This window comes from Flavobacterium sp. AK-301, assembly GCF_058310215.1.
Genome location: NZ_JBZEES010000016.1, coordinates 1 through 48,589, shown reverse-complemented (window position 1 = coordinate 48,589; position 48,589 = coordinate 1). Strand labels below are relative to the sequence as shown.

27 protein-coding genes are annotated in these 48,589 nt (G+C 33.9%); 19 read left to right on the top strand and 8 right to left on the bottom strand.

Annotation, left to right across the window (positions count from 1 at the left end; all coding sequences use genetic code 11):
• Nucleotides 1-2,705 (bottom strand): FG-GAP repeat domain-containing protein (locus tag AC4FQX_RS14490; protein WP_491168436.1); only part of this gene is annotated, 2,705 nt, incomplete at its 3' end.
• A 587-nt stretch (nucleotides 2,706-3,292) separates the two neighbouring features.
• On the opposite strand from AC4FQX_RS14490, the gene AC4FQX_RS14485 reads away from it, so the two are divergent.
• From AC4FQX_RS14485 to AC4FQX_RS14460, 6 genes are all read left to right on the top strand, one after another.
• Nucleotides 3,293-3,625 carry a DMT family transporter gene (locus AC4FQX_RS14485; RefSeq protein WP_491168435.1) on the top strand — a complete coding sequence of 111 codons (333 nt, stop codon included), beginning with the start codon at nucleotides 3,293-3,295 and terminating at the stop codon, nucleotides 3,623-3,625.
• Between the two features lie 99 nt (nucleotides 3,626-3,724).
• A complete protein-coding gene (gene trmD / locus AC4FQX_RS14480) occupies nucleotides 3,725-4,402 on the top strand; it encodes a tRNA (guanosine(37)-N1)-methyltransferase TrmD (protein ID WP_491168434.1) in 678 nt (225 codons plus the stop codon).
• 363 nt (nucleotides 4,403-4,765) lie between these two features.
• A complete protein-coding gene (rplS, locus tag AC4FQX_RS14475) occupies nucleotides 4,766-5,119 on the top strand; it encodes a 50S ribosomal protein L19 (protein ID WP_491168433.1) in 354 nt (117 codons plus the stop codon).
• A 365-nt stretch (nucleotides 5,120-5,484) separates the two neighbouring features.
• Nucleotides 5,485-9,402, top strand: a complete 3,918-nt coding sequence (locus tag AC4FQX_RS14470) for a M60 family metallopeptidase (protein WP_491168432.1) — start codon at nucleotides 5,485-5,487, stop codon at nucleotides 9,400-9,402.
• Nucleotides 9,403-9,411: 9 nt separating this feature from the next.
• The gene (locus AC4FQX_RS14465; protein ID WP_491168431.1) at nucleotides 9,412-10,191 is read left to right on the top strand and encodes an outer membrane beta-barrel protein; all 780 of its coding nucleotides are present in this window, start codon (nucleotides 9,412-9,414) and stop codon (nucleotides 10,189-10,191) included.
• A 130-nt stretch (nucleotides 10,192-10,321) separates the two neighbouring features.
• Complete coding sequence (locus AC4FQX_RS14460) at nucleotides 10,322-11,545, top strand: isocitrate dehydrogenase (NADP(+)) (RefSeq protein ID WP_491168430.1); 1,224 nt, start codon at nucleotides 10,322-10,324, stop codon at nucleotides 11,543-11,545.
• Nucleotides 11,546-11,620: 75 nt separating this feature from the next.
• Here the strand turns inward: AC4FQX_RS14460 and AC4FQX_RS14455 are convergent, their stop codons facing one another.
• Nucleotides 11,621-12,334: a LytR/AlgR family response regulator transcription factor gene (locus AC4FQX_RS14455; protein ID WP_491168429.1), complete on the bottom strand. Its 714-nt coding sequence runs from the start codon at nucleotides 12,332-12,334 to the stop codon at nucleotides 11,621-11,623.
• A gap of 89 nt (nucleotides 12,335-12,423) precedes the next feature.
• Here AC4FQX_RS14455 and AC4FQX_RS14450 point away from each other — a divergent pair, with 89 nt between their 5' ends.
• The 4 genes from AC4FQX_RS14450 (at nucleotide 12,424) to AC4FQX_RS14435 (ending at nucleotide 16,759) form a co-directional block, all read left to right on the top strand.
• On the top strand, nucleotides 12,424-12,726 hold the full coding sequence (locus AC4FQX_RS14450) for a DUF6268 family outer membrane beta-barrel protein (RefSeq protein ID WP_491168437.1): 303 nt from the start codon (nucleotides 12,424-12,426) through the stop codon (nucleotides 12,724-12,726).
• A gap of 178 nt (nucleotides 12,727-12,904) precedes the next feature.
• Nucleotides 12,905-15,292, top strand: coding sequence for a TonB-dependent receptor (locus AC4FQX_RS14445; RefSeq protein WP_491168428.1), 2,388 nt, complete (start codon nucleotides 12,905-12,907; stop codon nucleotides 15,290-15,292).
• Nucleotides 15,293-15,330: 38 nt separating this feature from the next.
• A complete protein-coding gene (locus tag AC4FQX_RS14440; protein ID WP_491168427.1) occupies nucleotides 15,331-16,149 on the top strand; it encodes a DUF4249 family protein in 819 nt (272 codons plus the stop codon).
• Between the two features lie 250 nt (nucleotides 16,150-16,399).
• A complete protein-coding gene (locus tag AC4FQX_RS14435) occupies nucleotides 16,400-16,759 on the top strand; it encodes a DUF983 domain-containing protein (RefSeq protein ID WP_491168426.1) in 360 nt (119 codons plus the stop codon).
• Here AC4FQX_RS14435 and AC4FQX_RS14430 read toward each other — a convergent pair.
• Complete coding sequence (locus AC4FQX_RS14430) at nucleotides 16,744-17,628, bottom strand: helix-turn-helix domain-containing protein (RefSeq protein ID WP_491168425.1); 885 nt, start codon at nucleotides 17,626-17,628, stop codon at nucleotides 16,744-16,746. The two genes, AC4FQX_RS14435 and AC4FQX_RS14430, sit on opposite strands and share 16 nt — an antisense overlap.
• Nucleotides 17,629-17,907: 279 nt before the next feature.
• On the opposite strand from AC4FQX_RS14430, the gene uvrB reads away from it, so the two are divergent.
• The 3 genes from uvrB (at nucleotide 17,908) to AC4FQX_RS14415 (ending at nucleotide 21,240) form a co-directional block, all read left to right on the top strand.
• Nucleotides 17,908-19,899, top strand: coding sequence for an excinuclease ABC subunit UvrB (uvrB, locus tag AC4FQX_RS14425; RefSeq protein WP_491168424.1), 1,992 nt, complete (start codon nucleotides 17,908-17,910; stop codon nucleotides 19,897-19,899).
• 297 nt (nucleotides 19,900-20,196) lie between these two features.
• Nucleotides 20,197-20,625, top strand: a complete 429-nt coding sequence (locus tag AC4FQX_RS14420; RefSeq protein ID WP_491168423.1) for a DUF1456 family protein — start codon at nucleotides 20,197-20,199, stop codon at nucleotides 20,623-20,625.
• 30 nt (nucleotides 20,626-20,655) lie between these two features.
• A complete protein-coding gene (locus AC4FQX_RS14415; protein WP_491168422.1) occupies nucleotides 20,656-21,240 on the top strand; it encodes a hypothetical protein in 585 nt (194 codons plus the stop codon).
• A gap of 272 nt (nucleotides 21,241-21,512) precedes the next feature.
• Here the strand turns inward: AC4FQX_RS14415 and AC4FQX_RS14410 are convergent, their stop codons facing one another.
• The 5 genes from AC4FQX_RS14410 to tssD form a co-directional block, all read right to left on the bottom strand.
• Nucleotides 21,513-31,217, bottom strand: coding sequence for a T9SS type B sorting domain-containing protein (locus AC4FQX_RS14410; protein WP_491168421.1), 9,705 nt, complete (start codon nucleotides 31,215-31,217; stop codon nucleotides 21,513-21,515).
• A gap of 902 nt (nucleotides 31,218-32,119) precedes the next feature.
• A complete protein-coding gene (gene sucC / locus AC4FQX_RS14405) occupies nucleotides 32,120-33,313 on the bottom strand; it encodes an ADP-forming succinate--CoA ligase subunit beta (protein WP_491168420.1) in 1,194 nt (397 codons plus the stop codon).
• 444 nt (nucleotides 33,314-33,757) lie between these two features.
• Nucleotides 33,758-34,207, bottom strand: a complete 450-nt coding sequence (locus AC4FQX_RS14400; protein WP_491168419.1) for a hypothetical protein — start codon at nucleotides 34,205-34,207, stop codon at nucleotides 33,758-33,760.
• Nucleotides 34,208-34,227: 20 nt separating this feature from the next.
• Nucleotides 34,228-34,695 carry a hypothetical protein gene (locus tag AC4FQX_RS14395; protein WP_491168418.1) on the bottom strand — a complete coding sequence of 156 codons (468 nt, stop codon included), beginning with the start codon at nucleotides 34,693-34,695 and terminating at the stop codon, nucleotides 34,228-34,230.
• Nucleotides 34,673-36,367, bottom strand: a complete 1,695-nt coding sequence (tssD, locus tag AC4FQX_RS14390; protein ID WP_491168417.1) for a type VI secretion system tube protein TssD — start codon at nucleotides 36,365-36,367, stop codon at nucleotides 34,673-34,675. The genes AC4FQX_RS14395 and tssD overlap by 23 nt, the downstream gene beginning before the upstream one ends.
• A 278-nt stretch (nucleotides 36,368-36,645) precedes the next feature.
• On the opposite strand from tssD, the gene gltB reads away from it, so the two are divergent.
• The 6 genes from gltB to AC4FQX_RS14360 all read left to right on the top strand — a co-directional run bounded on the left by gltB (nucleotide 36,646) and on the right by AC4FQX_RS14360 (nucleotide 48,513).
• The gene (gltB, locus tag AC4FQX_RS14385) at nucleotides 36,646-41,160 is read left to right on the top strand and encodes a glutamate synthase large subunit (protein ID WP_491168416.1); all 4,515 of its coding nucleotides are present in this window, start codon (nucleotides 36,646-36,648) and stop codon (nucleotides 41,158-41,160) included.
• 11 nt (nucleotides 41,161-41,171) lie between these two features.
• Nucleotides 41,172-42,623 (top strand): glutamate synthase subunit beta, encoded by a 1,452-nt coding sequence (locus AC4FQX_RS14380; RefSeq protein ID WP_491168415.1) that lies wholly within the window; start codon nucleotides 41,172-41,174, stop codon nucleotides 42,621-42,623.
• 386 nt (nucleotides 42,624-43,009) lie between these two features.
• A complete protein-coding gene (gene lysA, locus AC4FQX_RS14375; protein ID WP_491168414.1) occupies nucleotides 43,010-44,233 on the top strand; it encodes a diaminopimelate decarboxylase in 1,224 nt (407 codons plus the stop codon).
• A gap of 241 nt (nucleotides 44,234-44,474) precedes the next feature.
• Nucleotides 44,475-45,890: an alkaline phosphatase gene (locus tag AC4FQX_RS14370; RefSeq protein WP_491168413.1), complete on the top strand. Its 1,416-nt coding sequence runs from the start codon at nucleotides 44,475-44,477 to the stop codon at nucleotides 45,888-45,890.
• A gap of 230 nt (nucleotides 45,891-46,120) precedes the next feature.
• Entirely contained in the window at nucleotides 46,121-47,734 is a 1,614-nt protein-coding gene (locus AC4FQX_RS14365; protein ID WP_491168412.1) for a Na+/H+ antiporter, read from the top strand.
• A gap of 140 nt (nucleotides 47,735-47,874) precedes the next feature.
• A complete protein-coding gene (locus tag AC4FQX_RS14360) occupies nucleotides 47,875-48,513 on the top strand; it encodes a carbonic anhydrase (RefSeq protein ID WP_491168411.1) in 639 nt (212 codons plus the stop codon).
• Nucleotides 48,514-48,589 lie beyond the last annotated feature (76 nt).

Sequence of the window (48,589 nt, the reverse complement as noted above, 5' to 3'; positions counted from 1 at the left end):
TGTAATACGGAACGAAACCCAAAAAAGCCCAGTCCCTGAGTATTGGAAACGGCTCCGTGATAGTTAAAATCTTGTTGCTTGGTAATGGCTCTGTACGTATTTTCTATTTTGGAAACCACTTTTAAACCGGGGGCTCTCTCAATATCCATATTGGGATAGGTTTCTGTATATCCGGACTGATATACTTGTTGGTAGGAATCATAGGAATTATTGCTTATCGGCTGATACTGTATACTTTCGGTGATCTGATCACCACTGACCACTTTTCGTAAGGCAACGTCTTCTCTATTGTCCTTTTCGTTTATAAAATGGATTATTTTGTTTTTACTGATTAAAGCATATTCTAAATGATGATTTCTTTTCTCATTGGTCAGAAATATCGGAACAGCATGTTTATGGAAACCGGTACGCTTAGTAGTTCCTCTTTTTACCATAAAATTAATATCCTCCGGATTGGAAACTACATTTTCACAGATTCTGATTGTGGTCAGTATCGGATCTCCATCATTTCTGCCAACATTTTCATTACCGGAAGCGGTATAGGTTTTCTGAACTAAAATATCGGTTTTTCCATCGCCATTATAATCACCGGGAATATAGTGTACTTCTTTTAAACAATAATGAATACCATAAGATGCATTTGAAAAATCATCCCATACCAGTTGATTCCCTACATAGCCTTCTTCATAGTTTAAATATAAACCGGTATTTTTTTTAATATAAGAAACTCCTGTAGAAAAATAAAAATTCCAGCTATCCTTCCCTTTCTTTTCCGGAATAACAAAATCAATCTTACCGTCACCGTTATAATCGCCTAATAAGATGGGTTTGCTACTATCAATGGACGAGTCGTAAAAAGAAGCTATGACTTGTAATCTATTCGCTTCGCTTAAAGAATATACGGATACACTTCCGGGATTAAATACTAAAAGGTCGGCTTTACCGTCACCATTTACATCGGCAACCATTATTTTACTGGCAGGTGTAACGGAGGTAATTCCTACATGGGTTACAAAATTAGTGGTTAATCTTCGGTCTAAGTTGACAAAAAAAGCTCTGCCGTATTCTGATCCGGTGCCTGCTTGGCTGTTATTATTCTGATCACAATAATTCTGCCGGTAGGTTACATTGTTCTCTATGGCTAGTATATCGGTTAATCCGTCTCCGTTAAAATCCCCGCTGATATAGTGTTTGGAAACACTTACTTCGTGCTTAACAGGGGGTCTGTTAGGTTGTCTGCAACTTAAAGGATGTTCTGTATAGTATACAAACTTAGGAAAGGTATATTCTTTTTTATACTGAAAATAAATGGAGCTGGTGGAACCGGCGGAATAGGTACTGAAATCTACTTTATCGTTTTCTTCTTTTACTACGGTCCAACCCTGATAGGGCATTAGTTTACCGGTATGGTTCAGCCAGGAAACCGGAAAAATTTCTTTAAAGGTTCCTACAGTATGGATCCACCCGATATTCATTGTACTACCTTTATCAATATCGGTAAAGACCCAATACATTGATTTAGCATTGGCTCCTGTAGTAGGATATAAAAGAAAATCCATCTTTCCGTTACCGCCAAAATCACCGGATACCATCCCTGCATTGGTATAATCGATATTGGTAACACTCATAGAGGAAATGACATCATTTTTAAAACCGGAATCTTCGGTGTCTTCATAGATAAAAGTGAGAGGATCATAACTTGTACTGTTATCACCACTCTTTTCCTGAACGCTTATTATTCTTTCGTATCCAAATCCTGTCGGGGTAACATCGTGGCTAAGGCTATAATTCCTGTAACCTATTCCGCTACTTATTACTTTTATTTCGCTTAGAATGGTGCTTCTTAAAAAAGAGAGTCCGCCGATAAAAGATTGTTCGGGACGTTTTCTCTTTTTATAAATAAACCGGATTTCATTAATGGGCGTATTTGTGCCTGACATACCATATTGAATAGCGGAAAGACTTAATACATTCTCTAAAACAGTATAGGTGTAATTAATTCGAATTCCCTGCGGATCGGATTGGTAAGCAATGGCATACTCTAATGGTGAACTAACATTGGTTGATCCGTATTGCGCGGAGGAACCATCGGGATAATACACCCTAAAATAAGCGGGTCCAAAATTTGCTCCATGTGGAGAAACACCATGGGAAGTAATCTTTATATTGGAAAATTCCTCGGTCTGATATTCGGCTCCGTCTTTACCATAGATACCGCTTTTTAAAAGCAGGCGCTGTCCGTCCAGTGCAAAACGGTCACTAGCGGTAAAATTAACTGCGGAAATATTATTATCATGATGGGTAGTGGAAGGAATTCGGGTAATAGCTGATGCTCCGCTTATATTCCAGCCGTAACCTGCCAGTCCGTTACCACTCTGGCTGTTATAGGATAAACTGACGGACGGCACTACGCCATTGATTCCGGGAGCAACGGCAATGGGAATATCATAAATAGCTGCTCCGCTCAGAGAAACGGATAACTGCCCTTCGGTTACGCCAAATTCGGAGGAACCTGAATTCTGAGGGCTTATTTTCGGACTGCTTCTCTTTGTGGCTTCTTGTGGAACAGCTTCGGAAGAAGACTGAACGAAATCGGTTTGTAAAATAGGAGTTACGCCTTCGACAGGAATACCTTCATGATTTTTATCCTGTGCCTGACTTATAAACGAAATCAGAAAAAGGAATAGATAATAATGTTGTTTCATATGTTTTTGGTTGTTGGTAATTGGTTGTTAGTTGTTGGTTGTTGGTTGTTAGTGAGCACTGAGACTGTGAACTGTGAACTGTGAACTGTATACTGAAACTGAGAACTGGGTTATTTGTTTAAAGTTCTAATAAGTCAAAAGTCCAATGTCGAAAGGCTGAAAATAAAAAACAGCTAACCAATAATAGTAGTATTCTTTTCATACGGTAATCGACTTTAAGTGAAATTTTTCTTAAAAAACAAACTTAATTCTTTTGAAGCAAACTCCTACAGTATTATAAACGTTTTTTTACAAAAAACACAAATTAATTAATAATATTTTACTAAAATACACCATAAAGCAAACAAGTATGCTTAAAAAATACGTTTTCTTTAAATAATTATCTATTAGAAATTATTGTTTTTTAGGTTTAAAATTTAAAGTTCTGATAAGTCGAAAGTCAAATGTTGAAAGACTGAAAGTCGGCAGAGCGACTAATACCCCCTGGCGCGAGCACCAGCAGAGTACGATACGGAATTTTTTATAAAAACAATATTAATTTTAAACTGATGTTTAATATCTTTACTTCTTAACTGATAAATTATGTTATGAAAAATTTTATTTTTCTGTTTTTAGCCATTATTTTTGAAACTATTGCCACTTCTGCACTAAAGGCTTCGGAGCAGTTTACTAAAATCGGACCGAGTATAATTGTAGTTATCGGTTATGTTCTGGCTTTTTATTTTTTGAGTATTACCTTAAAAACAATACCTGTCGGGGTTGCCTATGCACTCTGGTCGGGTATCGGAATAGTTTTAATTTCAATAGCAGGTGCTATTCTCTATAAACAAATTCCGGATCTGCCTGCTGTAATTGGAATACTATTTATTATTGTTGGAGTTATTATTATTAATATCTTTTCTAAAACCTCAACACATTAGAGCGTTATAAACTATTTGGTTTAAAGATTCTAATAATCGAAAAATCTAATTATCCAATAATCAAGAATAGTATTACCTTTGCCCCTTAAATGATTTTATATGCGCATTGATATTATTACTGTTTTACCTGAATTACTTCAAGGTCCTTTTGATGCTTCTATCCTGAAAAGAGCAATTGATAAAGGTCTTGCTGAAGTTCATTTTCATAATCTGAGAGATTACACTACTGACAAGCATAAAAAAGTAGATGATTATCAGTTTGGCGGTGGTGCAGGAATGGTAATGATGATACAACCAATTGATGATTGTATTACTCATTTAAAAAGTCAGCGTGACTATGATGAGATTATTTATATGTCCCCGGACGGAGAAACTTTCAATCAGGGAATGGCAAATAAAATGTCAATGCTAAAAAATATCATTATTCTATGTGGACACTATAAAGGGGTCGATCAGCGTGTAAGAGACCATTTTATTACAAAAGAAATCTCTATCGGTGATTATGTACTTTCCGGAGGGGAATTAGGTGCGGCTGTACTATCTGACGCTATTATCCGACTAATACCGGGTGTTTTGGGCAATGAGACGTCTGCTTTAACAGATTCTTTTCAGGATAACCTGCTCGCTCCTCCTATTTATACCCGGCCTGCTGTATATAAAAACTGGCAGGTACCGGAAGTTCTGACCAGTGGCCATTTTGCAAAAATCGAACAATGGAGGGAGGACAAAGCCTATGAACATACTAAGAACAGACGACCGGATTTACTGGATGGTTGATGGTTGATGGTTGATGGTTGATGGTTGATGGTTGGTTGTTGGTTGTTGGTTGTTGGTTGTTGGTTGAAAATTAAACAATCCAAGTTGAGAAAACAAAAAATTAAAATATAAAAAATTCTTCAGTCATCACGAATACAGATACACTAAAACGTACCTCTTGGTAAATCTAATATTATAAATATCTTGCTTCTTTGTTCTTTACTCTCTGTAATATATCGTACATCTAATATCATAAATCGTAAATATTTTAGTATTCAGCGCTTTGTAGCTAAGAAATAATAATTATATTTGCAACCAAATTTAGACCAACCTCTGGCGATAATCGTGAATGTTGCTCTGGAAAACCATTTTAAATAAAAAATCATGGCAGATTTAATGAAATTCGTTAACGACGAATTTGTTGCAAAAAAAGATTTCCCGGACTTCAATTCCGGAGACACAATTACTGTGTATTATGAAATTAAAGAGGGTGAAAAAACTCGTACTCAGTTCTTCAAAGGTGTAGTAATACAAAGAAGAGGTTCTGGAAGTACTGAAACTTTCACAATCAGAAAAATGTCAGGTTCTGTAGGTGTTGAACGTATTTTCCCTGTGAATTTACCAGCTTTACAAAAAATTGAAGTTCATAAAGTCGGTAGAGTTCGTAGAGCTCGTATTTTCTACTTCAGAGAACTTACCGGTAAAAAAGCAAGAATTAAAGATAAAAGAAGATTCTAATTATCTTTCTTTTTACAATAAAAAGGGTTATCCACAGGATAACCCTTTTTTTATGCTTTTTTTTTAAAATATTTCAAAAAAAAACAAAAAACCGTACTCTTCTTTATCCAAAGTTATACAAATAATCATACCTACAATACTATCTGACAACTATAACAACCTCAGATTCACAATAAAAGATCTATTAAAGAGTTATAGAAACACACAAATACTTAAAATAAACATAAATGATTTTTAAAAACCAATTCTATAATCCTCCAATGTAATGCTTTCATAACAATAAAACATTTATACTACATTCTATGAATCAAAATAGGATAATACAAAAAAAATACTCTCAATATTAAAATTACAAATTATCTTTTATGAAAAAAACATTTTTTTTTATATTGCTTCTTTTAGCTTTATTTCTAAACAATAAAACTACTGCACAACAAGTTCCTATAACAACTCCATATCCTACTACGTTTGAAATAAAACAAATAAACAGTGCTGATAAGGAAAAAAGTCGCTTAATACAGAATCTGAAAAAATTTGATCATACGCTAACTGGTTTTTACTTACATAAAAACAAAAAACTAAATATAAAACTGGAAACTTTAACTCCTTCAAATGATGGAGCTAATGTCGTTCTGGTCATCGGTACAATAGGAGAAGTAAGCCCTTTTGATCCGAATACAGTACAAAATGTCACTTATATTAATCTTCATGAGGGTACAAATCTAATTGATGGAGCCATGCATCAGGGAGGAATGATTACATTTCGTTATGTAAGACAAAAAAAAGGTGACCCAAAAGGGAAAATAAAAGTGAGTTTTCTTGATAATAGCGAGCAGGTACGGGCACCACATTATAAATATGGTATAACCAGTGATAAAGAATTTACTGAAATGATACAACAATATAATGCTTTAGAAGTGCTATTCTCATCAGATTTAATGAGTGTTGTTGCAACAAAAACAGCAGCAATACAACATTCACTAACAACAAATAAAAAAGAATGGATGGATTCCTTTCATAAACTACTGGAGATAGAAGATGATATTAGCGGAATGGACGATAATGACCCTAACCCTATTCATCATAGACTTAAAGCTGGTGAGGTTCGTTATTTAATGGTACAGACCTATAAAGATTCTAATCCTTATGCAACTGATTATATCACCGCTTATCCTGATCCGATAAAAATTTTAATTCCATTAAAAACACCAACCAACGGATCCGTTAACGGACCATGGATGGTAGCACATGAAGTAGGGCACCAACATCAACAAGGAGCATATCAAATCCCTCAGTCAACAGAATCTTCCGTTAATATCTATTCTTATAAAGTACAACGCTATTTTGGAGGTTCCAGTACTTATGTCCGTACACCAGATCGAAACATTGAAAAAATAAAAGGATATTTCTCTTTACCGGATCGAGAACGTTTCTATGAAATGCCGGATCAACGATTACAACAAGCTGCCGGAGGTGTTAATTATAATGAAGTTCGTTTCTTATTATGGGAGCAGTTTTTTTATATTTTTGGGGATCAGTTCTATAAAAATCTTCATCGTGTGACTCGTGAAGAACAAAAAGAATCTACTAGCGATGATGAAACAAAATTCTATTTAATATGGAAAGCTTCTCAGGTCAGCGGATATGACCTACGTCACTTTTTTGATGCTTGGGGTGTTAAGATTAAAGATGAATATTATCAAAAAGATTTAGATGAAAAATTTGAAAAAGCAAAACTTCCTTTACCAAAACGTGTAGACGAACTTCACTTAGTAAGTGGTGAAAAATTCTTTGCAGGAAACTATAAAGGATGGCTTCCTCTTCAATTAAAAGGAATTACTGAATCAAATCCAAGTAATGACAAAAATATACAACCTGAAAACCCTCTGATCTCTAAAAATAAATATTGTAATTATACTTCAAAAAAAGGCGTATTCACAGATCCTCGTGATGCTAAACAATATCCGTATAAAAGCTATGGAGACAAAGACTGGTTTATGACCAATCTAGACTGGGATGGCTATAACGGAACTGATGAAACCAGCAGAGGTACTATTGGAATGTATGGAACAAATGACCCAACAGGAAAAGTATACGGACGTATGTATCCTACAAATACCGAAATGAATAATCGATGCCCTACCGGGTGGGAACTGGCTAATAACAATCATTTTAGAGCGCTATCGCAACATTTACAAACAGAATTAGCTCTTAAATCAGAAGAAGAAGTAGTTCAATGTTTAAAATGTGGAGGGGACAGAGATGAAATTGCTGATGGACTATGGGCTAAAGGTCCCAGCAAAATCAATACGATTAAAGCCGCTCAGGTAGGATTTAATATACTTCCTGCAGGAGTAATTACAAAAGACGGTGTGTATGACTCTGGTGATAAAGAAGGAGAGAAAGCCAGTTTTTTAAACGATGGATTCTTTCATAGTGTATTTACTACCGCTTCGAAAATACGGGAGTATAGGAATAAAAATACTATCCATCATGCTGCTATACGCTGTGTCCGCAATAAAGCTAAAAAGATAGATCAGATAATCACTTTTAATACTTTAAAAGAAATAGAATTACCAAGTGAAAATAGTAAACTAAACGCGACGGCTTCTTCTGGACTACCTATAACTTATACCAGTTCTAATACAGAAGTAGCTACTATTATAAATGGGGAAATTCATCCTTTAAAAGAAGGAAAAACAATTATAACAGCCTCTCAGAATGGGAATCAAAATTATAATCCGGCTCCTGTTGCAAAACAGGAACTAATCGTCGTTTCTAAAACAAAAAAGAAAGATCAGACTATTACTTTTAATGCTTTAAAAGAAATAGAATTACCAAGTGAAAATAGTAAACTAAACGCGACGGCTTCTTCTGGACTACCTATAACTTATACCAGTTCTAATACAGAAGTAGCTACTATTATAAATGGGGAAATTCATCCTTTAAAAGAAGGAAAAACAATTATAACAGCCTCTCAGAATGGGAATCAAAATTATAATCCGGCTCCTGTTGTAGAACGTGAACTAATTATCGTTTCTAAAACAAAAAAGAAGGATCAGACTATTACTTTTAATGCTTTAAAAGAAATAGAATTACCAAGTGAGAATAGTAAACTAAACGCGACGGCTTCTTCTGGATTGCCTATAACTTATACCAGTTCTAATACAGAAGTAGCTACTATTATAGATGGGGAAATTCATCCTTTAAAAGAGGGAACAACAATTATAACGGCCTCTCAGGATGGGGATCAAAATTATAATCCGGCTCCTGTTGTAGAACGTGAACTAATTATCGTTTCTAAAACAAAAAAGAAGGATCAGACTATTACTTTTAATGCTTTAAAAGAAATAGAATTACCAAGTGAAAATAGTAAACTAAACGCAACGGCTTCTTCTGGACTACCTATAACTTATACCAGTTCTAATACAGAAGTAGCTACTATTATAGATGGGGAAATTCATCCTTTAAAAGAGGGGACAACAATTATAACGGCCTCTCAGGATGGGGATCAAAATTATAATCCGGCAACATCTATTAATCAGAACCTTATTATAAAAGAAAAAGCAAATATTTATGATGTTTTCATAAATAATGAAATATGGGATCTGAGTAAAACCTATTTAATACCTGAAAAATATACTGGAAAAACAATAGAAATATATGTGGATTTACCTACAGATATTATAATAGAAAACCAAAAGAACCCATTTAGTATAGAGGTCACAAAAGCATCTGTACAAAATGTAGAATTTACAGTTAGTGGCATAAAATATAATGTAACAATAGAAAAACGTTTTAATTTTGACGAGATTGTAAAATTAAAATGGGGAGATACTTATATTGTAAACAATAATTCAGCTGTTAATGGGGGTTACACTTTCACAGAATATAAATGGTATAAAAACGGAATAGAAGAAGGCAGCAAACAATATCTTCAGATCAAAGATATGAAAACAGCTGAATACATTGTAGAAATGACGATACAGGATGGTATTTTAAGAACCTGGGGGAAATCACTGAGTCTGAAAAAAACAAATCTGATAGCCTACCCTAATCCTGTTGCTTCTGGACAAACTTTATATCTGGATGCTACAAATATGCCTGAAGAGTTTATCAGTGATGCTGTAATTACCCTTTATAACAGTATTGGAGTCAACTTAAAAACGCAAAAGATAACGAGTACGATTACTCCTTTAATTCTTCCTATGGTTAAGGGAATCTATATAGTTAAAGTCGTTTCAAAAATACACGAACAAGAATTTAAAATTATAGTCAAATAAAGTCAAAACATGAGAATTAAAACAATAAAACAAATTCAAATCATTTTTGCAGCACTTCTTACATCAGGAATAGTAACGGCACAACAATCACATGAAAAAATTTCTGAATTTGGCAGTAGCTTTGGAATCGGATACACCTATTATATATCATCTCATATTGGATTACAGACCGGAATAGAATACAGTATGTATAATAACAAAATGAAAAAATCTAATTTGGAAGGAAGCTATATAACAACTGATAATGAAAATGAGTCTCTGGAATATAGGTACAAAATCAAAAATTATCAGGAAAAACAAAAAATAGGATATATTCAGATTCCTGTTATGGTACAATACCTGAAACCTTTAAAGGAAAATATTTCACTCTATGCATCAACAGGAATAAAAATAGGTTTTGCACAAAAAAAATCATTTGAAAGCATATCAGAATCACTGACAACAGAAGGATATTACCCTGACACTAATGCTGTTATAGACAATATCCCTGAACAAGGGTTTGGAAACTATCCTTCTATAAAATCAAAGGGAGATCTGGATTTACAAACTACATGGTTCTTCGCTCTTGAAACAGGGCTACGATGGAAAATTTCCAGAAATATATTTTTACATACCGGTGTTTATTTTGATTACGGATTAAACAATAGTAATAAAGGTGGAGCAGATAACTTTATAAGTTATAATAAACTAAATCCGGAAAAGCCATTGAGTAACAGTGTAATTCTTAAAAATCAGTCTTTAAAACTCATTTCTTTTGGAATAAAGGTTAAACTGGGGTTTGAATTATAGATGACAGCGATAATAGTCAATTCATTCCTTAGAAGAAAATCTACTGGGCTAGTCCTCTTTTTTCCACATTGATTTTCCTATCTTTGCAGTTATTACATATTTAAACTAATTACAAAATTATTTCAATATTATGGCAAAAATTAAAGTAGCTAATCCGGTTGTAGAACTGGATGGTGATGAAATGACACGAATTATTTGGAAATTTATTAAAGATAAATTAATTCTTCCTTACTTAGAATTAGATATCAAATATTATGATTTAGGTATTGAATACAGAGATCAGACCAATGATCAGGTTACTATCGACGCTTCTGAAGCAATCAAAAAATACAACGTAGGAATCAAATGTGCTACAATTACTCCTGATGAAGCTCGTGTTACTGAGTTTAATCTTAAGCAAATGTGGAAATCACCAAACGGCACTATTCGTAATATTGTAGGCGGAACAGTTTTCCGTGAACCTATTATTATGAAAAACGTTCCTCGTTATGTTCAGGGATGGACTAAACCGATCGTTATTGGTCGTCATGCATTTGGAGATCAATACAAAGCTACTGATACAGTTATTAAAGGAAAAGGTACATTAACCATGAGCTTTACAAATGAAGCCGGAGAAACTAAAACATGGGAAGTGTATGATTTTAAAGGTGATGGCGTAGCAATGAGCATGTACAACACAGATGAATCTATCTATGGTTTTGCACGTTCTTCTTTCCAGATGGCTCTAACTAAAAAATGGCCGCTGTATCTTTCTACAAAAAATACAATTCTTAAAGCTTATGACGGACGTTTCAAAGATATCTTTGAAGAAGTGTATCAAAATGAGTTTAAAACAGAATATGAAAAAGCAGGTATCACTTACGAACACAGACTTATTGATGACATGGTAGCTTCTGCTATGAAATGGAGCGGCGGATTTGTATGGGCTTGTAAAAACTATGATGGGGACGTTCAGTCTGATACTGTTGCTCAGGGCTTCGGTTCTTTAGGTCTTATGACTTCTGTGTTAGTTACTCCTGATGGAAAAACGGTTGAAGCTGAAGCAGCTCACGGAACAGTTACTCGTCACTATAGAGAATATCAAAAAGGAAAAGAAACTTCTACAAACCCGATTGCTTCTATTTTTGCATGGACAAGAGGTTTAATGCACAGAGGTAAACTGGATAATAATCAGGAGTTAGTTAAATTCTGTGAAACATTAGAGCAGGTTTGTATTGATACTGTAGAAAGTGGAAAAATGACTAAAGATTTAGCTGTTTTAATTTATGGAGATAAATTAACAAAAGACAACTATTTAAATACTCAGGATTTCCTAAATGCTATTCAGGAAAACTTAGATAAAAAATTATCTTAGTAACATCCTTATATATAAAAAAAGCCGTTCAGTACTGAACGGCTTTTTTTATAATTCCTATTTTTCTACAAAAGATTATCCTTTTTTAAAAGAAAATTCATCTAGTAGAATCTGGTATTTCCTGCCAATAGGAATACTTTCACCCGTTGTAAGAACAACACTTTCTTTCAGAATACTTTCTATAAAATTCACATTGACAATAAAAGAACGATGTACCTGCAAAAAGTCTTTTCCATTCAGTTCATCCTTAAAATTCATAAGAGTACCATATACAACAATCGGAAAGGCTCCTTTGTTTTTATGTATCTTGAGATAATTACCTATACTCTGAATATAGACTATGCTTTCCTGTAGTACTTCTTCTACTCCGCCATTCTGCCGAAAAGAAATTGTTGTTTTTTTCAGAGGCAGATTCTTCTCCTTAGCATCACAAAACAGTTTTGCTTTTTCAGCTACTTTCATAAATAAAGGCAATGAGATCGGCTTTAATAAATAATCCATAACATCATTCTTGTAAAAATCCAGCGCAAAATCAGAATAAGCAGTAGTAACAATCGTAACCGGTTTCTGAGAAAGCACTTCCACCAATTCAACACCATTGATCAGCAGCATATTAATATCCAGAAACAAAATATCAAAAGTATGCTCCTGCAATAATTGTAAAGCTTCCTCCCCGTTATAGGCACTTGCTGTATATTCTAAATGATTACAATATGAAATATGTGACTGAATAACCTGATGTGCCGGTTTCTCATCATCAACAATCAGACATTTGTAGATAATTCCCATAATATTAACTCTAAATTAAAAAATTCATTTTTATTTTTAACAAATATAAGTTTATATTTTAACTGTAAGCACCTTTCTGTTACCTTCAGATTATTACTTCTGAACTGATAATAGCTGATATATCTTTTTACAAACTCAATTATACGGGTGAACGTTATCAGGTAAAAGTTGCCTTAATAGAAGCTTTTGAAATAACTGCAGGTATGCAAATAAACAAAAGTCTCAAACTGAATCTGACTGTAGAAATAAACGGAAGCCTTGCTTTAACAGAACAAAAAGGAAAAAATATGATGTTCAACCCACATTTTACAACTTCCGGATATTGTTCAATAAGTATTAAATACGCTCCTATAGAAAATATTAAATTTATGCTAACAAATAATTATTTTTAAATATCTTGCAAGACTTTTTATCCTTTATTTATAATCCTTAACCTGAAACCTGAATCAACGTAAATAAAATGTAAACAACTTGTAAATAAAATGATTTTAAAAATATTTTTTTTACAATAGTTGTAACAATTAAACTATTTTCTATACTTATATTATAAACCCATTACCTATACTAAATATGAATTTAAAAACCTTTTTTATCTTTTTATCCACACTTTTAATTTTTTTACTAAATAGTGTAGAAGGATCCTCTCAAGAAAAATTTACACTAAGTGGAACAATTTCTGATATTACAAATAACGAAACTTTAATTGGAGTAAATATTCTGATAAAAGAACTGAACATCGGAATAATGACTAACGAATATGGTTATTATTCCATCTCTCTGCCAAAGGGTACCTATACTGTTGAACTGAGTTACATTGGTTTCCAAACCTTTGAAGAAAAAATAACTGTTACACAGAATATTAAAAAAAATATTGCTCTGGAAACAGCCGCCAATCAACTGGATGAAATCATCATCAATACAGAAAGAACCGCTATTAATTTGCGAAAACCCGAAATGAGTACACACAAATTATCCATTGCTGCTATTAAAAAAGCACCTGCTGTACTGGGCGAAGTAGATATTATAAGATCCATTCTTCAGTTGCCTGGTGTTACCAATGCCGGTGAAGGGGCTTCGGGATTTAATGTACGTGGAGGGGCTGCAGACCAGAATCTGATCCTTCTAGATGAAGCCACAATCTATAATTCCTCTCATCTTTTTGGTTTTTTCTCTGTTTTTAATCCTGATGCTATTAAAGAGTTGAAACTATATAAAGGAGGTATTCCTGCTCGTTATGGTGGTAGAATCTCTTCTGTCCTAGATGTTTACCAGAAAGAAGGAAATAGTAAAGAGTTTCATATGAACGGAGGTATCGGAGTTATTTCAAGCCGCATTCTGGCTGAAGGTCCGATCGTTAAAGATAAAGGTTCATTCCTTATCAGCGGACGCAGTTCATATGCTCATTTATTCTTAAAACTGGCTAACAATAAAAATTCTGCTTATTTCTATGACTTGAATACAAAACTGAGTTATAAAATAAATAATAATAATAATATTTATTTATCCGGTTATTTTGGTCGTGATATATTCGATCTCAATAAAGAGTTTATCAATACTTATGGAAATACCGTCGTAAACTTGCGCTGGAATCATTTATTCTCAGATAAATTATTCTCTAATCTGTGCGTTATTTACAGTGATTACTACTATGGATTAAGACTTGATTTTATTGGTTTTAAATGGGATTCCGGTATCAAAAACTACAATCTGAAATATGATTTCAAACATTATGTTTCTAATAGTTTCAAACTGAATTATGGTATCAATCTTATTGATTATAAATTTAACCCGGGTGAAATTAAACCGACTGACAATAAATCAGGAATCAACTACAGAAAACTAGATCAGAAATACGCTTTTGAAGGAGCGGCTTATATAGAAGCAGAACACGAACTTTCGAGTAAAATATCACTTCTTTACGGAATACGTTACAGCACTTTTTCCCGTTTAGGAAATCAGACCATAAATATCTATGAAAATAATCAGGCTGTGCATTTTAATAAGGAGTTAAAAATCTATGAAAAAGCAACACCAATTGGTACTAAAGAGTATGGAAGTGGAAAAACAATTGCTTTTTTTGACAACTTCGAACCTCGTTTTGCCATTTCTTATCAAATGAATGATAAACAGTCCATTAAAGGAAGTTATAACCGCATGAGTCAGTATCTGCATCTTATTACGAATACTTCTTCTCCTACTCCACTGGATATATGGACACCAAGCGACAATTTTATGAAACCACAGCTATTAGACCAATATGCCATTGGTTATTTCAGAAACTTTGCTGATGAGAAATATTCTCTGGAGGTGGAAACCTATTATAAAGCAAGTAAAAACAAAGTAGATTATATCGATGGTGCTGACCTTATTGCTAATAATGCAATTGAACAGGTTATTCTGAACGGTAAAGCCAGAGCTTATGGTATAGAATTTCTTTTACGCAAAAACACCGGTCGTTTCAATGGTTTTATTTCCTATACTATTTCCCGTTCTGAGCAAAAAACACCGGGAAGAAATGCTATCGAAACAGGAATTAATAATGGAAAATGGTATAAAGCAGGTTATGACAAATTACACAATCTAACTGTAACAGGAAGCTATCAGTATAATGAGAAATGGTCTTTTGCAGGTAATTTCTCTTTACAATCCGGACAGCCTGCTACCTACCCTAACGGACAATATGAGTATCTTGGTGTAACTGTTCCAAGTTACGGAGCTCGTAACAAAAACCGTTTACCAATATACCATCATCTTGATATTTCTGTAACTTATGTCCCTAACCCGGAAAAGAATAAAGACTGGCAAGGAGAATGGGTTTTTGGAATCTATAATTTATACAGTCGAAAAAATGCTGCTTCAATTTCTTTCCGTCAGGATCCGGAAACTGGAATTAATGAAGCACAACGTCTTTCTATTTTTAAGATTGTTCCTTCTGTTACTTATAACTTTAAATTCTAATCTTTTCCTATAGAAAAATAAACAATAAAAATATACTTATGAAAAATATAAAACTTCTTCTACTAATATGTATTACCGGAATTTTTATCGGTTGTGAAGACGTTGTCCATCTTAATCTGGATACTGCTCCACCACGTCTTGTAATAGAGGCTTCAATAATCTGGAATAAAGGGACTACTGGTAATGAGCAAATCGTTAAATTATCTACTACAACCGGTTATTATAACACTGTATTTCCTACTGTGTCTAATGCTATTGTAACAATAGAAACTTCTGATGGTGTTATTTTTAACTTTTTAGAAAAAGATAATACGGGTCAGTATATCTGTACAGATTTTGTTCCTGTATTAAATAAAACTTATCATCTTACTGTTATACTGAATAATGAAATATATACTGCTACAGAAATTATGCAGTCCGTTGTATCTTATGATTATGTTGAACAGATCAATGATGGCGGACTTCAGAAAGATGAAAAAGAAGTACTTGCTTATTTTACTGATCCCAAAGATGCAGAAAATTACTATCTGATACATAGCAAATCTGAAGTAGATGCCATTAATTCTTATGAAATTATAAAAGATGAGTTTTTTAATGGAAATCAGGTAAATAACCGCTATTCTGATGATAAACTTGCTACAGGTCATACTGTCAACTTTAAACTATGTGGTATTTCAAAAAGATATTACAATTATCTGAATGTTTTACTAGATGCTAGGGGAAACAATTCTTTTCGGCCACCATCACCATCCGGAGCTGTCAGAGGAAATATTACCAATACTACTCATCCGGACAACTATTCTTTAGGCTTTTTCAACCTTTCCGAAGCAGATAACATTAGTCATACTGTTCAGTAACAAGAGTCAGATGATTCGATTATAAAATAACCATGAGCTTCACTCATGGTTATTTTTATTTATATTCACTGTATACAGAACGTAAATTATTCGTAAAATAAAACAGGGTATTAATAGTTCCACTAACTTTTAGACCAGAACATTTGATCTTTAGACTTATTTTAAAAAATGTCCGAATACTACCAAAATCAGCGTTATTAACCACTTCTGAAATCCATAATAATTTCCGAAATTTGAATAAAAAAATAATATGTCCTTATTAAAGTTTTTAACGAAAGTAACTAACGGAACCTGTCCCAATTGTGGAAAAACGAAAATATTTACAAGCAACGGAAATCCGTTCTTATTTAAAATGCCTAAAATGAACCATGAATGTAGTGACTGCGGTTATTCCTTTTACAGAGAAACCGGATTCTATACTGGTGCAATGTACATCAGCTATGCCGTAACTGTTGCAGAAATGGTTGCTGTAATTGTTCTGGGACTTATCTTTAAACTAGGTCCGATTCAGATGTTTTGTGGTATTGTTCTTGTAGCTTTTTTGTTTTCTACCTTTAATTATAAAATTTCACGGCTTATATGGCTCAATATCTTTTACAAAGAAGAATAACGTTTTAAAAACTGACCCGGAGTTTCTCCGGATCGTTTTTTAAATAGCTTCGAAAAATAAGAATAATCCTCATATCCCAGCTCATCTGCAATCTCATTAAAGCTTTTTTTGGTATAAATTAACATTCGTTGTGCTTCCAACACAACACGTTCCAGTATAATATCAGTTGTTGTTTTATTGACCAAGCTGCGTGTAATCCTATTCAAATGCTTTGGTGTAATATTAAGATCAGCAGCATACCGAGCTGGAGATTTAATAATTGTAAATTGTTTTTCCACCAAATCCTCAAATTCTAGAAACTTACGGTTATAATGACTAAAATTTGCTATAGGGAAACGATCTTCTGTTAGCACAAATCGATTCAACTCGATATACAATTGTGACATTATATTCAGAATTAACTGTTGTGCTTTCCAGTCTTTATCTTTATATTCCTGCAAAATTCGCTGAAATAAATTAGTAATATGCTGTAAAAAATTACCTTCTAAACACATACAGTTCAAATGATACATAGAAGTATAAATAGGATATTCCCTGATCCTCTCCCGGATAAAAAACATATCAAAAAATTCCTGAGTATGAAAAAAAATATAGCCATCAATATCTTCCGACAGTTTCCAACTGTGCGTCTGACCTGGCACCAGCAGAAATACACTTCCGGGATGTACATCATATACCTGAAAATCAATTTCATGCACTCCGGTTCCCTTAGTAAACAATATTGTGGCATAAAAATTATGCTTATGAGGTTTCTCTACCTGAGTATGATTGATCATAATATGATCCGGAATCGTATTAGCATAAAAATCACTTCCTAAACTATTTTCATTTAGTTCATTAATCTTTAAAACAGCAATATTATCATTCATATATCCAGTTTCTTTAATTCAAAAGTACAATTTTTATAGTGGATAGTTTTTTAGTGGATAGTTATTGTGAAATGTAAAATGACAATACGTATTCCCCTCCTCCGTAGGGGTGCCCGTAGGGCGGAGTGGTTTTTTTAGTTGATAGTTCGTAGTTGATAATTGATAGTTTTTGAAAACTGAATTACTGAAAACTGAAAACTGTATACCGAATACCAAATACTGAAAACTGTGAACTAAAGGATGAATTTTCATTATCTTTGCAGAACCATAAAAAACGATATGAAATTTCAAGTTGTATCCGATTACAGCCCGACAGGTGACCAACCTCAGGCTATTGAAAAATTAGCAAAAGGTATTAAAGAAGGGGAACTCTTTCAGACCTTACTTGGTGTTACCGGTTCAGGAAAAACCTTTACTGTAGCCAATGTTATTCAGGAAGTAGAAAAACCTACATTAGTTTTAGCTCATAACAAAACATTAGCAGCGCAGTTATATTCAGAATTTAAACAGTTTTTCCCTAATAATGCTGTAGAGTATTTTGTTTCTTATTATGACTATTATCAACCTGAAGCCTTTATTCCTGTAACCGGAACTTATATAGAGAAAGATCTGTCTATCAATGAGGAACTGGAGAAAATGCGTTTAAGTACTACATCTTCTCTTCTTTCCGGACGTCGTGATATTATTGTCGTCGCTTCTGTATCTTGTTTATACGGTATTGGTAACCCTGTTGAATTTCAGAAAAATGTTATTGCTATAGACAGAGGTGAAACAATTTCCAGAACGAAACTGTTACATCGTCTGGTACAAAGTCTGTATTCCAGAACGGAAGCGGAATTCACTCCGGGAACTTTCCGTATAAAAGGAGATACTGTTGAAGTTTTCCCAAGTTATGCTGATGATGCTTTCCGTATCCATTTTTTTGGAGATGAAATAGAAGAAATCGAATCGTTTGATACCAGAACTTCTGCTGTTATTGAAAAATATGAGAAACTGACTGTTTATCCGGCTAATATGTTTGTAACTTCTCCTGATGTATTGCAAAACGCAATCTGGGAAATTCAGCAGGATCTGGTAAAACAAGTTGATTATTTTAAAGAAACAGGAAAACCTCTGGAAGCAAAACGTCTTGAAGAACGTACTAATTTTGATCTTGAAATGATTAAAGAATTAGGATACTGTTCGGGAATTGAGAACTATTCCCGCTACCTTGACGGACGGGCTCCTGGAACGCGTCCTTTCTGTTTACTGGATTATTTTCCTGATGATTATTTAATGGTCGTAGATGAAAGCCATGTAACGATTTCTCAGGTTCATGCCATGTATGGTGGTGACCGTTCCCGTAAGGAGAATCTGGTAGAGTACGGATTCCGTTTACCTGCTGCAATGGATAACCGTCCGCTGAAATTTGAGGAATTTGAAAAAATGCAGAATCAGGTTATCTATGTCAGCGCAACACCTGCGGATTATGAATTACAGAAATCAGAAGGAATCTATGTAGAACAGATTATTCGCCCCACCGGACTCTTAGACCCGATTATCGAAGTAAGACCAAGTCTGAATCAAATAGATGATCTGATTGAAGAAATTCAGGTTCGTTGTGAAGCGGATGAAAGGGTTCTGGTCACTACACTAACGAAAAGAATGGCGGAAGAACTAACTAAATACTTTACCAAAGTAGGTATTCGCTCTCGTTATATTCACTCGGATGTGGATACACTGGAACGTGTGGAAATCATGCAGGATCTCCGTAAAGGATTATTTGATGTACTAATAGGTGTTAACCTTTTAAGAGAGGGACTTGACTTACCGGAAGTTTCTTTAGTCGCTATTCTGGATGCTGATAAGGAAGGTTTTTTAAGAAGTCACCGCTCTCTGACTCAAACTATCGGTAGAGCAGCAAGAAACCTAAACGGAAAAGCAATTATGTATGCTGATAAAATCACCAACAGTATGCAGAAAACAATTGATGAAACAAACTATCGCCGAAATAAACAAACGGAATACAATACAAAGCACCATTTAGTTCCGAAAGCTTTAAATAAAAGCCTGGATAACGCATTGACTAAAAACTCTGTTTCGGCATTATACTATGAAAAACAGGAATTAAAAGCTGCTGAACCGGAAAGTCTGTATCTGAGTAAACCTGAAATTGAAAAGAAAATCAGAACTTTACGTAAAAATATGGAAAAAGCGGCAAAAGAATTGGATTTTATGCAGGCGGCAAAATTACGTGATGAAATAAAAGTATTACAGGAGAAGCTCATTTAATTTGGAAATTTGCTGATTTGGAAATTTGAAAATTGCGGACAAATCTGATTATTAGATTATTGGATTTTTTGAATTCTTTGCTGCGCAAAGTCTCCTGACTTTGAGAATGTGAATATCGGTCTCTGACCGAATTGATTATATAAATAATATCACAAAGGTCAGAGACCTTTCAACACTCCTACAAAATTAAAAACTTTGTAGAGCAGAGTAATCGAACACCCGAGCCTGAAAGAGCAAACAGACGAAATAATCTAAAAATCGAATAATTAAGTATCTTTGTTCTTTAAATAAAAATATATGACCAATAATGACATCTTCAAAAAATTGCGTGTTGCTTTACAATTACGTGATGACCAGATTGTAGAAATATTACAATTAGTGGATTTTAGAATTTCTAAAACTGAATTAGGTGCTTTCTTCAGAAATGAGGATCATCCTAATTATATGGAGTGTGGAGATCAGGTGTTACGAAATTTCTTAAACGGATTAGTGATTCATTTACGTGGTACTAAAGAGGAACCAAAAAATCCAATGGAAGTTATTAAGGGACATAAAGCTTCTAAACCTCAAACTACTACTAGAGAGGAACAACCTAATAACAAAACTGAAAAACCAAAAGCTAAAAGTTTTAAACCTACTTATAAAGCGAATCCTAAAAAGACTACTCCAAAAATAGAAATTGTAGAAAAAGTAAAGTTCAATAACGGTAAGAATAAAAAATCCTAAAAAGTATTCAGTACCTTAAATTTTGTTGTTATGAGAATCTTTTTACTTTCTTCTTTTTTAATCTGTTCTACTCTGTCTTTTTGCCAAACTAATGATAATATCGGATATACTGAAGTTGTTACAGACACATTGTCTTCCTCTATTAAAAATTCTGCTATTGCCACTACCAAAAAAGAGACTGCTTATTTTATCGATTCTGTTTTTGTACATTCAAATATCCTAAAAACACTAGATTCTCAAATTGTAAAATCTATTAATGTTGTAAAAAAGGACACTATTATTAATGAAAAAACGTATTCCGGAAAGATCTATATCACAACTAAAAACCCAATACAACATAACTTTCTGACTCTTGAACAGATAAAAACATTTTTTACAGATCGTACAGCTCCAACAACTATCTACATACTGGATGATAAACTTATAACGGATGCTGCTGAAACTTATAAAATCGATCAAAATTATATTCTAAAGGTTGAAGGGAAAAACACTAATTATTTTGAAAGTTTAAAAGACAATAATCTGAATATAGATATTATAACGATTCTTACTAAAACAAAAGAAAACATAGAAAGAGAAAAAACAAAAATAATATTAAAAGGAATGAAAAAATAAAAAAGCTGTCTAATAAAGATTCCTTTTTCTTTTATAGAATATTATTATTATTTTAGATGATGGTACTTATTCCTTCAAGGTTTTAAAAACCTTACAGAAAACAACTTCTTTTAAATTGAATATATGGTCTTAAAGCATAAAAAACCAGAGGTTATCTAAAAAGTTAGATAACCTCTGGTTTTTTTGACTTATACTCTTTGTTATATGCTTAAAATATTTCCTTTTAAAAACAACAGGTTAGATCTTCATTTGATCTAACCTGTTAGTTTTATTTATCTGTATAAAGTGAAATGTCCAATAAAATCCCTGTTGTCTTCCTTTTCATTTAATTTAATCATATACCAATAATCTCCCGAAGGCAAAGGTCTTCCATTATATTCTCCATTCCAGGAATCTCCTAATCTTAATGTTTTCATTTCTCTACCATATCGATCAAAAATATGGGTTCTGATAAATGGATAATTTTCAGTATTCTGAGGTGCCCAGGTATCATTACTTCCATCATCATTAGGTGTAAAATAATTCGGAATCTCTATATCAATAAATTCTATATAAATTTCTCTTTCAATCTTACAACCATTTTTATCAACAACGACAACAGTATATAATCCTGTTTCTTTCACTATATAAGTGTTTTTATAGGATCCACTACCTCCGTTAAAATAATAACTATATTCTCCATATCCTCCAGTTGCTTTAGCTACAATTTCATTCAATCCTCCCAGCGAAAGTCTTAAATCTAATGGCTCTACTTCTACAATCTCAAAAGATTCAGTCTCTTTAATACAACCACTACTATGCATAACTTTAACCCTATATCTTCCCGGACTTAAATTTGTATATGTATTTGATAATTGTGGTTTTTCTCCATTCAGAGCATACATTACCTCATCTTTTGCTTCTGGAGACACTTCTATGGTCACCTGATTTCCGGTCTGATTCTGATCACAATTATAAGTAACTGTAACAACCGGATCAATATTAATTGCTACCGGCATATCTACCTCATGAGAGGTAATACATCCATTAGCATCTTTTACATAAATAATATAAATTACACCACTTTTTAAATTTTCAAACAGAGTGCGATTTAAAACAAAATCCTTCTCTTTATCTGAATTAATACTAGTCGAATAAGGTGCTGTTCCTTTTAAAATCTCAACTTCTATAAGACCATTATTCTCTCCGTAACAAAGTTCTACTATTTTATTTTTTACTATTATTTCAGCAGATGGAATCTCTGTTACATCTATCGGAACAGAAACAATACATCCTATGCTGTCTTTTACATATACTGTATAAGAGCCTGCTCTTAAATTTTCAAATTTAGAGGTTGACAGAAAAACATCCGGATCAGTTGAAATAGCATATTCTAATACTCCTGTTCCACCACTTGCAGTTATATCAATACTTCCTACTGCCTGACCGCCACATAATATCTTTGTTGCTACAGCACTAGCCTTAACTGGCTGATTATCTGTTTCAAAACTTACAATCTCAGTACATCCGTTACTATGCTTCATACTAATTGTATGTGATCCTGTCTCAATACCTGTAAATGTATTGGCAGACTGATAGGTTCCTCCATCTAATGCATAAGTTACGTCCGTACTCTTTATTTCCGTATTAATCTCTACTGTTACTGTATTAGTAGGTGCATTATTATCACATATCGGCTGTATGATTAACTTTGGTTGAAAATCGACCGGTTTTTCTAAAAAATGATACGTAAAATCAAAACAACCATTGGCGTCTTTTACATAGATAGTGTAATCTTTACCTCCTTCTAAATTTTTAAACTCAAACTGATTCTCGACAAAAGGTCCTTTCATATCATTTAAACTGGTATAATAAGGAGCTGTTCCTCCTATTGGAGTTATTGTTATACTACCTTTTCCATCTCCCAGACATAATTCCTGTGTTACGGTTCCTTTTATGATTAGTTCTTCAGGCTCTGTGATTATAATGGATAAATCCTGAAAACATCTGGTTTCTTTATCCTGAACAATAATTTTGTATGTTCCTGCACTTAAATCGTTGAAAGTATTTTTTGAACTAAATTTATCCAGATATGGTGATATTGCGTATTGATATTTACCGGAACCTCCTGTAACCGAGACACTAATAAACCCGTCTTCTTTACCATAACAACTAACAGGTTTTTGTGTTTTCTCAACAACGAGAGGACTCGGTTCCTTTACAACAATTTTTTCTGAAGTCTCTGTACAATCTCCACTGGTTACTATTATAAAATAAGTTCCTGCCCCAATATTTTTAAAAGTTCCTGAGTTTTGAGATGGCTGAACCAATCTCCCTTTTTCGTCGACTAATTCATATTGATAATCTCCTAAACCACCTTTAGCAAAAGCGGTTATTTCTGCGTTAGCATCTCCTATATCACAACCTGCGAAATCACCTGACAAATCCAGACTAATCGCTAATGGTGTAATTTCGACAATATCTACAGTATTCGTTACTACTGCTTTACAACCACTGGTGTCTTTTACATAATATTTATAACTGCCTGCCTGCACGTCCAGTTTAGCTAACGGAGCATAATTTTTTCCGTCTGTACTGTATTCAAAAGGGGCTATTCCCCCTGTTACTGTAATTTCTAAAGTGGCAGGGGTCATACAGGTCAGTGTTTTCACAAGAGACAATGTAGCAACAATCCTATCCGGTTCTTTAATTTCAATTGTGTTAGTCGTTTCTGTACAATTCCAGTTATCTGCTATTGTTACATAATATTTTCCTACTCCTAAATTAGAGAAAACATTAGAGGTTTGCGGACCAAATGTGGTTCCGTCCTCATAATGTAAAGTATAAGAATAAACACCTTGTCCTCCTTTTGCAGCTACTGTAATAACAGCATCTCTATTTCCAAAACAGGCTAAATTCGTTGGAGTAGCAACAATATTTCCGGCAATCGGATCCGGTGCTTTTAATATAATACTCTCTTTTACTTCGCAACCGTTATTATCTCTTACTGTTATTTCATATTCTGCCGGAGATAAACCAGAAAACACAGATTTTTTTGAAAAAGATTCTATTTCTTTTCCTGTCGTTTTATTGACTAACTGATAGAGATAATTATCCCATCCTCCTGTAGCAATAGCTTCAATTTCTCCTTTATCCAGAGCACAGGTTACATTTCCGGTTTCTTTTAATTTTAATGTAAGTACTGATTTAGGTTCTAAAATATCAAAATCAATATTTTTAGAACATTCCGGGAAATTCTTCTCTTTTGCAACAAGAGTATAAGAACCGGCTTTTAATAGTACAATCGGTTTTGTTTCTCCATCAGTATAAGAACCTGATGCAACTGAGGTTGTTGTATTCAGTACAAATATCTCCCATGTAAATGATCCTGAAGGATTGGCACTGCTTATTGAAAAAGTAACCTTTCCTGTTTCGGAACCGAAACATACTACATCATTTAATTTTTTAAAATCAACAACTAATGTATTGGGATCTAGCACCGTATGAGAAGCGCTAACACTACATCCGGTAATTTTACTTCTAATTAAAAAGAAATGTACCCCTATCTCTAAATCCTGAAACAATGGGGTGTTTTTCCATGTAGCTCCATTATCATCACTATATTCAAAATCAGCAGGATCAGCAGGAGTAGTATCACTTTCTGATGTCATTACTATAATTTCAACAACCTCTCCATTATTTACACAGCTTATTTTATCTTTCACTTGTGGTGTTGCACTTACTAAAGCATAAAAAGGTGCTATTTCCACTAATTTAGTCACAAAACAATCATTTGTATCATATACAGTAAGTGTATAAGTACCTCCTTTTATATCTGTAATATTCCAACGTATCGGATTTGTAGGTTTTACTACTTTGTCTTTAGACTCTATAATTGTACCTGATGCGTCTTTTAATTCAAAAATATACTCTCCGTTTCCTCCTGTTACATTTGCAGGATCAACTGTAATCACTGCATTATTCATTATATCTCCTGTTGTACAGCCAAATTCCAAAAAGGTTACCGCTCTGTTTACATCAATAATAACCGGTTGTTTTACACTAATGGTATCTTCTTTTTCACATCCTCTTTCTGATACCACTTTAATACTGTAATTTCCCGCCACTAAGTCTCTGAATACAGGAGACTCCTGAAAAGATCCATTATTAATACTATACTGATAAGGTGGATTTATACTGGTCTTATCTAAAACAACGGTAATTGTACCATCATTCCCTTCAAAACAGGTAACAGGGGTTGTTTCTAAACTAAAAGCAACCGGAGCTGGTTCTTCTAATGTTACAGACAATTCTTTTTCACAATTTGTTACATTATCTTTTATACGAACAATATAAGTTCCATATCCTAAACCGGTAAATACTGATTTCGTTCCGGGACCTTCTAATGAAATTTTAGAACTGTCCAGTAGTTCATAAGTATAGTTCTCTACAGCAGAACCTCCTGAACCTATCGCTTTTATTTCTCCGTCGTTTAATTTACAGGTAGGCTGCAGGACAATATCTATATCTAAAACTAATGGTTTATTAATTGTAATCGTTTGGGTAAACACACATCCATTATTGTCTTTTATTGTAATTTTATGTACTCCTGAATTCAGATTATCATATATAAAATTATCTGATTGGGATATAAATACACTTCCGTCTAAACTATATGTAAACGGTGCCACTTCATTAGGTACAACAACTCTGTTTACAGCAATACTAAATTTACCCTCTTCTGCACAAATATCTACAACAGAAACTTTAATTTCAGGTAAAGGGTCTGTAAGTAAAGTGATTTTAGCTTCTTTAATACAATTATTTCCGTCTTTTACATAGACGATATATTTCCCTGCTTTTACAAAGAAAACAGCATTTTTAACCCAGTCCGAACTGTTTGCCTGTGGTGGCACTACTCCCGGTACATCAGATTGAATAAAATATTTATAATTTCCGGCTCCATAAGCACCAGTTACTGTAATCTGACCTTTTTCGTTACAATTTTCATTTTTCGTTACAACTGCTGATATTCTTAATTCTTCTGTTGCTTCCAAAATTTCAAAATCATCAGAAACCTGAGTACAACCAAGAGTCTGACCTTCTTTTTCAGTAAATAAAATAAAATATTTTCCCGGTGTTAAAGGTCCTAAATCTTTTATTGTAACTGCTCCACCATTTACCGGACTATTTCCTTTTATTCCGGTAGATACATTACTAAAAGAAGTATAAACTTCATATTCTACAGAGGTCGTTGCCGATGAATAGTTATCAAAAGTAAAACTAATTTTTCCATCATCTGCTCCTTTACAAGTTACATTTTGGGGATCAACAGTAGAGGTTAAGGTAGATTTTGTCGGAATTTCAGACTCTGATGTAACATAACGATAACAATGTGTACCTTCGTCATATACAACAAAACCATATTTGAAACCCGGTATAAGATCTTTAAATACTGTAGACAAACCTTTAGGAGCATCTCCCGGCTGATAATCCGGTGATCCCGGATAATAAACAGGAACAGTTCCTCTGTAAATGGCGAAAAAATAAGGTCCTTCTCCCATTAAATTACCACTAACGGTTACGACTGCTGAACCAAGAAATCCACACTCTGAACCTTTTATATCTACACTAACAGATAACTCACTTGGAGGAGATGCAATCAAAATATCCTTATCTGATACAGTATTACAACCATTAGCGTCTATAATTTCAATATTATAAAAACCAAATCCTAAACCCTCAAAAGTATAACTTGTATCTGTGGTAGGTCCGAAAGCATGTACAATAGTACCATAACTGTCTTTTAAATAAAAAGTATAAGGTGCGGTACCTCCTTGAACTCCTTCTAAAAATATTTTTCCTCTGGCCGACGGTTTTTCTGTTTCACTCCCGTCTTCACAAAATATATTTTGTTTTCTGGTAGAAAAAGTAATAGGATCTTTTTCCTCTATTTTTACTGTTTTAAAAACACTACAGCCATTTGCATCTATAAGGGTTACTCTATAATTCCCAGCAGGTAATGCTGTTGTCTGATTCTGATAACTTGTATTTGTATCTATATTAAAAACATCTATTTTATAAGGTACTATTCCTTGAATAACCTTTACATTGATACTTCCTGTAGAAGCTCCGGTACAATTAATTATTGGTCCGGATGTTACTTTTAAATCAGGAAGCTTTAACTGCTCAACTACAATATCCTGTAACAGAACTGATGAACAACCATTAGCATCTATAACTTTAAAAGAATAACCTCCCGCACTCGCAGTTGTAAAGTCAACAGATGTTCCTATTAGTTCTTTTGGAGGATTCATAGCCGTACCATTCTTAAAAATCTGATATTGATACGGTAAAATCCCTCCCTGAACTGTGAATTTTATACGTGCATCGGGAGTACTACTACAATCTAATCCTTTATCTAATACTGCATTAACTAATAATTGTTTTCCTATTTGCTTACTTACGGTGGTTGTACACCCTAATTGATCCCGAATCAAAAACTGATGGGTTCCTGGTAACAAACCTTTTATGTGAATTGTAGTAGACGGGCTGGTTGATGACCAGGTTAATCCATTATTTAAACTATACGAATAAGGAGCTGTTCCGCCTCTTATTATCAAAATAATCTCCGTTTTATCTGTTGTAGTATAACAAAATTGAGAAGTAGAACTTATAGTTGCAACAAGTGGTTCCGGTTCTATCAGATCAAAAGAAATAGTGGAAGAACAACCGATCATATCGGTTACGGTAGCTGTATATTTCCCTTTTATCGTCAAATTAATAAATTCCGGATTCATTTGGCTCTGTATTGTCCCGTCCGGAAACTTTAAACTATACTTATTTCTACCTGATCCTCCTTCTGCTTTTAATTTTACTGTAACAGTATTACAATTTATAAGAGTCTGGCTTTCCAGATAAAGTTCTAATTTCTCCGGTTCTTCAATACTTACAGCAACAGGAAGAACGCAAGGGGAAGGAGAATCTGATGAAGCCTCCACTAAAATAACATAATCTCCGGGAAGCAGATTGTTTATCGTAAACTGACTGCTTCCTTTTATGTTTACCCAGGAAACTCCATTATTTATACTATATCTATATCTTGGAAAGTCTTTTACTCCTATAGTAACACTACCATCATTAGCATTAAAACAAGAAATATCTTTTTTTGCCAACAAAGTCGCTGTAAACACTTTATTTTTTACAATAACTGGTGTAATCACTTTAAAATCACAAATTGTCGATGTATCCCCCTCTTTTTTTCCAGCTACAATATTCGAACTATCCTGTGAAAAAGTATATTCTGAATCTTTATAAGCGGATATTAATTTATAATTCCCGGAAGGTATATCTTTAAATACATTTGATTCCTGTGGTCCTATACTATTACCATCCTGGTCGACTAAAGTATATGTATATTCATAATCCGGAATAGTAGTCGATACTGTTACATCTGAGGATTTACTACAAAAATATTGAATATTCGTTCTTATAACAGGAGGAGGAGAAACAATATCCACCGTCTTTGAAAAAGGATAAACACAACCGTTACTATCCTGAATAGCAAGAGAAGCTTGTACTGCACCGGAAGAAATATAGCCTTCTGGACTATCTTTAAAACGATTTCCGTTAATACTATATTTATAAGGTGGCGTTCCTCCAACAGGGTCAATAATCTTCAGTTTAATTCTGTTTTCACCTGTAGGATCACAAGCAGCACCTTCAAGAACAATTGCAGAAGCCTTAAGTGGAAATTCCGGTTGTTTTATAATAATTGTTTGCGGTTTCATATCGCACTCCTTCAGTACTTCTCCTGTCCAATGAACTAATTTATAGTGCACAAACAAGGTATAAGTTCCTCCTGGTAAATCTGTAAAAACAGTAGATTCCTGATATTTCTTTCCTGTAAGACTATAACTTAGCCGATACCCGTTCTGTTTAACATTTTCTATTCTGATAGCTCCATTTCGACCTCCATAACAACGAATATCATCTTGCTTAACAGTATAAGTGGGGATTACTTCCGGTTCAACATTTACCTCCTCTGTAATAGTACACCCATTTACATCTTTTATAACAATACTATACTTTCCGGAACTAGTAACAGGAATTTGATTGTTCTTTATTTCTACCCCTCCATTTATAAAATAAGAATAAGGCTGAGAGCCTCCTGTAACATTTATGGTAAGCATTCCTTCCTGACAAACTAAAGGAGATACATTAACTACTGCTTTTAAAGGACTCGAAGTAGTTAATAGTACTGTTTCTGTATAAAAACAATTTTCATCTGTAGTAACTTTAACTTCATAAGTACCTCCATTCAAATTCTTAAAGGTATAATCATTACTACCTGCTCCTCCAATTAGTCCGGAAGTACTAATAAGTGTACTCCCCCGATAAAGATCATATTTATATTGTGGATTTACATTATCAACCTGTATACGGATATTTCCTTTACTACCACAAGAAGGATTCTCAGAAACAACTTTAACATCTATGTCTCGTTCTACAATTACAATATCCGGTATCTCAAAAACACAACCTTCTTTTCCGGTTATAATCTGTTTTACAAAAACAGTATAATTTCCTGGTGTTGCAATAGGAAAAACAGGATTTGAAGTATATGGTCCATCTATAGCATTAAGACTAAATTCATAACCTGAAGTTGGAAGTCCCCCAATCTTGATCTCTCCTGCTATACCGCAGACTATATCTTTTTTATTTACAACCTGATTTAATGCATTCTTATATACATTAAAATAAAAACGTCTGAAACATCCTCCGGAATAAGAAATATGCAGACGATACTGACCTTCTTCTTCTATTGTAAAATTAGAATCTGAACCAACTACATTCCATTTACAATCAGTATTTTTATTAGCACAACTTTGTTCCTCCTGAACAGAGCAACTAGCTTCATCTAATTTTTCCCAAATAATCGATTCTGTACCGGAAAAAGAAATTTCAATCTTTCTTCCTGTATTAACATCACATAAAATCATTTCTGCAATCTCTTCACCGTCATTTGGACATTTTACTATACGGTCTGCAAATTCTTTTAAAGGGTTTTCAAGCTCATTATTAAAATTATTAACTGTGAATTTTTCTGTCATTCCGGAACAATCTTTAGTTCCCTTACAAACAACTGTATATATTCCTGAAACAGTAGCCTTATAAACCCTTTCCGTACTTACTATCTTCCCCGCGCTATTAGTCCAAGTATAAGCTGAATACCCTTTTCCTGCTTCTAAAAGAACATTATTTGTACATAGTACTACACGCCTTTCAAAAGAACAATTTTTCAGATCAACAGTGAAACGCGTCGGAGAAGGCTTACCAACAATCCCATTCTCTATAAAAGGACTACTTTCAACTGAAACTATTTCCCCATTCTTGGTTCCTTTATAAACAGCCTTTGCTTGATTTTCTATTATATTCGAACAGGCATCCCGAAAATGATTACAATTCGCAACAGTAACTTTAAATTTTATTTTATATAATGCTCCTCCTGCTTTTACTAATTCATCATCAACAGTGAAAACTAAACGTTTCTCTTTCGAATCGTAACTATAAACAACTCCGGGAGGTAAAATAAAATCTTTCGATACAAAATCAATATTTGTAGGTAAATTATCTGTTATAGATAACTCAACTGCATTATCATTTCCGATATTCTGAAAAGATAAAACATAGTAAAAACTATCATTAGGTCCTATTTTTTCGAACCCAATAGGTTTCTGTAAATTATTTTCTATGGTCTTTACTACTATTATTTTTGGATCGACATCTTTATTATTGACCTCTCCTGAAAACACGTGGTTATTATACTGAGTAAACTGTGACAGTAAAGAAATACTACCCCATTCTGTATTTATAATAGTATTATTTGCAGCAATTATGTTTACTGATTCTTTTTGATCAAATGCAGATTTAAATTTTTCATCCAAATGAGCCGAAGCTAAAAAAGGAGTTGAAAAAGCTAAAAACACAAAAAGCATGTAATCTAATTTTTTCCTGAGACAGTTTATTTTCATCTGTAAGTTATGTTTATTTTTTATTCATTAAAATTCTCATATCTTTTAAATAAAAAATACAGAGAGCCCGTGTTTTCTTTATTATAGGCTGATTCTTTATATATTATAAAAACGCAAAAAACACGCAAAAAATATTTCATTATTATCAGCCCAAACACAAAAATTAAAATGAAATTATGTCCGTTTATTTTTATTAAAAAAAACACTTTTATCAAAAAAAACGTAAAAAAAAATAAGATTAAACCTGTTAATGTTAATTTTATAATGAAACAAAAATTGGAAAGGATTAAAACAAGAGATTAACAATTAACATTAAAACAATTATTTATTGATAAAAAAAATAATAAAAAACAACATATATTATATATTTTTTTTACAAAAGAAATAATACAATAAAAATCAACAGAATTTTAACTAAACTAATTACAAAAAAAAAACAAACTGTTTTTATGTAGTAAAAAAAAAAAACGCCCAAAACCTCCTTATTTTACTAAATAATAAAGGAAATAATGAAATAATAAAACGGAATAAAATTTATAAAAATGAAAAAAATAAATTTACATAAACATATAAAAAAATAAATTTCAAATGGATAAGAGAAGAAAAACAACTAATTATTTATCGATAATAATTAAAAAATATACCAATAAAAAAATTCTTACAGCAAATTACAAGAGTAAAAAAGAAAAAAAACACTACCCGACAGTGCTAAACGACCTCAACAAATTATAAAGAAATACAACCTAACGTTAGCCCAAAATGGGTAAAAAAAAATCAGTAACAGACAAATGGTCTGCTACTGATTTTAACTTTATTTCTATTAATCTGAATTATTCTTTTTCAGAATTAAACAAAAATCTTGAGATTTATTTTAAAGCTTTCTGTACTTGGTCAGCTGCTTCTTGGAATTGAACTGCTGATAGAATCGGCATACCTGAATTATCAATTAATTCTTTTGCTAATTCAGCATTTGTTCCTTGTAAACGTACGATGATAGGCACTTTAATTGCATCACCCATGTTTTTGTAAGCATCAACAACACCTTGTGCAACACGGTCACAACGAACGATACCTCCAAAAATATTAATTAGAATAGCTTTTACGTTAGGATCTTTTAAGATAATACGGAAAGCGGTTTCTACACGTTTTGCATCAGCAGTACCTCCTACGTCAAGGAAGTTAGCCGGTTCAAAACCTGCATATTTAATTAAATCCATAGTTGCCATTGCTAAACCGGCACCGTTAACCATACATCCTACAGTTCCGTCAAGATCTACATAGTTAAGACCTGCTTCTTTTGCTTCTACTTCAATTGGATTCTCCTCACGGATATCACGCATTGCTTCGTATGTTTTTTGTCTGTATAAAGCATTATCATCTAAAGCCACTTTAGCGTCTACTGCTAAAATTTTATTGTCTGATGTTTTTAGTACAGGATTAATTTCAAACATTGAAGCATCACTCTGAATATATGCAGCGTATAATGAAGCGATAAACTGAACCATTTCTTTGAATGCATTTCCTGAAAGACCTAAATTAAAAGCGATCTTTCTTGCCTGAAAAGGTTGTAAACCAACAGCCGGATCAATTTCTTCTGTAAAGATTAAATGAGGCGTTTTTTCAGCAACTTCTTCAATATCCATTCCACCTTCGGTAGAATACATAATCATATTACGTCCTTTTGCTCTGTTTAGTAAAACAGAAACATAAAATTCTGAAGTTTCACTTTCTCCCGGATAGTAAACATCTTCACCAATAAATACAGTATGTACTTTTTTACCTGCGGCTGATGTTTGCGGAGTTACTAAATTCATTCCGATAATTTGTCCGGAAATCTCTTCTACTTGTTGTAAGTTTTTGGCAAGTTTAACTCCACCACCTTTACCGCGTCCACCTGCATGAACCTGAGCTTTAACAACATACCATTGCGTTCCAGTTTGTTCTGTTAATTTTTTAGCAGCTTCTACTGCTTCAGCCGGAGTATCTGCGATAAGACCACGTTGTACTCTTACACCATGACTCGCTAATATTTCTTTCCCTTGATATTCGTGTAAATTCATAATTATATGATGAGTTTATCTTTATTAAAAAAGTGGTACAAAAATAACAAACTTCCCTGATAAAGCCTAATCTTTTTTGAACTTATAATACTACCCGGATTAAAAAGGAAACTTTTAGTTGATAGTTGACAATTGACAATTGATAGTTTTTGTGAATGTAATCTGTGAAATGTTTTTTGTAAAATGTGAGATGACGATACGGTTTTCCCTCCTCCGGAGGGGTTCGCAAAGCGGAGTGGACTTTAGTTGATAATTTGTAATAAGAGTTTTTTTGCATACATTTCTACTATTACATTTTCAGGAAGAGATTCGCTATCCCATTGGTCAAAATCAATCCTATTTCTTTGACTAAAGCTATATTTTTTTCACGACCAAAAATCAAAAGACAAAATAAAACGATGCTAATACGCTTCAATATATCCATAAAAAGTACTTTTAAATGAGTTAATGTTTCTGTATTATAATCCGTCTTGTATTATTAGAAAATCGAAAGTATTCCGGTTGAACAACAAACTGATTATTAACTTTTATTGATTCTAGATACTCACCTTTAGCATTTTTTCCTGTTTTAATTTCTGATATTTCAAAAACGATAGAATCGCCTAAAATTATTCTATAATCATTATCTGTTCTGAATCTGTTACTTCTTGGAGAAAAAACATAAATTTCGTCCATTTCTCTATATTCTCCTTCATAACTAAAACCATCAACTTCCTCTTCTCGGAGTAATTTTTTAAAATTACTTCCTTTTCTATAAACTTCTATTTTTCCTTTTTCAGGAAGTGGTTTACCTTCCCAATCGTAAATAGCCATAAAAGGATAACTAGGGTTATTACAAAATGTAAAGAATGGGCTAATAAAAAACACTAAACTAATACGCTTTAATATATCCATAAAAAGTGCTTTTTAATGAGTTAATGTCTCTGAATTACAATCTGTCTTGTATTATTGGAAAACTGGAAATATTCCGGACGATTAATGTACTGATTATTAACTTTCAATGACTCTATCCTATATCTACCCTTTTCATTTTTTCTTATTTTAATCTCTGATATTTCAAAAACGATAGAGTCATCTAAAATTATTCTATAGTCATTATCTTTTTTAAATCTGTCACTTCTTGGAGAATAAATATAAATTTCGTCTGTTTTTCTATGTTTATACCCCTGAACCGCATCTTTATAATCAAACCTCTCTACTTCGTCTTCCCGTAGTAATTTTTTAAAATTACTACCTTTTTTATAAACTTCTATTTTTCCTTTTTCAGGAAGTGGTTGATCTTCCCAGTCGTAAATAGCTATAAAAGGATAATTAGCATTATCACATGATACCACTATTAAACTTATAAATAATAACAAACTAATACGCTTCAATATATCCATAAAAAGTACTTTTAAATGAGTTAACGCTAATTCTTTTTTGTTCAATAATTAATTTATGTTTGCTACTAGCTTTTTCTCTTCTACTATTTAATCCTGTTTCCGGATCATAGCCCCAAGTGTAAATTTCAAAAGAAACTTCTTCTCCTTTATTTAAATCAGCAGTAATCTGTTTATCTGCATCAAAGAATTTCAATCCGCCTTCATAAACGACCCAATGCGATTCATTAGTAATATCTTTATAGTTATAACTGGTTATTCCTTTTATCATCTGCGCATCTATCATTATCATAATTTTTTTACCTTCCTGAAACTTTCTTTCCATATCTTGTAAATGTTCTAAATCACTATTAGATAATGCATCATATATTCTACCTCCCAAAGGTCTCTTTTTTTGTTGTATTAAAAACTCATTTAAACCGACTGCATTTACAGTACTATATCCTGTAAGTTCTTTTGTTAATCGTGTCATTAATCTTGGCCAACTTACTGCCTTTAATTGATCGTAACTTCCACCTTCTATTCCTTTGTAAATTAAAGCACCAAAAAAACTGCTTTCTTTACTTCGGGTAGTTGCTAATACAATCCAATCTGAATAAGGCATATTTAATCTTTTATAATCAAGACTAACAGGATTCATGTTATACATCTCTAGGGCCTGCTTATGAGGTTGGATTGTATATCCATTATACGTATAGATTCCGGTTCTAAATAATTCTTTGGTTAGTTTTTCATATCCTTTAGCATCTTTTTGAGCTAGAATATAATAAAGAGCTGCCATTCCGCATAAAGAAGAGCTTTCTTGTTCTATCTTCCAAGGGTTTATAGCGCGTTCTTCAGCTTCTTGATGAACCGTTTGTGCGTCAAACCATCTAAATCTATTATGATGAAACACTTCTAATGTCGCGCCTTGTTCTTTATTTTGGATATACGCATAAAAAGTAATCGAACGACCGCATAGTTCTAAATTATCAGCCTTAAAAATAATCTTTTCTCCTCTCTGGTCCATCTTTTCGATTACAATTTCTGTCAAAGAATCATCTTCGGTATTGGTTTTAGTATAACCTACTTCCCATTGTATACTGTACATATCCTCGGGAATATTGTTGTTTTTGAACTTTACTGCTTCCAGTACATAATTTAAACCATGTATCAGTCCGCCTTGTATTGAGCCACTGCCATCGTTTGCGGAACCATCATCAAGGGAGCTTATCATTTTTATTTCTGCAACTTCGTCCGGTTCTTTTGGTTCGGCAGGAACAAAAGTATAGGGTGTGCTGTATTCTGTTTCTTCATAAGCAGGACTTTTATAAATACCGCTACCGTCCTCTATTTTCATGCATGAAATAGTAATGGTTTCCTGCATAGATTCTCCTCCGGTTGCTCTGAATTTTTCAGAATGACCTACGCAATACGCTTTTTCAAACCGTATTTCTTTTAGTGTACTCATTCCATCACGTTTAAAAAAAGTAACCGTTCCATCTTTGGTATCTGAAGTAGAAATCATCCATTTCATAAAACGAGCATCTCCGGTGCTTTCTACAGTAAGTTGTATTCTTCCGCTCGGTAGACTAATCGGAAACTCCGTAAGATCTACTTTTTGTTTAAATTCAATATCATAATCTAATATTGTATAGGCTTTATTGTCAATCGTTAATTTTGCTAAAAAACTCATTCTTTTTACTTATTTAGATTTCCGATCATAGATCATAGTTGATAATTTGTAATTGATAGTTCATAACGGAGGAGCGGAGAGCGAGGTGGGTTATACTCAGCCATTTATTTTCTATTAAAGCTTCTTTAATTACCAATTTATCATTTAAAATCGTTTTTTTTAATATTACTTCATTTCAAAACACCTTAAACGCAAATATAAATAAAAATATACTTAAAATAATGTTTTTTATTTAACCTATTTAAGTATATATTATTTTTGTATAAAACTATTAAGAAATGAAAATTAAAAAACAAGGACTTTATTTACCAGAATTTGAACACGACAATTGTGGTGCAGGATTTATATGCGATTTAAACGGAGTTAAATCAAATGATATTATTCACAAAGCTCTTGATATTTTAATAAAACTGGAACATCGGGGAGCTGTAAGTGCGGATGGAAGAACCGGAGACGGAGCCGGAATCTTATTTGATATTCCTCATGCTTTTTTTAAAAAAGTATGTGACTTTGAAATCCCTGAATCGGGAGAATACGCGGTAGGAATGGTATTTATGCCAAAAAGAAAAAATCAGCTTACTTTTTGTAAAACTACGTTTGAAAAAGCGGTACAGGAGCAGAAATTAAAAATTTTGGGATGGAGAACTGTTCCGGTTGATTCTTCTAATTTAGGAGAAATCGCCACTGAAAAAGAACCGATTATTTTACAGGTTTTTATCAGTAAGAACGGTATTGAACTGACTGAACAGCAATTCAACGCTAAGTTATATGCAGCAAGAAAAATAGCGGAACATACTGTTAGAGGTTCTAAAACGTCAGAAAGCCATATGTTTTATTTTTCAAGTCTGTCTACTACTACTATAATTTACAAAGGTTTACTAATGCCGGAAGACATTAGCAGATATTATACGGATTTATCCTGTACAGATCTGGTAACCAGACTTGCTCTGGTACATCAGCGTTTTTCTACTAATACTTTTCCTTCTTGGGAACTGGCACAACCGTTCCGTTATATGTGTCATAATGGTGAGATCAATACACTACGCGGAAACATCAGCAGAATGCGTTCCAGAGAGGAACTAATGGAAAGTGATATTTTTGGGGATGACATTAAAAAATTATTTCCTATCATATTAGAAGGAAAATCAGATTCGGCTTCAATGGATATGGTTATTGAATTATTGCTGATGACTGGTCGTTCTTTACCTGAAGCAATGATGATGGTTGTTCCTGAATCTTGGGAAAAACATCAGACTATGTCCGATGAAAAGAAAGCTTTCTATGAATATAACTCTTGTATTATGGAACCGTGGGACGGTCCTGCTTCTATTCCATTTACAGACGGTAATATTATCGGTGCTTTACTGGACAGAAACGGTCTGCGCCCTTCTCGCTATACGCTTACAAAAAGTGGACTGGTAATTATGTCTTCGGAAATCGGTGTCCTTGACATTCAACCGGAAGATGTGATTCAGCATGGTCGTTTGGAACCGGGAAAAATGTTTCTGGTAGATATGAACGAAGGACGTATCATTGAGGATGAAGAAATAAAAAACAGTATTGTTACTAAACGTCCTTATCAGCAATGGCTTGATGACAATCTGTTACAGTTGGCACAAATCCCGTATACAGATTATGCTCTGCCGGAAGAAATACTGGATTTTGAAACCCGACAACGTTTATTCGGTTACACTGCTGAGGATCTTAAAACCATTATCAGCCCGATGGGAGAAAAAGGAACGGAAGCTCTGGGTTCTATGGGTAATGATACGCCTCTTGCTGTTCTATCCGATCAGCCTCAATTATTGTATAATTATTTTAAACAGTTATTTGCTCAGGTTACTAATCCTCCGTTGGACGGTATCCGTGAAGAAATCATTACAGATACCAGTTTAGCGATTGGCGGGGATTTTAATATTTTTGATATTGAACCAAAACATTGTAAGAAATTAAAAATTCAGAACCCTGTTATTTCAAATGAAGATCTGGATAAAATAAAAAATATAAATCATCCTGATTTCAAAGCTGTAACTATATCAACTTTATATCCGATAAAAAAAGGAGTTAACGGTTTAGAACGTGCACTGGAAAAATGTGTGGAAACAGTTTTTAAAGCGGTTTCGGAAGATTGTAATATTGTAATCCTTTCTGACAGGGGGGTGAATAAAAAAATGGCTCCGATTCCTATGTTGCTGGCTTGTTCTTATATCCACCATTCTCTGAGTATTTTAAAAGCCCGTTCAAAATTCGGAATCGTCATAGAATCCGCAGAACCACGTGAACCGCACCATTTCGCTCTGTTATTTGGTTACGGAGCAAGTGCGATTAATCCGTATATGGTAAATGAAATCATCCATAATCAGATCAAACAAGGGTTTATTACGGGTATAAAGACGGGTTATGCTATTAAAAATTACAATAAAGCAATCGCAAAAGGAATTTTAAAAATCATGAATAAAATCGGTATATCTACCTTACATTCCTACCGATCTGCTCAGATTTTTGAAATAATAGGATTAAACAAAACTTTTACTTCTAAATATTTCCCTTATACGCCTTCGAGAATTGAAGGAATCGGATTAATAGAAATAGAGAAAGACATCAAAAAAAGACATCAAAAAGCCTTTGTCAATTCTAAAATTGCTACTATTCTGCCTCTGGAAACGGGAGGTGTATACAGATGGAGACGAAATGGTGAAAAACATATGTTTAATCCGATTACGATTTCTAAATTACAGCAGGCTGTCCGATTAAACAGTCCGGAAAGCTATAAAGAATATTCAGAAGCAATCAATAATCAGAGTAAGAGCCTGATGACGATCAGAGGCTTATTTGAATTTAATAATCTGGATCCTATTGACATTAATGAGGTGGAATCCTGGACCGAAATCGTGAAACGATTTAAAACAGGCGCTATGTCTTATGGATCAATCAGTCAGGAAGCTCACGAGAATCTGGCTATTGCGATGAACAGAATAGGCGGAAAAAGTAATTCGGGAGAAGGTGGAGAGGATCAGAAACGATTCCAGAAAGATCTGAATGGCGATTCTAAAAACAGTGCGATAAAACAGGTTGCTTCCGGAAGATTTGGCGTATCCATCAATTATCTGAGTAATGCAAAAGAGATTCAGATAAAAATGGCACAAGGGGCAAAACCGGGAGAAGGTGGACAATTACCGGCTGAAAAAGTGGTACCCTGGATTGCGGCTACCCGAAACTCAACTCCTTATGTAGGATTGATCTCCCCTCCTCCGCATCATGATATTTATTCTATCGAAGATTTATCACAACTGATCTTTGATTTGAAAAATGCCAATCGTGAAGCCCGAATCAATGTAAAACTAGTTTCGGAAGTGGGTGTGGGAACAATTGCTGCAGGTGTTGCAAAAGCGAAAGCGGATGTTATACTAATCTCAGGATATGACGGGGGAACGGGTGCTGCTTCATTAACATCAGTACAACATACGGGAATTCCATGGGAACTGGGACTAGCGGAAGCACAGCAGACTCTTATCTTAAATAATCTCAGAGAACGTGTTGTTCTGGAATGTGACGGTCAGTTAAAAACGGGACGTGATGTTGCTATTGCTGCACTGCTGGGAGCCGAAGAATTTGGCTTTGCAACAGCTCCACTAGTAGCCTCAGGTTGCATTATGATGAGAGCATGTCATTTAAACACCTGTCCGGTAGGTATTGCTACGCAGGATCCTGAACTAAGAAAAAACTTTAAAGGGACACCGGAACATGTAATTAACTTTATGTATTTCGTTGCGGAAGAATTAAGAGAAATAATGGCACAATTGGGATTCAGAACTTTAAAAGAAATGGTGGGACAATCTCAAAAACTAAATGTTAATAAAGCAATCAGACACCATAAAGCGAACGGACTGGACTTATCTGCTATTTTATATAAACCGGAAAAAGCAAAAGAATCGGCAAATCATAACACCGTTTCTCAGGATCATGCTCTAGACAACGTACTTGATTTTGATATTATAAAAGCTGCTATTCCGTCTATATACCGAAAAGAAAAAACAAGGGTGACTTTCCCTATTAAAAATACGGATCGATCTGTTGGTGCTATTCTGAGTAATGAAATATCAAAAATATATGGGGCTCAGGGATTACCGGAAGACACTATATTAGTTGATTTTAAAGGTTCTGCCGGACAAAGCTTTGGTGCTTTTGCAACTAATGGGCTTTCTTTTAAAATTGAAGGGAACTGTAATGATTATGTAGGGAAAGGACTTTCGGGAGCTAAATTAATTATCAAAGTCCCTCCTACTGCTACGTTCAGACCGGAAGAAAATATCATTATTGGTAACGTAGCTCTTTATGGTGCCATTACTGGTGAAGCTTATATCAATGGTATAGCAGGAGAGCGTTTTGCAGTCAGAAACTCCGGAGCAACTGCTGTTGTGGAAGGTGTTGGAGATCATGGGTGTGAATATATGACAGGAGGAATTGTCGTTGTTCTCGGAAAAACAGGAAGAAATTTTGCCGCAGGTATGAGTGGTGGTATTGCTTATGTGTATGACAAAAATAAACAATTTGAGAATGGTTTATGTAATAGAGAAATGGTGAATCCGGAGCCTTTGGAAAATGAAGATTTAAAACAACTGAAACAACTCATAAAAAATCATGCTGTTTATACTAACAGTCCTTTAGCAATAAAGATTCTTAAAGAATGGGATACCATGCAGAACGACTTTATTAAAGTAATGCCTGTGGATTATAAAAAAGCATTACAAAAAGCAGAAGAAAATAAACAACTCAAAAAACTAACAGCATAAAAAGACAGATCATGGGCAAAACAGGAGGTTTTAGAGAATATAAAAGAATGGATGAAAGTAATATACCCGTTGTAACGCGTATATCTAATTATAATGAATTTACAATTCCATTACCAAAAGAAGTTCTGAAAGAACAAGGTTCCAGATGCATGGACTGTGGCGTTCCGTTTTGCCACAGCTCCTGTCCGCTGGGAAATCTGATCCCCGATTTCAATGATATGGTGCATCAGGAAGAATGGGAAGCGGCTTTAACAATCTTACAGTCTACCAATAATTTTCCCGAATTTACAGGGCGTTTATGCCCTGCTCCATGTGAAAAATCATGTGTTCTAGGAATTATACAGGAACCTGTGGCAATTGAAAATATTGAAAAAAGTATTATTGAAAGGGGATTTGCTGAAGGCTGGATCAAACCTCAACCTCCAAAAACAAGAACCGGTAAAAGGGTAGCGGTTATAGGTTCCGGTCCTGCCGGTCTGGCTGCGGCACAACAATTAAACCGCGCCGGACATACGGTAACTGTTTTTGAACGAGATAATGCAATCGGTGGTTTACTGCGTTATGGTATTCCTAATTTTAAACTGGAAAAAAGCATCATAGACAGACGTGTCAAAATACTGGAAGCGGAAGGTATTATTTTTAAAACGAATGTAAATGTAGGGGTTAATTACAGCATAGAACAGTTAAACAATTTTGATTCTATTGTTCTGTGTGGCGGAGCTACAGAAAAAAGAAGCTTACCAACTAAAGGTGCTGAAAGTAAAGGAGTGGTTCAGGCAATGACCTTCCTGACGCAACAAACAAAAGTGCTATATGGGGAAACCATTCCGAATCAGATTACTGCAACTGATAAAAACGTAATTGTGATTGGTGGTGGAGATACAGGTTCGGATTGTATAGGGACATCAAACCGTCAGGGAGCTAAATCGGTTACTAATTTTGAGATCATGCCTAAACCTCCTGTTGGACGAAGTGAAACCACTCCGTGGCCTCTTTGGCCTTTGCAACTGAAAACCTCTTCTTCACATGAGGAAGGCTGTGACAGAAACTGGCTGATCCATACTAAAGAATTTCTGTCTAATGAGAAAGGGGAACTGACCGGTCTGAAAACAGTCGATGTAGAATGGAAAACGATTCCGGGACAAAGACCTGAACTAATAGAAAAAGAGGGTTCGGAAAAAACATGGTCGTGTGATCTTGCGTTACTTGCATTAGGCTTTACAGGACCGGAAAAAACGCTAAGCGAGCAATTGGGTATTAAACTGGATAACAGAAATAATTATCAGGCAACAAATTACCAGACTAATATCCCTCATATTTTCACCGCAGGTGATATGAGAAGAGGACAGTCTTTAATCGTCTGGGCAATATCTGAAGGTCGTGAAGCTGCCAGAGAAGTAGATATTTATTTAATGGGAACTACTTCCCTACCGACAAAAGGAATCGGAGACCTGCCGAAATAGTTGATAGTTTTTAATTGATAGTTGATAGTTTTTGTGAGATAACGATACCACTTCCCCTCCTCCGGAGGGGGTGCCCGCAGGGCAGGGTGGACTCTCAGTGGATAATTGATAGTTTTTGTGAAAGAAAAAATCAATTCGGTCAGAGACCGACATACACATATTCAAAGTCTCTACCTCTTTTAAACCTCTGCAACTTTGCTCCTCTGAACCCAACTAAATACTGTAAACTGAAACTGAGAACTGAATACTCCTCCCCCCGCTCTACGACTTTCAGACTTATTACGATTGTTACAAATACAACACTTTGTTTGTTTTTTATTTATTTATAACTATAATTTTTTTTTCAGTCAAAAGCAGTCTACTTTTGCTTAAAATAAATTTAAATTATGCAACCTAAGGAATTATTACAATTAGCACAAGAGTTTGGAAGCCCGTTATATGTTTATGATGCTTCAAAAATACAATCACAGTACAAAAGATTAACCAATGCTTTTTCTAAGGTAGATCATTTAAGAATTAACTATGCTACAAAAGCTTTATCTAATATAACTATTCTGAAATTACTGAAACAAATGGGTTCTGGATTAGATACTGTTTCTATCCAGGAAGTTCAATTAGGTATACATGCCGGATTTGAACCGGAAAGAATTATCTATACTCCAAATGGTGTTTCTTTAGAGGAAATTGAAGAAGTGGCACAAATGGGTGTTCAGATTAATATTGACAATTTATCTGTTCTAGAGCAGTTCGGGACAAAACATCCTGAAATTCCTGTTTGTATTCGTATCAATCCGCATGTAATGGCGGGAGGAAACACCAATATATCAGTAGGACATATCGATTCTAAATTTGGTATTTCTATCCATCAGATGCCGCATGTATTACGTATTGTGGAAAATACGCAGATGCATATTAATGGTATTCATATGCATACGGGTTCTGATATATTGGATATTGAAGTTTTCTTATATGCGGCAGAAATTCTGTTTGAAACGGCTAAAAACTTTAAAACGTTAGATTTCATTGACTTCGGAAGTGGGTTTAAAGTTCCTTATCACAAAGGAGATATTGAAACCGATGTGGAAGAACTGGGACGAAAATTATCAAAACGATTCAATACTTTCGCTAAAGAATACGGTCGTGAACTGACTTTAGCTTTTGAACCCGGAAAATTTCTGGTAAGTGAAGCAGGTTTCTTTTTAGCTAAAGTAAATGTTGTAAAACAAACCACTTCAACGGTTTTTGCAGGAATTGACTCTGGTTTTAACCACCTGATAAGACCAATGTTATATGGTTCTCAGCATTATATCGAAAATATTTCAAATCCGAAAGGAAAAGAACGCTTCTACTCTGTGGTAGGTTATATCTGTGAAACGGATACTTTTGCTAATAACAGAAGAATTGCAGAAATTACAGAAGGTAATATACTTTGTTTTAGAAATGCGGGCGCTTATTGCTTTTCAATGGCTTCTAACTATAATTCCAGATACAAACCAGCAGAAGTTTTATGGTATGAAGGAAAAGGCTATCTGATTCGTGAAAGAGAAACTTTTGAAGATTTACTTAAAAATCAGATTCCCGTTGAATTAGATAGTGCAGTAACTGCATGATATTAATTGACAATTGATAGTTGATAGTTTTTGAAATACTGAGACTGAAAACTGAATACTAAAAAAGCCATGATTATTTTACAGTCATGGCTTTTATACAAAATATTTTTTTGTGAAATGAGAGATATAAATTTCAATAAACAATAACCTTTCCTTTTCTAAAAACAACAACAATTACATAACCTTTCAATATTAGGTTTTCTCTATATTTGTGATCTTACTCAACTATAACACAATAGAAATGGATAGAAGAAAATTTTTCCGAAACGGATCATTATTTGCTTTAGGGTCGACACTGATTTCTCCTTTTGGTAGTGCAGCGCAAAATTTAGACATTACAACTTCCGGCAAAGGAAAAAAAGCTAAGAATATCATCTTTTTAGTAAGCGATGGTATGAGTACAGGTACTTTAAATATGGCTGATCTGTATCTGAACAGAAAGACCGGAAAAGGAAGTAACTGGTTACAATTGTACAGAGACAACAGAGTTTCAAGAGCTTTAATGGATACTGCTTCTGCCAATTCGATTGTTACTGATTCATCTGCAGGTAGTTCCTCCTGGGGAAGTGGAATCCGCGTAAAAAATGGTGTTTTAAATATTGGTGTCAATGGTGAAGAATATTTACCGATCTGGCAGAAATTCAAAAAAGCAGGTAAAATGGCAGGCTGTGTTACTACAGTAGCAATTACCCATGCAACCCCTGCCGGTTTCTGCGTGAACAGTAAAAGTCGTAATGCACAGGACGGTATTGCCGAAAAATATCTGGAACTGAATCTTGATGTAATGATGGGTGGCGGAAATAACAACTTTGACAGTTCTGTCAGAAAAGACAAAAAAGATCTCTATGCGGCTTATAAAGCAAAAAATTATCAGGTAGCCAAAACCAGAAATGAAATGCTAAACTTAAAAAACGACCAGCCCATTCTAGGTGTTTTTGACAACGATGCAGTACCTTACAGTATTGACAGAACAAATAGTAGGGAATTAACTGAAAAAATACCGACACTTGCTGAAATGGCTCAGAAAGCTATTGACAGAATGAAAGACCATAAAAAAGGTTTTGTACTACAGATAGAAGGCGGAAAAGTAGACTGGTCTGCTCATGCGAATGATATAGCCGCTCTGATCTACGATCAGGTAGCTTTTGATGAAGCAGTAAAAGTAGCTATTGATTTTGCAGAAAAAGATGGGGAAACACTGGTTATTATAACTACGGACCATGGTAATGCGAATCCGGGAGTTATTTATGGAAAAGATGCAAATGATAACTTTGACAGCATCCAGAACTATAAACAAACGAATGAATGGATTTTAAACAAGATCAGCAGTAGCTCCTCAATCTCCGATATTCGTGGGGTAATTGAATATGCAAACGGTCATACGATAACAGATGAAGATGCTAAAGTCGTATCAGGTTATTATGACGGTCTACATAAAGAAGATGGTTTATATAACTACAAAAAACTGCCTTTTAAAGCTTTTGCCGATATGCAGCAAAAAACAAATTCTGTAGGCTGGATCAGTATGGATCACTCTGCAGATTATGTTGAACTGGCAATGTTTGGTCCGGGAAGCGAATTATTAAAGCCTTTTGTAAAAAATACAGACCTACACTACTTAATGTTACAGGCAGCAGAAGTCGAAAATAAATTTTAATACTGTTATTCAGTAAAAAAGAACCACTAAATGTGGTTCTTTTTTTAGTCAATCTTAAAATTTTATTAATTACAGATTCTAATATAAGTTTATATTTTTAACATGGCTTATCTTTGTTGCTTATTACAATCTTTTTTTACTGTATAATCAGGAATAAAACGGGTTAAAGCCCAAAAACATAAAATCATAATTCTAATTTCATTTTATAAAAAATTAAAAATAGAAGACTTATGTTTCACCACGATATTCTTTTGATCATATCTTTACTTTTTGCCGTTTTGATGCTGGTAATGCTAGGGCAAAAACTTAAAATCTCCTATCCTATTTTTTTAGTTTTGGGCGGTTTAATAATCGGACTGATCCCGCAGATTCCTGTTATCAGTTTAGATCCCGAAATAATATTTCTTATTTTCCTACCTCCTATTCTTTATGAAGCAGCATGGTATACATCGTGGCATGAATTCTGGAAATGGAAACGTCCCATAAGCCTACTGGCTTTTGGTCTCGTATTCTTTACTTCTTCAATCATTGCGTATACTTCCAGTATTATGATTCCCGGTTTTACATTAGCGCTCGGATTCTTACTGGGCGGTATCATTTCTCCTCCGGATGCAGTTGCGGCAACTTCCGTGCTCAAAGGAATAAAAGTACCTAAAAGAATTTTAACGGTACTTGAAGGAGAAAGTCTAATCAATGATGCTTCGAGTTTAATTGTCTTTCGTTTTGCCTTAGCAGCAGTAATTACAGGACAATTCGTGTTTCAGGAAGCCATCAGCGATTTTTTTATTATGGCAGGAATGGGAATTGTCATCGGGCTTATTATCGGACATATCTTTTATGTAATTCATCGTTTTTTACCAACAACACCAAATATTGATACTACACTGACGCTAATAACACCCTATATCATGTATATTGTTGCTGAAGAATTTCATTTTTCAGGGGTAATGGCGGTTGTAACCGGTGGTTTATTTTTGTCTTTCAGATCTCATGAAACACTCACTTACAGCTCCCGAATCCAGACTATCGGAGTTTGGTCTACTGTAATATTTATACTAAATGGATTTATCTTTATCTTGATTGGTCTTGAACTACCGATTATTATTAGCCACCTTAACGGATATTCTATTACGGAAGCAATCAAATATGGTGTCTGGATCAGTCTGCTTACTATTGCCATTCGTTTTATATGGGTATTCCCTACCGTTTATCTGCCTCGTTTTTTAAGTAAAAGAATCCGAAGCAGTGAAAAACCTTCCGGATGGCGCGGTGCTTTAGTAATCAGCTGGGCGGGAATGCGTGGTGTTGTATCATTAGCTTCGGCATTATCTATACCAATAACTTTGAGTAATGGTGATATATTTCCTCAACGCAACCTTATTCTCTTTATTACTTTTATTGTAATATTAATAACATTAGTACTACAGGGACTAGCTCTTCCTTTGATTGTCCGATTCATTAAAATTGGAGAAATTGATGATCTCATTCCCGAAGAAGAACAACAGACTGCAATCAAACTCCATTTGATGAAAAAAGCTTTATTACTATTAGATACTAAATATATAAAAGAAGTTTCTGAAAATGAACTAGTTGGCAATCTAAAAAAACAACTGGAGAATGATATTTCTATTTCAGATGAAAAATTACAGTCACTGGAATGTAACGAAACTGAAAAAAAAGAAGTTGAAACTTATAACAAAATTCTAATCAAACTTATTGCTGTACAAAGAGAGGAATTAGCTCTCTTACAAAGAGAAAATCTATTTGATTATGAGATACTTCGAAAACAGGAACATCAATTTGATCTTGATGAAACAAAAATAAAACAGACCAATTTTCATTAGAAAAACAACATATCAGAAACAAAAATTAACATTTCAAACCTTATAATACGACTATTCTCATTACTTTTACCAGACAGTTTTATGATACACAATTATCTTAAAACAAACCAAAACAACCATTAATATAAAGTTCTCCATACATGGAATTGAAAAAAGTATTTGAAAATAATGAAAAATGGATTCAGGAAAAACTATCCTACGATCCTGACTATTTTAAAAATTTATCTAAAGGTCAAAACCCTGATATCCTATACGTTGGTTGTTCCGATAGTCGTGTTACGGCAGAAGATCTAATGGGTGTAGAACCCGGTGATGTTTTTGTTCACAGAAATTTAGCCAATATGATCATCAGTATCGACCTGAATTTTATGTCCGTATTAAATTATGCAATCAATCATCTGGAAGTACATCATATTGTAGTATGTGGGCATTATTTCTGCGGAGGTGTAAAAGCTGCCATGCAGGCAAAAGACTTAGGCTTGCTAAACCCGTGGTTACGTAACATCAGAGATGTTTACAGAATGCACAAGGAGGAACTAAATGCCATTGAAGATGAATCCCTGAAATACAACCGTTTAGTAGAGCTGAATGTACTGGAACAATGCATCAACTTAATGAAAACCGCTGATGTACAAAAAGCTTATAAAAAGAACAACCTTCAAATTCACGGATGGGTCTTTGATATCCATTCCGGTAAATTAATTGACCTGAATATCAATGTAGATGAAATCTTAACCGGAATTATGGAGATTTATAATTTAGGGGAGAAACCGTTATAGTTGTTGGTTGTTGGTTGTTGGTTGTTGGTTGTTGGTTGTTGGTTGTTGGTTGTTGGTTGTTGGTTGTTGGTTGTTG

Coding starts and splice junctions, on each gene's coding strand:
- AC4FQX_RS14485 (WP_491168435.1), top strand. CDS start 3,293: ATGAAAAATTTTATTTTTCTGTTTTTAGCCATTATTTTTGAAACTATT.
- trmD (WP_491168434.1), top strand. CDS start 3,725: ATGCGCATTGATATTATTACTGTTTTACCTGAATTACTTCAAGGTCCT.
- rplS (WP_491168433.1), top strand. CDS start 4,766: ATGGCAGATTTAATGAAATTCGTTAACGACGAATTTGTTGCAAAAAAA.
- AC4FQX_RS14470 (WP_491168432.1), top strand. CDS start 5,485: ATGAAAAAAACATTTTTTTTTATATTGCTTCTTTTAGCTTTATTTCTA.
- AC4FQX_RS14465 (WP_491168431.1), top strand. CDS start 9,412: ATGAGAATTAAAACAATAAAACAAATTCAAATCATTTTTGCAGCACTT.
- AC4FQX_RS14460 (WP_491168430.1), top strand. CDS start 10,322: ATGGCAAAAATTAAAGTAGCTAATCCGGTTGTAGAACTGGATGGTGAT.
- AC4FQX_RS14455 (WP_491168429.1), bottom strand. CDS start 12,334: ATGGGAATTATCTACAAATGTCTGATTGTTGATGATGAGAAACCGGCA.
- AC4FQX_RS14445 (WP_491168428.1), top strand. CDS start 12,905: ATGAATTTAAAAACCTTTTTTATCTTTTTATCCACACTTTTAATTTTT.
- AC4FQX_RS14440 (WP_491168427.1), top strand. CDS start 15,331: ATGAAAAATATAAAACTTCTTCTACTAATATGTATTACCGGAATTTTT.
- AC4FQX_RS14435 (WP_491168426.1), top strand. CDS start 16,400: ATGTCCTTATTAAAGTTTTTAACGAAAGTAACTAACGGAACCTGTCCC.
- AC4FQX_RS14430 (WP_491168425.1), bottom strand. CDS start 17,628: ATGAATGATAATATTGCTGTTTTAAAGATTAATGAACTAAATGAAAAT.
- uvrB (WP_491168424.1), top strand. CDS start 17,908: ATGAAATTTCAAGTTGTATCCGATTACAGCCCGACAGGTGACCAACCT.
- AC4FQX_RS14420 (WP_491168423.1), top strand. CDS start 20,197: ATGACCAATAATGACATCTTCAAAAAATTGCGTGTTGCTTTACAATTA.
- AC4FQX_RS14415 (WP_491168422.1), top strand. CDS start 20,656: ATGAGAATCTTTTTACTTTCTTCTTTTTTAATCTGTTCTACTCTGTCT.
- AC4FQX_RS14410 (WP_491168421.1), bottom strand. CDS start 31,217: ATGCTTTTTGTGTTTTTAGCTTTTTCAACTCCTTTTTTAGCTTCGGCT.
- sucC (WP_491168420.1), bottom strand. CDS start 33,313: ATGAATTTACACGAATATCAAGGGAAAGAAATATTAGCGAGTCATGGT.
- AC4FQX_RS14400 (WP_491168419.1), bottom strand. CDS start 34,207: ATGGATATATTAAAGCGTATTAGTTTAGTGTTTTTTATTAGCCCATTC.
- AC4FQX_RS14395 (WP_491168418.1), bottom strand. CDS start 34,695: ATGGATATATTGAAGCGTATTAGTTTGTTATTATTTATAAGTTTAATA.
- tssD (WP_491168417.1), bottom strand. CDS start 36,367: ATGAGTTTTTTAGCAAAATTAACGATTGACAATAAAGCCTATACAATA.
- gltB (WP_491168416.1), top strand. CDS start 36,646: ATGAAAATTAAAAAACAAGGACTTTATTTACCAGAATTTGAACACGAC.
- AC4FQX_RS14380 (WP_491168415.1), top strand. CDS start 41,172: ATGGGCAAAACAGGAGGTTTTAGAGAATATAAAAGAATGGATGAAAGT.
- lysA (WP_491168414.1), top strand. CDS start 43,010: ATGCAACCTAAGGAATTATTACAATTAGCACAAGAGTTTGGAAGCCCG.
- AC4FQX_RS14370 (WP_491168413.1), top strand. CDS start 44,475: ATGGATAGAAGAAAATTTTTCCGAAACGGATCATTATTTGCTTTAGGG.
- AC4FQX_RS14365 (WP_491168412.1), top strand. CDS start 46,121: ATGTTTCACCACGATATTCTTTTGATCATATCTTTACTTTTTGCCGTT.
- AC4FQX_RS14360 (WP_491168411.1), top strand. CDS start 47,875: ATGGAATTGAAAAAAGTATTTGAAAATAATGAAAAATGGATTCAGGAA.